The organism is Streptococcus infantis (genome assembly GCF_047464615.1).
Classification (GTDB): Bacteria; Bacillota; Bacilli; order Lactobacillales; family Streptococcaceae; genus Streptococcus; species Streptococcus infantis_Y.
Genome location: NZ_JASHBO010000015.1, coordinates 1 through 57671, shown reverse-complemented (window position 1 = coordinate 57671; position 57671 = coordinate 1). Strand labels below are relative to the sequence as shown.

Here is a 57671-nt window from a genome sequence, read left to right as displayed (position 1 = left end):
CGTCATGTCTTTGTACACACGGCCATTGAAAATAGTGGTTGGATTGTCTACGAGATTCATGGTGGTGAAGAGCACTTCTTGGTTGTATTCAATGCCAAAGGGGCTTCATATTACTATGAAAATGCAGGAAACCTTGAAATGCTAGTTACAAATAGCCGTTCTAATCAAGAAAATGCTATTGACGATGTTAGTGTGGCAGTTATGAATGTTTTATCCTAAAAAATGAACCAAAACTCAAGATTTATGCTTGAGTTTTTTATATTTCTAGACATAAAAATAAAAATGGAACAATTACTAAAAATAGTTGAAAATTTCAGAAAATTTGGTAAAATTATATAAAAAGAGTTATCTACGAATATTATGTTACAGAAATACAAAAACGTTCAGTTTTTAAGCGAGTTATTTTATATATAGATAATGAGAGTTATTATTGTAATAGTAGCTAATAGAAAATTCCATCGCTTATTATCATTTATGAAAATTTTAGAAATGTTAAGATAACTATATGAAGATTTTCGAAAAAAATTTTAGGAGAATTCGGAAATTAGTTGAAAGTTTTCTTAAAAGGTAGTATAATAGAAATATAGAAAACGCTTACAATAAAAGGGGGATTCAATGGATAAATTTGAGGCTTTAAGAACTTTTACTAGTGGCGAAAATTTTCATCTTCAGCACTATTTGGGAGCGCATCGTGAAGAAAGAGACGGTGAGTATGGCTATACATTCCGTGTCTGGGCGCCAAATGCGCAGGCTGTCCATCTAGTTGGTGATTTTACTAACTGGGCTGAAAATCAAATCCCCATGGTTCGTAATGAATCTGGAGTTTGGGAAGTTTTTACAACTTTAGCTCAAGAGGGACATATTTATAAATATCATATTACTCGTGCTAACGGGCATCAGCTTATGAAGATTGATCCCTTGGCAGTACGCTATGAAGCTCGTCCGGGAACAGGAGCTGTTTTAACAGAGATACCTGAGAAAAAATGGAAGGACGGTCTCTGGTTAGCTCGTAGAAAACGTTGGAGATTTTTCGAAAGACCGGTCAATATCTACGAGGTGCATGCAGGATCTTGGAAGAGAAATCCTGATGGAACACCTTATAGTTTTGCTCAACTCAAAGAAGAGCTCATTCCCTATCTTGTTGAGATGAACTATACTCATATCGAGTTTATGCCTTTGATGGCTCACCCACTTGGTTTGAGTTGGGGGTATCAGCTCATGGGCTACTTTGCTTTAGAGCATGCCTATGGTCGTCCAGAAGAATTTCAAGACTTCGTTGAGGAATGTCACATCAACAATATCGGTGTAATTGTGGATTGGGTGCCAGGTCACTTTACAATCAATGATGATGCTTTGGCATACTACGACGGCACACCGACTTTCGAATACCAGGATCATAATAAGGCTAACAACTACGGTTGGGGAGCACTCAACTTTGACCTTGGTAAAAATGAAGTCCAATCTTTCTTGATTTCTAGCATTAAGTTCTGGATTGATTTCTATCACCTAGATGGTATTCGTGTTGATGCTGTAAGTAATATTCTCTATCTAGATTATGACAATGCTCCATGGACACCAAATAAAGACGGCGGCAATCTCAACTATGAAGGCTATTATTTCCTACAACGTTTGAACGATGTGATTAAACTTGCTCATCCGGATGTTATGATGATTGCAGAAGAGTCTTCTTCAGGTACCAAGATTACTGGCATGAAGGAAATGGGTGGACTTGGATTTGACTACAAGTGGAACATGGGTTGGATGAATGATATCTTACGTTTCTACGAAGAAGATCCCATTTATCGCAAGTATGACTTTAATCTTGTGACCTTCAGCTTCATGTATGTCTTTAATGAAAATTATCTCCTACCATTCTCACACGATGAGGTTGTACATGGTAAGAAGAGTATGATGCATAAGATGTGGGGGGATCGTTACAATCAATTCGCTGGTTTGAGAAACCTCTACACCTATCAAATTTGTCACCCTGGTAAGAAATTACTCTTCATGGGTAGTGAGTTTGGTCAATTCCTAGAGTGGAAATCCGAAGAGCAATTGGAGTGGTCTAATCTAGAAGACCCAATGAATGCTAAGATGAAATATTTCACTTCACAGCTCAATCAATTCTACAAAGACCACCGTTGTCTTTGGGAAGTGGATACAAGCTATGATGGGATTGAAATCATCGATGCAGATAATAGAGACCAAAGCGTCCTATCCTTTATCCGAAAAGGTAAGAAAGGCGAGATGCTAGTCTGTGTCTTCAATATGGCACCAGTTGAACGTCCTGATTTTACAATTGGTCTTCCAGTTGCAGGGATTTATGAAGAAATTTGGAATACAGAGTTAGAACAATGGGGTGGTGTGTGGAAAGAGCATAACCAAACAGTTCAAACTCAAGAAGGATTGTGGAAGGATTATGAGCAGACTTTGACATTTACCTTGCCAGCTATGGGAGCAAGTATTTGGAAAATCAAACGTCGCATCAAACCTACTAAAAAAGTCGCTAATAAAACTCAAAAAGGAGTAGAAAATGAAGAATGAAATGCTAGCTTTAATCCTTGCTGGTGGGCAAGGAACTCGTCTCGGTAAACTCACTCAAAGCATTGCGAAACCAGCTGTGCAATTTGGTGGGCGCTACCGTATCATTGACTTCGCTCTTTCAAACTGTGCCAACTCTGGTATCCATAATGTTGGGGTTATTACACAGTATCAACCACTAGCTCTCAACAGCCACATTGGTAATGGTTCTAGTTGGGGTCTAGACGGTATTGACACAGGTGTTTCTATCCTTCAACCCTACTCTGCAAGTGAAGGAAATCGTTGGTTTGAAGGTACAAGTCATGCCATTTACCAAAACATCGACTATATCGACAGTATCAATCCTGAGTATGTTTTGATCCTTTCAGGTGACCACATCTACAAGATGGACTACGATGATATGCTCCAATCACACAAGGACAATAATGCCAGTTTGACAGTTGCTGTCTTAGATGTGCCACTTAAAGAAGCTAGCCGTTTTGGTATCATGAATACAGATGCTAACAATCGCATTGTTGAGTTTGAAGAAAAACCAGCTGAACCAAAATCAACTAAGGCATCAATGGGTATCTATATCTTTGACTGGAAACGACTTCGCAATATGTTAGTTGCAGCTGAAAAGGCCAACCTAGACATGTCAGACTTCGGTAAAAATGTTATTCCAAACTATCTTGAAACAGGTGAAAGTGTCTATGCTTATGAATTCAACGGATACTGGAAGGACGTTGGTACTATCGAATCACTCTGGGAAGCAAATATGGAATACATCTCTCCAGAGAATGCTCTAGATAGCCGTAACCGTCAATGGAAAATTTATTCTCGTAACCTTATCGCTCCACCAAACTTCCTTGGAGAATATGCTCAGGTAGAAGACTCTCTTGTAGTAGATGGATGTTATGTAAATGGTACGGTGAAGCATTCAATCTTATCTACAGCAGCTCAAGTTCGTAAGGGAGCAGAAGTTGTTGATTCTGTTATCATGAGTGGAGCAGTTATTGGTAGAGGTGCTAAAATTACACGTGCAATCATCGGTGAAGGCGCAGTCATCGCTGATGGTGTTGAAATTGATGGTACAGAAGAAGTACAAGTAGTCGGATATAACGAAGTAGTGGGGGTAGCAACAGATGAAGATTGATAAATATTCAGCGATTTTAGGAAATACCGTTGGTTTCCATGATATGTCAACCTTGACAAGTAACCGTCCAGTGGCAACTTTACCATTTGGAGGAAAGTATCGTTTGATTGACTTCCCGCTTTCAAGTTTAGCTAATGCTGGGGTTCGTAGTATCTTTGGAATCTTTCAACAAGATAACATCAGCTCTGTATTTGACCATATTCGTTCAGGACGTGAATGGGGCTTGAATACACTTCTTAGCCACTACTATCTTGGAATCTACAATACTCGTGTAGAAAGTAGCACCGTTGGTAAAGAGTACTATCAACAACTTTTGACTTACCTAAAACGTTCAGGTTCAGACCAAACAGTTTCCTTGAACTGTGATGTTTTAGTGAATATCGATCTCAATCAAGTTTTCCATTTGCATAATACAACAAAATCACCAATCACAGTAGTTTATAAGAAATTGCCTAAGAAGGACATTTCAGAAGTGAATGCAATCCTTGATATTGATGAAACTGACCATGTGGTTTCTCACAAACTCTTTGATAAAAAATCAAACCAAGAATACTACAACATGTCGACAGATATCTTTGTTGTAGACACTCAATGGTTGATTAAACGTTTGGAAGAAGAAGCTCAAAAAGAATATCCAGAAAAATTACGTTATGTTCTTCGTGATTTGGCAGCCAAAGAAGGTGCTTTTGCATATGAATACACAGGATACCTAGCCAATATTCATTCAGTAGAAACATATTACCAAGCTAATTTAGATATGCTTGATCCGCATAAATTCTACTCTTTGTTCTCGCCAAATCAAAAGATTCATACTAAAGTTAAAAACGAAGAGCCTACCTACTACGCATCTGGTTCAAAAGTGAACACCTCTCAATTTGCTTCTGGTAGTATCATTGAAGGTGAAGTGGATAAATCTATTATTTCGCGTAATGTTCGTATCAATAAAGACAGCTTGGTTAAAGAGTCTCTTATCTTCCCTCGTGTTGTCGTTGGAAAAGGCGCACAAGTTGAGTATGCAATTGTTGATAAAGGTGCTGAAATAGCTGAGGGAGTTGTTATTCGAGGTACAGCAGAAAACCCTGTTGTCATCAAAAAAGGCGAAAAAGTAACAGAGGATGTCCTTTCATGAAAATTTTATTTGTAGCAGCCGAAGGAGCTCCTTTTTCTAAAACAGGTGGCTTGGGAGATGTTATCGGGGCTCTTCCAAAATCATTAGTTAAATCTGGTCATGAAGTTGCTGTTATCCTGCCATACTATGACATGGTGGAAGCCAAGTTTGGTGATCAAATTGAAGATGTTCTCCAATTTGAAGTATACGTTGGTTGGCGGAGACAATTTTGTGGAATTAAGAAAACTGTTTTAAACGGTGTTACCTTCTACTTTATCGACAATCAATATTATTTCTTCCGTGGGCATGTTTATGGAGACTTCGATGATGGCGAACGTTTTGCTTTCTTCCAACTTGCTGCCCTTGAAGCTATGGAGCGTATTGGATTTATTCCTGATGTTCTTCATGCTCATGACTACCATACAGCGATGATTCCGTTCTTGTTAAAAGAAAAATACAGATGGATTCAAGCTTACCAAGGAATCAAGACTGTTTTGACCATTCATAACTTGGAATTTCAAGGTCAATTCTCTGAAAGCATGCTTTGGGACTTGTTCAGGGTTGGATTTGAGCGCTACGCTGATGGAACAGTTCGTTGGAATGATTGCCTTAACTGGATGAAGGCTGGTATTCTCTATGCAGACCGTGTATCAACCGTGTCACCGAGCTATGCTTATGAGATCATGACTACAGAGTTTGGTTGCGGTATTGATCAGATTCTTCGTATGGAATCTGGTAAGGTTTCAGGTATTGTTAATGGTATTGATACAGATTTGTACAACCCAGAGACGGATCCTTTACTTGAGTATCATTTTGATAAAACTGATCTGTCAGGTAAGGCTCAAAATAAAGCGAAACTTCAAGAAAGAGTTGGTCTTCCAGTACGCCCTGATGTGCCAATGATTGGTATCGTGTCACGTTTGACTCGTCAGAAGGGCTTTGATGTGGTGGTTGAAAGCCTGCATCGTATGCTTCAAGAGGATATTCAAATCGTTCTCTTGGGAACTGGAGATCCAGGATTTGAACAAGCTTTCTCTTGGTTTAGTCAAGTATTCCCAGAAAAACTTTCTGCCAATATTACTTTCGATGTAAAGTTAGCTCAAGAGATTTATGCAGCATGTGATATTTTCCTTATGCCAAGTCGTTTTGAACCATGTGGACTTTCACAAATGATGGCCATGAGATATGGTACGCTTCCTTTAGTAAACGAGGTGGGTGGACTTAGAGATACTGTTCAAGCCTTTAATCCAATTGAAGGAACAGGTACAGGCTTTAGCTTTAACAACCTAACTCCATACTGGCTCAACTGGGCCTTGCAAACTGCTTTGGACGTTTATCATAACCATCCTGACGTATGGAAAAACATGCAAGTTCAGGCTATGGAATGTGATTTCTCTTGGGATACAGCTTGCAAGTCATATCTTGATTTGTATCATAGCTTAGCAAACTAAATAGTTAAAATCGTATGATACCTTCATACGATTTTTAAGATAGGTAGTGTAAAATAAGTTGTGTAAGCATAAAAAGGAATAAATCCGTTATAGTAGAGTTGCGAAACATTACTAGAAAGAGATTTATTCCTATGACTCAGTTTACCACAGAATTGCTTAACTTCCTAGACCAAAAGCAAGATATTGATGAATTTTTTCGTTCTTCTCTTGAAACAGCTATGAATGACCTTCTTCAAGCAGAGTTATCAGCCTTTTTAGGGTATGAACCTTACGATAAAGTAGGCTATAATTCTGGGAATAGTCGTAATGAAACCTATTCACGGAAATTTGAAACCAAATATGGGACTGTTCAGTTGAGCATTCCAAGAGATCGTAATGGGAACTTTAGTCCAGCTTTGCTTCCCGCTTATGGATGTCGAGATATCCACTTGTAAGAGATGGTTATTAAACTCTATCAAACCGGTGTAACGACTCGAGAAATTAGTGACATCATCGAGAGAATGTATGGTCATCACTATAGTCCTGCCACAATTTCTAATATCTTAAAAGCAACTCAGGAGAATGTCGCTGCTTTTCATGAGCGAAGCTTAGAAGCCAATTACTCTGTTTTATTTCTTGATGGAACCTATCTTCCCTTAAGACGTGGAACCGTTAGTAAAGAATGTATTTATATCGCACTTGGTATTACACCAGAAGAACAGAAGGCTATTCTTGGATATGAAATCGCCCCAAATGAAAACAATGCTTCTTGGTCCACTCTGTTAGACAAGCTTCAAAACCAAGGACTCCAACAGGTTTCTCTTGTAGTGACCGATGGCTTCAAGGAGCTTGAGCAGATTATCAGTCAGGCTTACCCATTAGCTAAGCAACAACGTTGCTTAATTCATATTAGTCGAAATTTGGCTAGTAAGGTGAAGTGATCTGATCGGGCAGTTATTCTGGAGCAATTTAAAACAATTTATCGTGCTGAAAATTTAGAAATAGTAGTCCAAGCTTTAGAGGACTTTATCGCTGAATGGAAATCAAAGTATAGGAAAGTCATGGAAAGTCTGGAGAATACCGATAATCTTTTAACTTTTTATCACTTTCCCTACCAGATTTGGCACAGTATTTATTCGACAAACCTCATTGAGTCTCTCAATAAAGAAATCAAACGTCAAACGAAAAAGAAGGTTCTTTTTCCTAACGAGGAGGCTATGGAACGTTATTTAGTTACTCTGTTTGAAGATTATAATTTCAAGCAAAGTCAACGAATCCATAAAGAGTTTGGACAATGTTCTGACACACTTGAAAGCTTATTTGATTAACACTCCATAACTCTACTTGAGTGTTTACATAAAATTATTGACAGTATCTAATCAGTAAAAGGAAGTATAAATGATTAGGATTTATTGTTAATTATTGACAGTATCTGTTTGAAAATTAAAATATATAATTAAGGAGAAAATTGTGTTATTTTATTTAAGTTTATGTACTTTTCTAGGAATTAATTTAGTTTATATTATAAAAAAATTTTTTAACAAAACAGTTTTTATCCTAAGTCTTGCAATTTCATTTTGGATAATTTCTTTGCCAACATACTCTTGGATTGGTGAGGGAGAAATTGGTGCTATAATTTTGCGAAATTTAAGCGAAGTACTCCTTTCTTTACTAAATATTGCAAAATTTTTTGTTTTGGGACTTGATATTCGTGAATTACTAGGTAAATTTCCTATTAGTTATAATATAAATTATTTATATTTTTGGATAGTCATACTATACACTTTGGCATCTGCAACCACTTTGACAGTAGTTCTTTCTTATTTCAGTCAGTTTATTACAATTCTTAAAATTAGATATTTTCATACATCGAGTAATCATATTTTTCTGGGCTTATCAGATAATAATTTGAAAGTTGCCAATCAGCTTAATAAATTAACTCCTAAAGCGAAAATTATTTTTACTCCTATTGCAGGGGAATCTATATCTATTCAGCCTTTTTTAAAATACGAAAGTAATATTTCATCTCTTTTAAAACAATTAAGCAATGCAGAACAAAATAATTATTATATCTTGAATAAGGATGTTTCAAGCATTGAATCAGCTATCGACTTATTGAAAATATATGGTAATAAAATTACAAATGACTATGTATATGTACAAGATTCCTCAAAAGTCTTAGAAATGTATCTACAAAAACAGAAAAGGGAGGATAGTCAACTTAAAGTTAGATTAATAAACAGCCCTAGAACTACCATATATAACTATTTTTTTGAACACTCTAAATACTTGACAAGATTATTTAAAAATAAAGGGAAAATAATTATAATAGGTGATAATGAAATTTCAAAGGAGGCTATTAAATTGCTACTTTGGCTTGCTCAAATAGTAAGGTATGAGTTAGATTTACTCTTAATAACTTCTTCGTCGAAGCTAGAAGAAGACTTGAAATATGACATGCCAACTCTTTTCGATAACATTCAGTACGAAACCCCTCATTATTTTGAATTTAAAGTGTTACCAGAATTAACCCCAAGTTTTATTAATTCTTATTTGAAAGAATTTCAATCGTTTAATTATGTTTTTTTAATGCTTGATGATTTCACTAATTTGGAGATGGTAAATTATTTACAGAGAAATTTTGATTTTTCTTTTGGATTTTCCTTTACACTTTCATCACCATCTTTATATGATTTAAACAGTTTAGAGTATAATGACAATTTGATAGACTACTATCCATTTAGTGTACATTTTAATTCTGAATTAGAAAAAAAAGCTTTAAATCTTCATCAGAAATTTCAAAATCAATTCGTTGAAAAAAACTTCTTTAATAATCAATATAATTATTTTTCGTCTATGGCACGTGCTTTGAGTGAAAAATATGGTGAAAAGAAAAGGAATGATTATGATAATCTAGAGAAAGAGCATAATAGATGGTCTATGTTTCTGAAAACGGAAGGTTGGCGGTATAACAGTACAAAAAGTAATAGTATGAAACACCATCATTTATTAATTCCTTTTGAACAATTACCAGAACAAGAAAAATCTAAGGACTTAAACTAAGGAGACTAGAGAGTGGTAGAAAAACAAGAAACAAATACTTTTAGTAAACTTGCTAATCATGTTATTTTTAATTCTGTTACGGATAATCCTTACTATGGTGATGAACGGAAATTTTTTAAAATTAGAAAATTAGGAGAGCCATTTTACTCTACAAATATCCATCTTATACCTGGTGAAGAATATGAAGCAGAAATTTTTTTTCATAATAATGCAAATCCTATCTTAAATAAAAAAGAAAATAACTATATGGGGATTGCATTAGATGTAAAATTGAATGTTTGGCTACCTGCCACTATCAAGAAGGGGCAGACACTTTTGGCTAAGGCGACTATATCTGCAACTCATCCTAAACCACAGGTTGTTTTTTCAGAAGTTTATTTGAGTTCATTAGAAAGAACAGTTGCACTTAGATATAAAATGGGCTCTGGAATATTTATAAATAACAGTAAGATTTCGGGACAACTAGTTTCTGGGACTATACTTGATGAAGGAATAAAGCTTGGATACGAAGATCTAAATGGGATTCTTCCTGGTGGACCAGATTATGCTGGGAAGGTTAGGTTTCAATTTAAGGTTGATTATCCAGACTTCAAGGTAGAAAGCCTAGTAGCTGAAGATAATTCAAATGATTTTTTTCCTGAAATAACCTCAATCTCAGATACATTTCGAATAGATGGAATATATAGAAATACAGGAAGCGTAATACAAAATAATGTAAATATCAAAGTAATTCTTCCTGATGAATTTGAATTAGTACCCGGAACGACTCGAATTACTTCAAGTCAAAATGAAATTGTCGATTTAGAATCAGAAAATTGGTTTCATTTAAGTGATAATATTTGTTCCTCTGGAATTAATATTGGTAATTATTCAAGTGGTTCTTGTGCAAGAGTAAGTTTCATTATACGAAAAAGAGATTTGATGATTTGTGGTTCATACAGTTTAATAGTACAATATATTACTGCTAATGGTGGTAAGTCAGATAGAGTGAATCTAAATATAGTGAAGAAGAGTAAGCCGATTGCCTATATAGGAGAAGAGCCATTTATATTTTTTAGCTACTCACGAACCAATAATACTTTAGCATTAGAAATAATTGAAAACTTACAAAAAAATGGTTACCGTGTTTGGTATGATGAAGGTATTTTACCATCTAGTGATTGGGCGGATCAGATTGCTTTAAAAATCGAGAAATGTAGTGGATTTCTTGCTCTTATTTCTGAAGAGTATCTAAAATCTAAGAATTGTATGGTTGAGTTGGCTTATTCTAAAGACTACTCCAATACTCCATTATTAGTTTATTTAGATAACGTGTCATTACCAAGAGGTCATAAACTATATTTTTCTGGTGTTCAAGCTCTTAATTTCTTTGAACACCGAGATATAGATTTATTATTACGTAAGGTTAATTCCTCTCCTAAGCTTTACAATTGTAAGTAGGATAAAAAATGATAAAGGATTACTCAAATAATAGCTTTCTTGTATTATGAACTTTGTATGGGAAATTATCGTAAATTTCAATTGATAGAATTAAAATCTATAGTTATACTATGTTGAAAGAACTTTAGATAACCAATTTAAGATAATGAAAGTATGGATTATAAATGAATAATGTTAGAGGACTCTGTGTACTGGATGTTGATGGGACACTGATAGAAGAGGAAGTTATTGATTTGTTGGGGAAAGAAGCAGAGTGTGAAGAAGAAGTAGCTCTACTGACTGCCCAAGCTATGAGAGGAGAACTTGATTTTGAAGAAAGCCTGAGAAAACGTGTTTCTTTATTAAAAGGACTATCTGTAGATACTTTTGATAAGATTTATCATGAACTACACCTTAGTAAAAATGCTGCGCAATTTATTAACACTCTGCAAAAAAATCAGATAGAAGTGGGTTTAGTTTCGGGTGGATTTATGCCTGTTGTTGAAAGAATAGCAAAAGATTTCGGGATTTCATTATTTTCTGCTAATCAACTGGAAATCAGAGATGGTCATTTAACTGGAAATCTTGTTGGTCCTATTATCAGCAGAGAAGTTAAAAAAGAAACCCTAGTAAGATGGGCTGATGAATTAGAGGTACCAATTGATAGAACAATTGCTATTGGAGATGGAGCTAATGATTTAGCAATGTTGAAGAGAGCTGGAATCGGCATTGGCTTCTGTGCCAAAGAAATCGTGAAAGAGGAAATTCCCCTTCAAATTGAAGATAGAGATTTAACAAAAGTATTTAATCTGATAGATTTCCTTTGATTAGAAAGATGAGTGTATGAAAATTGTTATAGCACCTAACTCTTTTAAGGAGAGTCTCCCTGCAAGTGAAGTAGCTAAAGCTATTAAACGAGGCCTTAAAAAGGCTCTACCTGAATCGAAATGTTTGCTCTTACCTGTTGGCGATGGAGGGGAAGGAACAGTGGATGCCATTAAAAATTCACTTGGTCTTGTAGAAAAAACTGCTTTAGTGACAGGTCCCTTTGGAGATGAGGTTCAAATGACTTATGTTCAAAAAGGAGAACTTGCTCTTTTCGAGGTGGCTGATTTAGTTGGGCTTGCTAAAATTCCTATTGAAAAACGAAATCCCCTGAAGATTCAAACAAAGGGAATTGGTCAACTGATCCTATATTTACTCGAACAAGGAATGAAAGAGATCTATATAGGAGTTGGTGGGACATCCAGTAACGATGGTGGGATTGGTATTGCTTCAGGACTCGGGTATCAGTTTTACGATGAAAACGGAATGGAACTTGAGGCTTGTGGCCAGTCCTTATTTGAAGTAAGTAAGATTTTGGACAAAAGTGTCGTTACCATCCCTGCAGATGTGCATATCAAAATCTTAGCGGATGTGACCAATCCTCTCTGTGGACCTCATGGAGCTACCTATACATTTGGAAAGCAAAAAGGATTAGATCAAGCTCAATTTCAAAAAGTTGATGATGCTGTTGAAAACTTTTACCACAAAGTTGAACCTGAAATTCTAAGTCTTGAAGGAGCTGGAGCAGGTGGTGGTATTGCAGCTGGCTTGTGTGCCTTTGCTGGAGCAGAGATTGTATCTGGTATTCAAACCTGTCTAGATATAATCAATTTCGATAAAAACGTTGCAGATGCAGATCTAGTTATTGTTGGTGAAGGTAGGTTAGATTCTCAAAGTTTATCTGGTAAGGCCCCAATCGGAGTAGCAAAAAGAACACCAAATGGTGTTCCAGTTATTGCTATCTGTGGTAGTTTAGCTGAGGATTTACCTCCTTTACCATTTGAGAATATTATTGCCGCTTTTTCTATATTAGAAAAAAGTGAACCACTAGAAGACAGTCTAAAAAATGCCGCTATCTATTTAGAAGATACAGCAGCAAATATTGGTCAAGTCTTAGCTTTGAAGAAAAATTAACCAAACCACTTTTTCCAAAGAGAAGTAGGAGCTTTTTTCATCTCTTTTTCCTGCCATAAGTCTGAAAAGGCCTTTCTGAGGTCTTTTTCACTTGTTTGAACAGGTGAGTCACTGTGAATAATCAAGCCAAAAGGGGATGAATTGTGATCTTCTGAAACGATAGTCGCTTGGCAATCAGCATCTTTGGCTTGTTTTAGATAAAAAACTTGTTTATCAAACTCTACCTGAGGAGAAATTTTGACAAATAGAGGTTGAGTCTCTTTTTTAAAGGTTTCTAGAATTGTTAAAAATCCATTTTTAAATTTATCATCATCGGCTATTTGAAGATCTGCATAGCCAAGGACACGTTCCTCGAAAGTTCCTAGAAAACGTCTCTGTTCATCTGGATTTAGTTTAAGCCCACCATAAGCTTTTTCTAGAATTTGTTTTGATACATCTGTCATAAAAATAGTATATCATAAAATAAAGGAGAAAACAGACAAAAGAAAGCGATTACTTTATAAACTTAAGGAAAATTTGCACAAAGATAACGTTTTTCCTTGAAAAAGGAGTCTTTTTAAGGTATCATAGAGGTGTAAAAAATTTAACTCAATAAGGAGAGTAAAAAATGTCAATTATTACTGATGTTTACGCTCGCGAAGTCCTAGACTCACGCGGTAACCCAACACTTGAAGTAGAAGTTTACACTGAATCAGGTGCTTTCGGACGTGGTATGGTTCCATCAGGAGCTTCTACTGGTGAACACGAAGCAGTTGAACTTCGTGATGGTGACAAATCTCGTTACGGTGGTCTTGGTACACAAAAAGCTGTTGACAACGTAAACAACATCATCGCTGAAGCAATCATCGGCTACGATGTACGTGACCAACAAGCTATCGACCGTGCTATGATCGCACTTGACGGAACTCCTAACAAAGGTAAATTGGGTGCTAACGCAATCCTTGGTGTGTCTATCGCTGTAGCTCGTGCTGCTGCTGACTACCTTGAAATCCCACTTTACAGCTACCTTGGTGGATTCAACACTAAAGTTCTTCCAACTCCAATGATGAACATCATCAACGGTGGTTCTCACTCAGATGCTCCAATCGCTTTCCAAGAATTCATGATCGTACCTGCTGGTGCACCAACATTCAAAGAAGCTCTTCGTTGGGGTGCTGAAATCTTCCACGCTCTTAAGAAAATCCTTAAATCTCGTGGTCTTGAAACAGCCGTAGGTGACGAAGGTGGATTCGCTCCTCGTTTCGAAGGAACTGAAGACGGTGTTGAAACTATCCTTGCTGCTATCGAAGCTGCTGGTTATGTTCCAGGTAAAGACGTATTTATCGGATTTGACTGTGCATCATCAGAATTCTACGATAAAGAACGTAAAGTATACGACTACACTAAATTCGAAGGTGAAGGAGCTGCTGTTCGTACTTCTGCAGAACAAATCGACTACCTTGAAGAATTGGTAAACAAATACCCAATCATCACTATCGAAGATGGTATGGATGAAAACGACTGGGATGGATGGAAAGCTCTTACTGAACGTCTTGGTGGTAAAGTTCAATTGGTTGGTGACGACTTCTTCGTAACAAACACTGCTTACCTTGAAAGAGGTATCGCTGAAGGCGCTGCTAACTCAATCCTTATCAAAGTTAACCAAATCGGTACTCTTACTGAAACATTCGACGCTATCGAAATGGCTAAAGAAGCTGGTTACACTGCCGTTGTATCACACCGTTCAGGTGAAACTGAAGATTCAACAATCGCTGACATCGCAGTTGCAACAAACGCAGGACAAATCAAGACTGGTTCACTTTCACGTACAGACCGTATCGCTAAATACAACCAATTGCTTCGTATCGAAGACCAACTTGGTGAAGTAGCTGAATACCGTGGATTGAAATCATTCTACAACTTGAAAAAATAAAATAGTTCAGTGAACTATTTTATCCCGAACCTTGAAACTCAAAAGTTCGGCTCTTGATTAAACAAGATTTAAGCCCCTCGGATTTTATCCGAAGGGCTTTTGTATATTATAAGACAAGGTCAAAGAAATCCAGTCTTGTTTTCGTATTCTAGAGGTGAAAAAAGAGATTTTTAAACGTTTTTTTGGTATAATAATACCCAGGAAAAACTAGAGAAAAGAAGGAGGTAGAGATGGAAAAGTATTTATCGGTTACAACTTTGACTAAGTATTTAAAAATGAAATTCGATAAAGACCCCTACTTGGAACGGGTATATTTAACTGGTCAAGTCTCTAACTTCCGTAAGCGTCCAACCCATCAGTATTTTTCTCTTAAGGATGATCGTGCAGTTATTCAGGCAACCATTTGGTCAGGTATTTATCAGAAACTAGGTTTTGATTTGGAAGAAGGGATGAAGATCAATGTGGTTGGTCGTGTCCAAGTCTATGAGCCAAGCGGAAGTTATTCGATTATCATTGAAAAAGCTGAACCAGATGGTGTTGGTGCCTTGGCTATCCAATTTGAACAGCTTAAGAAGAAACTGGCAGAAGAAGGTTTGTTTCAAGAGCGCTTTAAACAATCTTTACCACAATTTTCAAAAAAAATAGGTGTGGTGACCAGCCGTAGCGGAGCTGTCATTCAGGATATTATTACGACAGTCAGCAGACGCTTCCCTGGTGTAGAAATTGTCTTATATCCTACTAAAGTTCAAGGTGAGGGTGCTGCAAAGGAGATTGCTCGTAATATAACTCGAGCTAATGAACGTGAGGATTTAGATGTTCTGATTATTGGTCGTGGGGGAGGTTCCATTGAAGATCTTTGGGCCTTTAACGATGAAATTGTAGTTCGAGCAATTTTTGAATCTCGTTTACCGATTATTTCGAGTGTAGGTCATGAAACAGATGTCACCTTGGCTGATTTTGTTGCTGACAAGAGAGCGGCAACGCCGACAGCTGCTGCTGAACTCGCTACACCAGTAACTAAGTTAGATCTTTTGACCTATCTTCAGAATCAAGAAAAACGCATGACTACAGCAGTTAAGCATAGTTTGTCAAAGAAACAAGAAGCTTTGAGAATCCTCAGCCAATCGGTTATCTTCAGACAACCAGAGCGTTTATATGACGGTTATCTACAACGCTTGGATCAGTTACAGCTGCGACTGAAGCAAGGACTGAATGCTGAATTGGTTCGTAATCAACAAAAGGTTCAAGAACAAGTCCACCGTTTGGAACAATTATCACCAATCATCAAAATCCAGCGTTATCAGGATCATATCCAGCAATTAAAGAAACTGCTGCGAAGCCAGATGGCTGTGACCTATGATGCAAAAGTAGCAGAAGTAAAACGCCTATCAGAAGCTCTCCTTATGCTAGATACTAGTCGAATTGTAGCCAGAGGTTATGCAATTGTCAAAAAAGGAGAAGTTGTAGTGGCTTCTGCGAAAGATTTGAAAGAAAATGACCAAGTATCACTGTTGATGCGGGACGGTCAAGTAGAATTAGAGGTTAAAGATGTCAAAACAAAAGAAATTTGAGGAAAATCTAGCAGAACTTGAAACGATTGTTCAAAGCTTAGAAAATGGTGAAATTGCTTTGGAAGATGCTATTTCTGCATTTCAAAAAGGAATGCTCTTATCCAAAGAATTGCAGGCAACACTTGATAAGGCTGAAAAGACCTTGGTCAAGGTGATGCAAGAAGATGGAACAGAAAGTGAACTGGTATGAACAAGCAAGAAAAACTAGCTTTGGTCGAGTCAGCTCTTGAAGACTTTTATGGCAACCAACAATTTGCATCCAGTTTAAGAGAGGCTGTTCTCTATTCCGTCCATGCTGGTGGTAAACGGATTCGTCCATATTTACTTTTAGAAATTTTGGACTCCTTGCAAGTGCCTATCACTCAGGAACATGCTCAAGTTGCAGCGGCACTAGAAATGATTCATACAGGAAGTTTGATCCATGATGATCTTCCTGCTATGGATAATGATGATTTTCGTCGGGGGCGTTTGACCAACCATAAGGTGTATGGTGAAGCTCTAGCTATTTTAGCAGGGGATGCGCTTTTTTTGGATCCCTATGCTTTAATTGCTCAAGCTGATTTGCCTAGTCAAACCAAGGTAGATTTAATATCTAATTTATCCCTTGCTTCTGGAAGTATGGGAATGGTAGCTGGTCAAGTGTTAGATATGGAAGGCGAAGGAAAACACTTGAATTTAGAGGAACTTCAGACTATCCATGCTAATAAGACAGGTAAACTTTTAGCCTTTCCTTTCCAAGCGGCTGGAATCATTGCTGGATTGGATGAAAATCTTCAGAAACAGCTTAAAACAGTTGGCGAGTTGATTGGCCTGGCTTTCCAAGTGAGAGATGATGTGCTTGATGTTACAGCAAGTTTTGAGGAAATCGGCAAGACACCCCAGAAAGATTTGCAAGCCGAAAAGTCAACCTATCCTGCATTGTTGGGATTAGATCAGGCGATAGCGTTTTGCAATCAGACCTTGGATCAAGCTAATGCGAAACTTGAAGAGATTAGCCAAGTTGTGAGCTTTGACAAAGAACCAATTGTGAAAATAGTAGAAAGTTTGAGAATCAATGGCTAAGGAAAGAGTAGATGTATTAGCTTACAAACAAGGTTTATTTGAAACGAGAGAACAAGCCAAACGTGGTGTTATGGCAGGTTTGGTAGTCGCTGTTTTAAATGGCGAACGATTTGATAAACCAGGAGAAAAAATTCCTGACGATACAGAGTTGAAACTCAAGGGCGAGAAACTTAAGTATGTCAGTCGTGGTGGCTTGAAACTTGAGAAGGCGCTAGATATTTTTGATCTATCAGTTGAGGGACAAACGACCATTGATATCGGAGCTTCAACTGGAGGTTTTACGGATGTCATGTTGCAAAATGGTGCTAAACTAGTTTTTGCAGTTGATGTTGGTACTAACCAACTGGCATGGAAATTACGTCAAGACCCTCGTGTGGTTAGTATGGAGCAGTTTAATTTCCGTTATGCTGAAAAGACGGACTTTAATCAGGAACCAAGTTTCGCAAGTATCGATGTCAGTTTTATTTCCTTAGGCCTTATTCTGCCAGCTTTACACCGTGTCTTAACTGATCAAGGTCAGGTTGTAGCTCTAGTTAAGCCTCAATTTGAGGCTGGTCGAGAACAGATTGGTAAAAATGGAATTATCAGAGATGCCAAAGTTCACCAAAATGTTTTAGAATCAGTTACTAAAATGGCAGTTGATGAAGGATTTTCAGTTTTAGGATTGGACTATTCTCCTATTCAAGGTGGTCATGGAAATATTGAATTCTTAGCCTATTTACGAAAAGAAGATCACGCAATCAATCAGGTTACTTCTGAAATAGAAAAAATAGTGGAGAAAGCACATAGAGAATTTAAAGATGAATAAAAAAGAGAGACTTGAGAAGATTAGAAGATTTGTTACAGATTATCAAATCGGTACCCAGGAAGAAATCGTTGAACACTTGAGAGAAGCGGGTATCTCTGCTACTCAAGCAACAGTCTCCCGAGATATTAAAGAATTAGGTATTGTAAAAATTCCATTGAAGGACAATACTTACATCTATGAATTACCAAAATCAATCGTTAGAAGCTTGCAGTTGGCAGAAAACAATATTATTCATGCTGAACGCATGGGGCATATGATCAATTTGCAAGTCATTCCAGGAAATACTATTTTCGTCAAGAGTCAGTTGATGACTGTTTTTTCTGACCAAATTTTTAGCTGTATTGCTGATGATAATTCCATCTTGATGGTATTGAGAAGTGAAGAAACAGCCAAAGATATTTTTGAGCAAGTTAAAAATTGGTAGGATTATATGTTACTGGAAATTTCGATTAAAAATTTTGCTATCATCGAATCAATTTCTTTGAACTTTGAACAAGGGATGACAGTTTTAACTGGTGAAACAGGTGCGGGTAAATCAATCATTATTGACGCTATGAATATGATGTTAGGAGCTCGAGCTACAACAGAAGTTATTCGTCATGGGGCTCCAAAAGCGGAAATTGAAGGTCTTTTTTCAATTGAAAGTAATCGCGCGCTAGAAGAAATTTTTGATGAACAAGGATTAGAATTGAGTGATGAAATCATTATTCGTCGCGAAATTTTACAAAACGGCCGAAGCATCAGTCGTGTCAATGGACAGATGGTTAATCTGTCAGTGTTAAGGACGATTGGTCAACAGCTAGTTGATATCCATGGTCAACATGACCAAGAGGAGTTAATGCGCCCACATCGACATATTCAGATGTTGGATGAGTTTGGGGATGCTTCTTTCTTTGAATTAAAAGAAGCCTATCAGATGAGATTTGATAACTATCGCCGTATGCGTAAGCAAGTGCTTGACATCAAAAAAAATCAGCAGGAACACAAGGCTCGAATTGAAATGTTGGAATTTCAGATGGCTGAGATTGAAGAAGCTAATTTGAAAGCTGGTGAAGATATTGCCCTTAATCAAGAAAGAGACAAACTTCTTAACCATAAACATATCGCCGATACTTTAACAAATGCTTATAGTATGCTTGATAATGAAGAATTTTCAAGCCTTGCAAATGTTCGTTCGGCCATGAATGATATGGAAAGTCTTGAAGAGTTCGATCCAGAGTATCGTGAGATTTCAAACTCCCTTTCTGAATCCTATTATGTTCTAGAAGATATCACCAAGCGGTTGGAATCCATTATTGATGATCTAGATTTTGATGGTAATCGTTTGATGCAGGTTGAAAGCCGACTAGATTTAATTCACACCATTACCCGTAAGTATGGTGGTAGTGTAGATGATGTCCTTGAATACTTTGCCAAGATTACAGACGAATACAATCTTCTAACAGGAAATAATTTATCTTCTGAAGATATGGAAATCGAACTCAAGAAACTTGAAAAAAAACTTGTGGATTTAGCAGGTCAAGTTGCTCAAGCTCGCCATAAAATAGCGCAGGACTTAGAAGCTGAAATCAAGCAAGAATTGCAAGACCTATACATGGAGAAAGCACAATTTCAAGTTCGTTTTAGTCAAGGAAAATTCAGTCGCGAAGGTAATGAGAGTGTTGAGTTTTACATTTCAACCAACCCTGGCGAAGACTTTAAACCCTTGGTCAAGGTTGCATCCGGTGGGGAATTATCCCGTCTTATGCTAGCCATTAAATCCGCCTTTTCTCGCAAAGAAGGCAAGACAAGTATTGTCTTTGATGAAGTGGATACGGGAGTTTCAGGTCGTGTGGCTCAAGCTATTGCGCAAAAGATTCATAAAATTGGACAGCACGGTCAAGTATTAGCTATTTCTCACCTTCCTCAAGTTATTGCGATTGCAGATTATCAGTTCTTCATCGAAAAGATTAGCAATGAGCATTCAACCGTTTCAACAGTTCGCTTGCTAACAGTTGAAGAAAGGATTGAAGAAGTCGCTAAGATGTTGGCTGGAGAGAATGTGACAGAAGCAGCATTGACTCAAGCGAGAGAATTATTACAAAGTAAGGAGAAATAAATGACAGACTATTATGTAATTGGTGATGTCCACGGAAAAGCTGGAATGTTAGAAGACTTACTTAAAACATGGGATGGCAAAACTCAATTGCTCTTTCTTGGAGATTTGATTGATAGAGGAGAAGATAGCCGCCGTGTTCTTGAAATGGTCAAGGATTTGGTAGATAAGCAAGGAGCTATTTGCTTATCAGGAAACCACGAGTACATGTTTTTGACTTGGCTGGATAATCCTGTAGAAAGCTATGACCACTATCGTCGTAATGGTGGGGATACAACCATTAATTCCATTTTAGGCCGTCCACTAGATGCACCAGTAGATGGAGTAGCAGATGCGAAGCGTGTCGAGACAGAAGCAGCAGACTTAGTGGAGTTTATCCGTCAGATGCCTTTTGTCATTGAAACAGATAAGTATATCTTTGTTCATGCTGGTATTGATTTGACTTTGGATGATTGGCATGATACTACCGATTATAAGAAGGTATGGCTCAGAAAACCATTCCACGAAGCAGCCAATCATACTGGAAAAACCATTGTCTTTGGACATACACCAGTCTATGGTTTGTTGGATCAAAAACCTGGTACATCTGAACTTTGGATGACAGAAGACTGTAAGATTGGAATGGATGGAGGAGCTGTTTACGGCGGTGTCCTTCACGGTATTGTCTTTACCGACCAAGGTATGACTGAGCACTATTTCATCGAAAATGATGGCTTTGTTGCTGAAGATTAGTACTCCTAACAGGGTATGGTCTTGTCAAAATGTTAAAAACAATTTATAATTAATAGATACCCTGAAAGGAAGAGAATGATGAACTTAGAAGAATTGAAAAAACGACAGGAGAAGATTCGTAACTTCTCTATTATCGCCCATATTGACCATGGAAAGTCAACACTAGCAGACCGTATTTTGGAAAAGACAGAGACAGTTTCCAGTCGTGAAATGCAGGCCCAACTTCTTGATAGTATGGACCTTGAACGTGAACGTGGAATTACTATCAAGCTTAATGCTATCGAGCTTAATTATACGGCTAAAGATGGTGAGACTTATATCTTCCACTTGATTGACACACCTGGACACGTGGACTTTACCTATGAGGTTTCACGTTCCCTAGCTGCCTGTGAAGGTGCTATTTTGGTCGTTGATGCTGCCCAAGGGATTGAGGCTCAAACCCTTGCCAATGTTTATCTGGCCTTGGATAATGATTTGGAAATCATGCCAGTTATTAACAAGATTGACCTGCCAGCTGCAGATCCAGAGCGCGTGCGTACTGAGATTGAGGATGTCATTGGTTTGGATGCCAGTGAAGCTGTATTAGCTTCAGCCAAGGCGGGTATCGGTATCGAAGAAATTCTCGAACAAATTGTCGAAAAAGTACCAGCCCCAACTGGTGACGTGTCAGCACCATTGAAAGCTTTGATTTTTGACTCAGTTTATGATGCCTATCGTGGTGTTATCCTCCAAGTTCGTGTCATGGATGGAGTAGTCAAACCTGGTGATAAGATTCAGCTCATGAGCAATGGTAAAACCTTCGATGTAACTGAAGTCGGAATTTTCACACCTAAAGCAGTTGGGCGTGATTTCCTTGCGACGGGTGACGTTGGTTATATCGCGGCTTCTATCAAGACTGTTCAGGACACACGTGTCGGTGATACAGTAACCTTGGCGACAAATCCAGCGACCGAACCACTTTCAGGATACAAGCAGATGAATCCGATGGTTTTCGCAGGTCTCTATCCAATCGAGTCAAATAAATACAACGACCTTCGTGAAGCCCTTGAAAAATTGCAACTAAATGATGCTAGCTTGCAGTTTGAACCAGAAACATCCCAGGCTCTTGGATTTGGTTTCCGTTGTGGTTTCCTTGGTCTTCTTCATATGGATGTTATCCAAGAACGTTTGGAACGTGAGTTTAACATTGACCTCATTATGACAGCTCCGTCTGTTATTTATAAGGTTAACTTGACTGACGGTGAATCAATGGATGTATCTAACCCATCAGAATTCCCAGACCCAACCAAAATTGCTACCATTGAAGAACCTTATGTCAAAGCTCAAATCATGGTACCACAGGAGTTTGTCGGGGCAGTAATGGAATTGGCTCAACGCAAACGTGGGGATTTTGTAACTATGGACTATATTGATGATAACCGAGTCAATGTTATCTATCAAATTCCACTTGCTGAAATCGTCTTTGACTTCTTTGATAAGCTCAAATCTTCAACACGTGGTTATGCAAGTTTTGACTACGAGTTGTCAGAGTATCGTCCATCTAAGCTGGTGAAAATGGATATCCTTCTTAATGGTGATAAGGTGGATGCTCTTAGCTTTATTGTTCACAAAGACTTTGCTTATGAACGTGGGAAACTCATTGTTGATAAGCTCAAGAAAATCATCCCTCGTCAACAATTTGAAGTGCCGATTCAAGCAGCTATTGGGCACAAGATTGTGGCTCGTACTGATATCAAGGCTCTTCGTAAGAACGTACTTGCTAAGTGTTACGGTGGTGACGTTTCTCGTAAACGCAAACTTCTTGAAAAACAAAAAGCTGGTAAGAAACGCATGAAAGCCATCGGTTCTGTAGAAGTACCACAAGAAGCCTTCCTCAGCGTATTGAGCATGGATGAAGAATAGTTGAGCTCTCAAGAAAAAATAAGATAATTATAAAATAATGATTTTTTAAGAGGCTGGGTAAAAAGTCAATTTTCTCCGAAAATGAAAAAATATAACGCATAGTATCAAGGTTTTCAACATCTGATATTATGCGTTTTTCTGATTTTAAAGATTTTTTGCCCAGCCTCTTTTCTTAATGTTTGACAAACGCGCCAACCTCAAGTATAGCAGATTGAACTTGGGATAGTACACTACAGATTCTAAAACATTTTTAGAAATTGATTTGACTTTCCTAATCTCTTTGTTCATATCTTATTTCAATAAACTATACAAGTTTGGGAATCGACATTTCTGGGCGGAAGGTTATTATGTGAGTACAATAGAGCTTAATGAAGCCACAATTAAGAAATATATTCAAGATTAAAGAAATTATCCAGTGGATGATTTCTTCACGAGTATAAAACTTTGAGAACGAGTAAAGCATGATATAGCACTAGATAAATTGAGTATAAAATAATATGAGGATCCCTTTAGGGATAGTGGTAAGTAATACTCACGCCTTTTTAAGAGGCAAGTGACGAGTCAAGAGCAATGAGGCTTGAACAAGGTGAAAGCCAGCGTCTTTAGGCGCTGGCTGGTAATTTGGGCTTATAGCGTTCTGGTGCAAACCACCCGTTAGATGGGTGGTTATGTTTTTTTGATTTTTTTCAATTTTTATTATACAATAAAACCAAATAAAAAGAAAGCGGTAACAATATGCTTAAGGCGAAAATTTTTTATATATTTTTATGTTTGATCGTTGTCGAAACTACAGGCTTGTTGTTGTTGAAAAACGGTCTTGAAAGAGGTTATTTAGATACAGGATCTATCATCCTTGCAGTTTTTTCATTTGCTTTCTACAACCTATGTTCATTCGGTTGGGTCTGCTCTACAATAAAAAACAATAAAAAATAAATAGACGTATTTTTAGTCAGAACTTCTCAAAAAACGCATTTTCTTGCACCTGCTCCGTAAATGTGTTATACGGATTTTGCGAAAAAGTGATAGTTTTCTAAGCCATGAGCAATGGAAAAGCACCAGCAGTGCGAATACTGAGGCTTTTTTACGTGGTTGCAAATCACGTCCGGCCTAGTGACACTTAATCATCGCCTTTCTTATCTAGTCAGACATAAGAAACTCAAATAGTAGGTTCAGATGATTATGGCTATGTGAAAATTCCTAAATCATGGGTTCATTTCAAAGAAATTGAAGGTGGAGGTGACATTCAGTACTGTGATGGGACGGATGTCAATATTGTAACTCTCAATACCTTTAAACCTGAGCAGTTTGGTATTAGTGAAAGTGAATATGCAGCGCTTGAAACTGTTCAAATTTCAACTAGCATTTATGAATCTAAACAGAAAAGTCAAGACTTTTCCAAGGTATGGGGGTCAAAATCAACTATCGGAGGCTATGAGGCCTATGTAGTAAACTGTATTGCTAAGAATGGTAAATATCTAATTATCTGGGTATTTAAATCAGATGATGGCAAGTTTAGATATGTTTCTCTCGAAGGTGTTACAGAGGTATTAAAAAATCTCCTTCCAATGGTGGAAGAAAGTTGGACCAATAAAAAGAGTTAACATCGTGAAAACAGGAGTCATTCCTGTTTTTTTTATTATACTTATTAGGAAATTATAAAAAATATGTTTGAAATGATTAAATGTTTAATTCGTAAACAAAAAAAATAAAAATCAAACAAAATGCAACAAAAAAATATTGACAACGGTTTCATATAGTGTTATACTTATACCATAAAAGTTAAATATGAAGGGAGAAGGTCATGGGATTAGATCATTTCTTTGACAAAGACTTAGTCTTTTGCTTAGAAGCAGATAATCAAGAGCAACTTTTCGATCAAGTTGCAACCCTATTGGAAGAAAAGAAAGTTGTTACAGAGACCTATCGATCGGCCTTGATTGAACGTGAAAAATCGTTCCCAACTGGTTTGGATATGGAGTTTTTAGGGAAGGATTTGCCTAACGTAGCTATCCCTCATACTGATACAATTCATAATCTAACTGAGAATGTTGTCGTGGTTCGTCTGGAAAAACCAGTAACGTTCCACAATATGATTGCCCCTGATAAGGAAGTAGAAGTATCATTACTCTTCTTTATCATCAACAATTCAAGTTCAAGTCAAACAAATATTCTTGCACAGTTGATGGACTTCTTTACAGGCAATGGTCACCTTGAAGCGCTATCTAAGATTACGGAACCTGAAGCTTTGTTCCAATACATCTCAGAAGCGACTGCTTAATTTGTTAATAATTTTTATATAAAAACGGAGGAAATCCAAATGATTAAAATTCTTGCTGCTTGTGGTGCAGGTGTTAACTCAAGCCACCAAATTAAAAGTGCTCTTGAAGAAGAACTTTCTAACCGTGGGTACGATGTTCAATGTGATGCTGTTATGGTAAAAGATGTCAATGAAGACTTGATTAAAGGTTATGATATCTTCACACCAATCGCTGCTACTGATTTAGGTTTTGAACCAGGTATCCCAGTTGTTGAAGCAGGACCAATCTTGTTCCGTATTCCAGCTATGAGCGCTCCAGTCTATGATAATATTGAAGCAGCTATCAAAGAACATGGTCTAAGCTAATTATTAATTTGTAAATATTCCATAAAAATAAAGGGAGGAAAATTATGGATATCATTATCGAACTAGCCAATAAGGTGTTCAAGCCTATCTTGGAAATGGGTGGACCGATCATCATGCTGATCATTTTGACACTATTGGCTCTACTTTTTGGAGTGAAATTCTCCAAGGCGCTTGAAGGTGGTATCAAACTTGCCATCGCTCTTACTGGTATCGGTGCTATCATCGGAATGCTTAACGGAGCTTTCTCAGCTTCTCTTGCAAAATTCGTTGAAAACACTGGTATTCAATTGAATATTACCGACGTTGGTTGGGCACCACTTGCTACAATCACTTGGGGTTCAGCTTGGACACTTTACTTCTTGCTTGTGATGTTGATCGTCAACATTGTAATGCTTGCAATGAAGAAAACTGATACACTTGACGTCGATATCTTTGATATCTGGCACTTGTCTATCACAGGTCTTTTGATTAAATGGTACGCTGACAACAATGGAGTTAGCCAAGGAGTTTCACTCTTCATCGCGACTGCAGCAGTTGTTCTTGTTGGGGTTCTTAAAATCATCAACTCTGACTTGATGAAACCAACATTTGATGACCTTCTTAACGCACCAAGTTCATCACCAATGACTTCAACTCACATGAACTACATGATGAACCCAGTTATCATGGTTTTGGATAAGATTTTTGATAAACTCTTCCCAGGTCTTGATAAATACGACTTTGACGCTGCTAAATTGAATAAACGAATCGGTTTCTGGGGATCTAAATTCTTCATCGGTTTCATCCTTGGTATCGTTATCGGTTTGATGGGAACTCCACATCCAGTTCCTGGTGTTGAAGGTGCTGATAAATGGGAACTTGTTATTAAAGGCTGGTTGTCACTTGGTTTGACTGCCGGTGTCTGCTTGGAGCTCTTCTCACTTATCGGTTCATGGTTCATCGCAGCCGTAGAACCACTTTCACAAGGTATTACAAACGTTGCTACTAAACGTCTTCAAGGACGTAAATTCAACATCGGTCTTGACTGGCCATTTATCGCTGGTCGTGCTGAAATCTGGGCTTGTGCCAACGTACTTGCACCAATCATGTTGGTTGAAGCTGTGCTTCTTTCAAATGTCGGAAATGGTATCTTGCCACTAGCTGGTATCATCGCAATGGGTGTAACTCCAGCTCTCTTGGTAGTTACTCGTGGTAAATTGCTCCGTATGATTATCTTCGGAACACTCTTGTTACCACTCTTCCTTCTTTCAGGTACACTTATCGCACCATTCGCAACAGAACTTGCTAAAGGTGTAGGTGCCTTCCCAGAAGGTGTAAGCCAAACTCAATTGATTACTCACTCAACTCTTGAAGGACCAATCGAAAAACTATTTGGTTGGGCAATTGGTAATGCTACAACTGGTGATATCAAAGCTATCCTTGGCGCGTTAGTATTCCTAGTATTCTACGTTGGTATCTTTGCATGGTACAGAAAACAAATGATCAAACGTAATGAAGAATACGCAGCAAACGCAAAATAATTCGCTCCTAAAAATGTAAATTGTAAAAACTAGGTTGTCAGTTTCCAAATCTGGAGTCGACAGCCTAGTTTTTTTAGGCCTTAAATAAATGGAGGTAATTCTAATGATTGAATTAAAAACAGAACAGCTAAGTGTACAGTTTCAAACTTTTGGTGGTGCACTTTCTTCAATAAAAGACAAAGATGGAATTGAGTATTTGTGGCAGGGAGATCCAACTTACTGGAGTGGACAAGCACCTGTTCTATTTCCAATTTGTGGATCTGTTAGAAATGATACTGTCCTATATAATCAAGAAGATGGTAGTCAAGTAACAGGTAAAATTCCACGTCATGGATTGGTTCGAAAAAAAGAATTTGAATTAGTAGAACAAACAGAGAACTCTGTCACCTTTGCGATCGAAGATGACCAAGAAATGTATGAGAACTATCCCTATCATTTTCGTCTAGAAATAACTTATACTGTTACGGGAAAGACTATTCGAACACAGTATCAAGTTAGCAATAAGGAAACAGATAAGAAAATGCCTTACTTTATTGGTGGACATCCAGGCTTTAACTGTCCTTTATTTGATGATGAAGCTTATGAAGACTACTATCTTGAATTTGAAAAGCCAGAAACTTGTACAGTTCCTAAACCATTCCCAGAAACAGGAATGTTAGATTTTCAAGATAGAAGTAGCTGGTTAAAAGACCAAAAAGAATTGAATCTAAACTATGATTTCTTTAGCTATGATGCTGTGACTTTAGATGAGTTAGCCTCTCGCTCTGTTTCCTTACGGTCACGTAAGCATGATAAGGGATTAAAACTAGACTTTAAAGAGTTTCCAAACCTCATCGTTTGGTCAACGCTTAATAAAGGTCCCTTCCTTGCTCTGGAACCTTGGTCAGGTTTGTCAACATCACTTGAAGAGGGCGATCATCTAGAGGATAAGAAAAATGTTCGAATCTTAAATCCAGGTCAAAGTGATCAAATTGGTTTTGATATAGAAATTTTCTAAAAAATAAACAAAAACAAACATAAACTGTTGACTTTTTTAAACAATAGTAGTATATTATGTTTAGAAAGAACAATTTGTGTTTGTTTTAACAAGTTATTCTTCCAATTTCTCCACGGAGAAGTTACAAAGAGTGATTAGATAAATCATTCTTAAACTAAAATAGTCAACAAAAACTACCAGTAACTACTTGGTAATGGTCATTTTCTTTCCAGAACCCAAAAATTTTTACTGGTCTATATAAAAAAGGAGTATACAATATGTCTATTGTTATTGGTGCAGATGCTGCAGGTTTGAGATTGAAAGAAGTCGTTAAAGATTTCTTGGAAAAAGAAAACTTCCACGTGGTGGATGTTACAGCTGAAGGTCAAGACTTCGTTGATGTAACTCTTGCAGTTGCTGAAGAAGTTAAAAAAGAAGAACAAAACCTTGGTATTGTCATTGATGCTTATGGTGCAGGTCCATTTATGGTTGCTACTAAAATCAAGGGAATGGTTGCTGCAGAAGTATCTGACGAACGTTCAGCCTATATGACTCGTGGTCACAACAACTCACGTATGATTACTATGGGTGCTCAACTCGTTGGTGACGAATTGGCTAAAAACATTGCTAAAGGCTTTGTAAATGGTAAGTATGACGGCGGTCGTCACCAAATTCGTGTCGACATGTTGAACAAAATGTGCTAATTTTTATAACGAAAGAAAGGTAAGATAAAAATGAGAATTGCAATTGGATGTGACCACATCGTAACTAATGAAAAAATGGCGGTTTCAGAATTTTTGAAATCAAAAGGACATGAAGTCATCGACTTTGGTACTTATGACCACGCTCGTACTCACTACCCAATCTTTGGTAAAAAAGTTGGTGAAGCAGTAGTTAGTGGCCAAGCTGATCTTGGTGTATGTATCTGTGGTACTGGTGTAGGTATCAATAATGCTGTTAACAAAGTTCCAGGTGTTCGTTCTGCTTTGGTTCGTGATATGACAACAGCCCTTTATGCAAAAGAACAATTGAATGCCAACGTTATCGGATTTGGTGGTAAAATCACTGGTGAATTGCTTATGTGTGATATCATTGAAGCTTTCATCAATGCTGAATACAAACCATCTGAAGAAAACAAAAAATTGATCGCTAAAATTCAACACGTTGAAACTCATAACGATCATCAAACGGATGCCAACTTCTTTACAGAGTTCCTTGAAAAATGGGATCGTGGTGAATACCACGACTAAGAGGTGACTTATGATTTTAACAGTCACAATGAATCCATCCATTGATATTTCCTATCCTTTGGATGAATTAAAAATTGACACTGTCAACCGTGTTGTAGATGTTACGAAAACGTCTGGTGGTAAAGGTCTTAACGTTACTCGTGTCCTATCAGAATTTGGAGACTCTGTAGTCGCAACAGGACTTGTCGGTGGTAAACTTGGTGATTTTTTAGTAGAAAATATTGATGATAAAGTAAGCAAACGTTTCTTCTCTATTCAAGGTGAAACCCGTAACTGTATCGCAATTCTACATGGAGAAAACCAAACAGAAATCCTAGAAAAAGGTCCTGAAGTTCAAGAAAAAGAAGGTCAAGATTTCTTGGCTCATTTCAAAGAACTTTTAGAGACTGTAGAGGTAGTGGCCATTTCAGGTAGTCTACCAGCAGGACTTCCAGTGGATTATTATGCTAGTCTGGTTGAACTTGCTAACCATGCTGGGAAACCTGTTGTATTGGACTGTTCAGGCGCTGCACTTCAGGCAGTTCTTGAATCACCACATAAACCAACAGTCATCAAACCAAATAATGAAGAATTGTCTCAACTTTTAGGAAGAGAAATTTCTAAAGATTTGGATGAGCTAAAAGCTGTTCTTCAAGAACCACTATTTGATGGAATCGAGTGGATTATCGTTTCATTAGGTGCTAATGGTGCATTTGCTAAGCACGGTGATACTTTCTATAAAGTAGATATTCCAAAAATCCAAGTTGTAAACCCAGTTGGATCTGGTGATTCTACAGTAGCAGGTATTGCTTCAGGATTGTTCCATAAAGAATCTGATCAAGAATTACTGACTAAGGCTAATGTCCTTGGTATGCTCAATGCTCAAGAAAAAATGACTGGTCATGTCAACATGGCCAACTATCAAGCTCTATATAATCAATTAATAGTAAAAGAGGTATAAAATGGCTTTAACAGAACAAAAACGTGCACGCTTAGAAAAACTTTCAGATGAAAATGGTATCATCTCAGCTCTTGCTTTTGACCAACGTGGTGCTTTGAAACGCCTCATGGCTCAATACCAAACAGAAGAACCAACTGTGGCTCAAATGGAAGAACTTAAAGTCTTGGTTGCAGATGAATTGACTAAATACGCTTCATCTATGCTTCTTGACCCTGAGTATGGACTTCCAGCTACTAAAGCTCTTGATGAAAAAGCTGGTCTTCTCCTTGCTTATGAAAAAACAGGTTATGACACAACAAGCACAAAACGCTTGCCAGACTGCTTGGATGTTTGGTCTGCAAAACGTATCAAAGAACAAGGTGCAGATGCAGTTAAGTTCTTACTTTACTATGACGTAGATAGCTCTGATGAACTCAACCAACAAAAACAAGCCTACATCGAACGTATCGGTTCTGAGTGTGTGGCTGAAGATATTCCATTCTTCCTTGAAATCTTGGCTTACGATGAAAAGATTGCAGATGCAGGTTCTGCAGAATACGCTAAAGTAAAACCACACAAGGTTATCGGCGCTATGAAAGTCTTCTCAGATCCACGTTTCAACATCGATGTCTTGAAAGTGGAAGTTCCAGTTAACGTGAAATACGTTGAAGGTTTTGGCGATGGCGAAATCGTTCATACACGCGAAGAAGCAGCTGCTTTCTTCAAAGCGCAAGACGAAGCAACTAACCTTCCATACATCTACTTGAGTGCAGGTGTATCTGCTAAACTCTTCCAAGAAACACTTGTCTTTGCCCATGAATCAGGCGCAAACTTCAATGGTGTTCTTTGTGGACGTGCAACATGGGCTGGATCTGTTGAAGCTTACATCAAAGATGGAGAAGCAGCAGCTCGCGAATGGCTTCGTACAACTGGTTTTGAAAACATTGATGAACTCAATAAAGTACTTCAAACAACAGCTACTTCATGGACTGAACGTGTCTAAATTTTCCCCCTTTTATGTCTTAAAACCTAGCTAAAAAACTTTTAAAAAAAGTTGTATGTAAAGGTTTACAAAATAAAAATCTTGTGCTATACTTAAGTCACAAGTTAATACAAAGTGAGTGTTACTAAGTAATATTAGGCATGATCACAGATGACTCAGATGTATATTTTTTGAGTTCATTTGTGGTCATTTTTTATGCTTACAAAACTTAAATAATAGGGCAAGGAGGTTGCCATGTATCGGATATTAAATCCAATGAATAACAATGTTTCTCTCGTGCGGAATAGCAAGGGAGAGGAGTTGATCGTAATTGGTAAGGGGATTTCGTTCGGTAAGAAGAAGGGAGATTTGATTTCTGAGGATCAGGTTGAAAAAGTTTTTCGGATGAAAACAGAAGAGTCGCGCGAAAACTTTATGGCTCTTCTCAAGGATGTACCGCTTGATTTTATTACGGTCACTTATGAGATTATTGATAATCTTTCTAAAAAATATCAATATCCTGTCCAAGAGTATCTATACGTCACTCTGACAGACCATATCTATTGTTCTTATCAGGCTATTAGCCAAGGACGCTATAAGGATAGTAACTTGCCTGACATTTCTGCCAAATATCCTATCGCTTTTCAAATTGCACAAGAAGCTTTTGAAATTTATCGTCAAAAACTGACAGAAAATTTTCCTGAAGACGAAATCATTCGCATCGCTTATCACTTCATCAACGCGGAAGGTGAGAATGCAGTCGAAGTTGTTGAGTCAATTGATAAGAGAAAGGAAATTTTAAAGAGGGTCGAAAGCGTTTTGAAGAGTTATAAAATCCAGCGAACACCTGAAAATAATAATTTCTACGACCGCTTTATGATTCATCTAAATTATTTTTTGGATTATCTGGATCGTAGTCGCGATGATAATCAATCCTTGCTCGATATGGAAGAACATATAAAGAATACCTATCCAGAAGCATTCGAGATTGGTAGTAAAATTTATGAGGTCATTGCTCAGGAAACTGGTCTTGACCTCTACAAGAGTGAACGAGTTTATCTTGTTCTACACATCCAACGTTTATTGTCATAACGATTTACTAAAAAATATATAAGGAGAAATCTATCATGAATAGAGAAGAAGTAACATTGTTAGGTTTTGAGATTGTTGCCTATGCTGGCGATGCTCGTTCAAAACTATTGGAAGCCTTGAAGGCTGCTGAAGTTGGTGATTTTGCAAAAGCGGATAGCCTAGTCGAGGAAGCTGGTAGCTGTATTGCTGAAGCCCACCACGCACAAACTAGCTTGTTAACCAAGGAAGCTGCTGGCGAAGATTTGGCTTATAGCGTGACCATGATGCATGGACAAGACCACCTGATGACAACTATTTTGCTAAAAGATTTGATGCATCATTTAATTGAACTTTATAAAAGAGGAGCTAAATAATGAATAAGTTAATTGCCTATATCGAAAAAGGGAAGCCTTTCTTTGAAAAACTATCTCGAAATATCTATCTTCGTGCTATTCGTGATGGATTTATCGCTGGAATGCCAGTCATTCTCTTCTCAAGTATTTTTATCTTGATTGCTTTTGTTCCAAACTCTTGGGGCTTTAAATGGTCTGATGAAGTAGTAGCACTTTTGATGAAACCTTACAGCTACTCTATGGGGATTCTAGCAGTCTTGGTAGCTGGTACCACTGCTAAATCTTTAACAGACTCCGTCAATCGTAGTATGGAGAAAACCAACCAAATCAACTATATGTCAACGCTATTGGCGGCTATTGTTGGTTTGCTGATGTTAGCAGCTGACCCAATCGAGGGTGGCTTTGCAACTGGTTTCCTTGGAACAAAAGGTTTGCTTTCAGCCTTCCTGGCAGCTTTTGTAACTGTAGCTATCTATAAGGTTTGTGTGAAGAACAACGTTACTATTCGCATGCCTGACGAAGTTCCACCGAATATCTCACAAGTCTTTAAAGACGTTATTCCATTAACTCTCTCAGTTGTTTCACTTTATGCTCTTGACTTGCTCGCTCGTCAATATGCTGGAGCTAGTGTAGCAGAAGCTATCGGTAAGTTCTTTGCACCTCTTTTCTCAGCAGCAGACGGTTATCTTGGTATTACTATTATCTTTGGTGCTTTTGCCTTCTTCTGGTTTGTCGGTATTCACGGCCCATCTATCGTTGAACCTGCGATTGCAGCGATCACTTATGCAAATGCCGAAGTCAACTTGAACCTTCTTCAACAAGGTATGCACGCTGATAAGATCCTTACATCTGGTACACAAATGTTTATCGTCACTATGGGTGGTACAGGAGCAACTCTTGTAGTTCCATTCATGTTTATGTGGTTGTGTAAGTCTAAGCGTAACCGTGCCATCGGACGTGCTTCAGTAGTTCCAACCTTCTTCGGTGTAAATGAACCAATCTTGTTTGGTGCACCACTTGTTTTGAATCCAATCTTCTTTATTCCATTTATCTTCGCACCTATTGCAAACGTATGGATCTTTAAGTTCTTTATCGAAACTCTCGGCATGAACTCATTTACTGCCAACCTTCCATGGACTACACCTGGGCCTCTAGGTATTGTTCTTGGTACAAACTTCCAGTTCTTGTCATTTGCTCTTGCAGCATTGTTAATTGTAGTGGATATTGCAATCTACTATCCATTCCTTAAAGTTTATGACGAACAAATTCTTGAAGAAGAACGTTCTGGTAAAGCCAACGATGAATTAAAAGAAAAAGTAGCCGCAAACTTCAATACTGCTAAAGCGGATGCTATCCTTGAAAAAGCTGGAGTAGAATCAGCACAAAATACAATCACTGAAGAAACAAACGTGCTCGTTCTTTGTGCGGGTGGAGGAACAAGTGGTCTTCTTGCAAATGCCTTGAATAAAGCGGCAGCAGAATACAAGGTGCCAGTTAAAGCTGCAGCGGGTGGCTATGGAGCTCACCGTGAAATGTTGCCAGAATTTGACCTTGTTATCCTTGCTCCTCAAGTAGCTTCAAACTATGAGGACATGAAGGCTGAAACAGATAAACTTGGAATCAAATTGGCTAAGACTGAAGGAGCTCAATACATCAAGTTGACTCGTGATGGTAAAGGTGCCCTTGCATTTGTTCAAGCGCAATTCGATTGATGATAGGGACTGTAAAACAGTCTCCTATCATCACGGAAATCGCTATGGCGAATTTCCTAATCGCCTTGTTAATTCGTCGGTAAAAAGATATCGTTTTTACCTCCTCATGTCACTATTTGGTGACTTGCTACAAGAAGTGAGACGGAGATGGATAGCTCACTAGCTCCTCTCCGCTCGCTTTTCATTTTATCCAATCAAGAAATAGGTGAAAAAATGACAAAAACACTTCCTAAAGATTTTATTTTTGGTGGCGCAACAGCGGCTTATCAGGCAGAAGGAGCTACTCATACAGATGGTAAAGGTCCTGTTGCATGGGACAAATACTTAGCAGACAACTATTGGTATACTGCTGAACCAGCAAGTGATTTCTACCATAAATATCCAGTAGACTTACAGTTGGCTGAAGAATATGGCGTAAACGGAATTCGTATTTCTATTGCTTGGTCACGTATTTTCCCAACTGGCTATGGTGAAGTAAATCCAAAAGGGGTAGAATTCTATCATAAGTTATTTGCAGAATGTCATAAACGTCATGTAGAACCGTTCGTTACTCTTCATCACTTTGATACACCTGAAGCTCTTCACTCAAATGGAGACTTCTTGAATCGTGAAAACATCGAACACTTTGTAAATTATGCTGCCTTCTGTTTCGAAGAATTTCCAGAAGTCAACTACTGGACTACTTTCAATGAAATCGGCCCTATCGGTGATGGCCAATATTTGGTAGGTAAATTTCCACCAGGTATTCAATACGACCTTGCGAAAGTATTCCAATCTCACCACAATATGATGGTGTCTCATGCTCGTGCTGTGAAATTGTACAAAGACAAAGGTTATAAAGGTGAAATCGGTGTTGTTCACGCCCTTCCAACTAAGTATCCATTAGATCCTAAAAACTCTGCAGACGTTCGTGCTGCTGAGTTAGAAGATATCATCCACAACAAATTTATCTTGGATGCTACTTACCTTGGACACTATTCAGATGCAACCATGGAAGGTGTAAACTACATCTTATCCGTCAATGGTGGTAGCTTGGATCTTCGTGACGAAGACTTTGCAGCGCTTGAAGCAGCTAAAGATTTGAACGACTTCCTTGGAATTAACTACTACATGAGTGACTGGATGGAAGCCTTTGATGGTGAAACTGAAATCATCCATAATGGTAAAGGGGAGAAAGGAAGCTCTAAGTACCAAATTAAAGGTGTTGGTCGTCGTGTAGCTCCTGACTATGTACCTCGCACTGACTGGGACTGGATTATCTATCCACAAGGATTATATGACCAAATCATGCGCGTGAAAAAGGATTATCCAAACTACAAGAAAATCTACATCACTGAAAACGGACTTGGATACAAAGATGAATTTGTCGATAACACTGTTTACGATGATGGACGTATTGATTATGTGAAACAACACTTGGAAGTTATTTCAGATGCCATTACTGATGGAGCAGTAGTCAAAGGATACTTCATCTGGTCACTCATGGACGTCTTCTCTTGGTCAAATGGTTATGAAAAACGCTATGGCCTCTTCTATGTGGACTTTGAAACGCAAGAACGCTATCCAAAGAAATCAGCTCACTGGTATAAAAAACTAGCTGAAACCCAAGTGATTGAATAGTACAACTAGTTATTAGGTATAGAATTTAAGCGAGGAAAGTTTATGCTCAAAGATTTGATCAAATCAATCTATGAAAAAGTTTATATTATTAACTTTAAACATTGCTCTCATGTACCATCCTTGACCAAGGAGCAACTTGCAAGTCTTGGAAAATGGTATGTCTCGACGGGTAAGGAGTGGATTTGTCATTCAGACTATGAATTTGAAGAATTTCAAAAGCTATTTTTAAATTTTGTCAACGCAGAAGATAAGGATAACATTTCCTTTGTTTCGGATTTTATGCCATTTCAACACTAAAATATTATAAAGAGGAATCTATCTTATACTAGGGGATATTCCTCTTTTTTATCTAGATTTTACCTGAAAGACAAAAAAATTCTTGACAGATTTATGTTATAGGAGTAAACTATTAACTAGTTAAATAACTGGTTAAGCACATAAAGAGGTAACTCACTCGCTCAAATCTTGTTTGAAATATAGAAAATAGGAGGAGTTTTAAAAGTGAGTTATTTTTCTAAATCGATATTTAACCGGTTAAGGATGTTCTTGAGGAAAAGTATAGTTCTTCTTTAACGAATAAATGAAAATAGAAAGTGTGTTTAGATGAAAATCAATAAAAAATATGTTCTTGGTTCGGTAGCTCTTTTAGCATTAAGCCTTTCCAGTTATGAATTGGGGCGTTACCAAGCGTTACAGACTAGCAAAGAGTCTAATCGTGTGTCTTATATAGAAGGGAATCAGGCTAGTGCTAAGACTGAAAATCTGACGCCAGATGAGGTTAGTCAGCGAGAAGGTATTAATGCAGAACAGATTGTCGTTAAGATTACCGATCAAGGCTACGTAACTTCACATGGAGACCATTATCATTACTATAATGGCAAGGTTCCTTATGATGCTATCATTAGTGAAGAACTTCTGATGAAAGATCCGAATTATCAGTTGAAGGATTCAGACATTGTCAACGAAGTCAAGGGTGGTTATGTCATTAAGGTTGAGGGTCGCTATTATGTATACCTCAAAGATGCATCCCATGCAGAAAATATTCGTAGTAAGGATGAGATCAATCGTCAGAAGCAAGAACACGGACATGGTAGTGGAACAAAAGTTAGCAATGAAGTTACCCTAGCAAGGGCTCAGGGACGTTATACAACGGATGACGGTTATGTTTTTAATGCGAGTGATATTATCGAGGACACTGGTGATGCTTACATCGTTCCCCATGGCAATCATTTCCACTATATTCCAAAGAGTGACTTGTCTGCCAGTGAATTAGCTGCGGCCCAAGCATTCCTATCTAGTAAAGGTGGCCAAACAAGCTCAGTTGGGTATCGTCCGTCAACAAATTCTTCTAGCAGCTTATCAGAGGCATCGAATAGTAGTTCATATGGACAAACAAATCATAGTAATGTTGAGACAAATATTAGAAGATGGGCTCCAACTGTTAGCCCACAAGTGGATAATAGTTATAAAGCAAGTCCAAGTGAAGACGTATCTAGTCTTTTGAAACAACTTTATGCCTTGCCACTCAGCCAACGACATGTGGAATCAGATGGGCTTGTCTTTGATCCAGCGCAAATTACAAGAAAAACTGCGAATGGGGTAGCGGTACCTCATGGGGATCACTATCATTTTATCCCTTATTCTCAAATGTCTGATTTAGAGCAGAAGATTGCGAGAATGATTTCTGAAAATTATCAGGGAAATCATACAACTGCAGGTGGTAAAGAATTAAAACCAATTCCGACTCCAAGTCTTCCAAATCCAATCCCTGTTCCAGAGCCTACCCCAATACCAAGTCCACAACCTGTACCAAATCCTCAACCAGCTCCAAGCAATCCAATTGATGGAAAATTGGTAAAACAGGCGATTCGAAAGGTGGTTGATGGTTATATCTTCGAAGAGAATGGAATTTCGCGTTATATTTCTGCCAAGGAACTTTCAGCAGAAACTGTTGCAGTCATTGATAATAAACTTGCCAAACAAGAAAGTTTGTCTCATGAGTTAGGAGCTAAGAAAACCAATCTTGCATCTGGTTATCAAAAATTTTATAACAAAGTTTATGATTTACTAGCAACAGTTCATCAAGATTTGATTTCCAATAAAGGGCGCCAAGCTGATTTTGACGCTTTGGATAGACTATTGGAACGTCTCAACGATGAGTCAAGTGATAAAGTCAAGTTAGTTGATGATATCCTTGCTTTTCTAGCGCCTATTCGTCATCCAGAACGTTTAGGAAAACCAAATGCACAAATAACTTACACAGATAATGAGATTCAAGTAGCCAAGTTGGCAGGCAAGTATACAACAGAAGATGGCTATATCTTTGATCCCCGTGATATCACCAGTGATGAGGGAGATGCCTATGTAACTCCGCATATGAGCCACAGTCATTGGATTAAGAAAGATAGTTTGTCTGAAGCTGAAAGAGCAGCAGGTCAAGCTTATGCTAAAGAGAAAGGTTTGACACCTCCTTCAACAAATCATCAAAGTTCAGGAAATACTGAAGCTAAGGGAGCAGAAGCGATTTACAATCGAGTAAAAGCAGCTAAGAAGGTTCCACTTGATCATATTCCTTACAATCTACAACATACTGTTGAAGTTAAAAATGGTAGCTTAATTATACCTCATTACGACCATTACCATAACATCAAATTTGAGTGGTTTGACGAAGGACTTTATGAGGCACCTAAGGGGTATACTTTAGAAGAGCTATTTGAAACTGTGAAGTATTATGTCGAACATCCAAACGAACGTCCGCATTCAGATAGTGGTTGGGGCAATGCGAGCGACCATGTTCACAGAAACCAGAATAGTCAAACTGCTAACAATCAAACAGAGAAACCAACAGAGGAGAAACCTCAGACAGAAAAAATTGAGGAGGAAAAACCTCGCGAAGAAAAACCGAAAAATGAGAAAGCAGAATCTCCAAAACCAAAAGAACCAGAGGAATCAGAAGAAGAATCACCATCGGAACCAGAGGAACCTCAGGTTGAGACTGAAAAGGTAGAAGAAAAACTGAGAGAGGCGGAAGAGTTACTTAAAAAGATTCAGGATCCAATTCTCAAGTCCAATGCCAACGAAACTCTCATAGGATTAAAAAATAACCTGTCATTTGGTTCTCAGGACAACAATACTATTATGGCAGAATCTGAAAAGCTATTAGTTTTGCTAAAGGAGAGTAAGTAATTATACAACTATTATAGAAGATAAAAAGGGAGCAGAATATGGATTCTGTTCTCTTTTTCATGAAATTGTGAAAAAATTCTTGACATATTTTCTAAATAAAGTTAAACTATTTACTAGTTAATTAAATGGTTAAATACTAGTTAAGGAGTTGTTATGAAAAAAAGAAGTATCCTATGGCTTATGCTTGCCTTCGTTGTTCTTGTCTTAGGAGCTTGTGGACAAAAGACAGGTCAAGACAAGAGTGCTGAAACTAAGGGAATGAAGATTGTGACCAGTTTTTATCCTGTCTATTCCATGGTCAAAGAAATTTCTGGTGATTTGAATGACGTTCGGATGATTCAGTCTAGTTCTGGTATCCATTCCTTTGAACCTTCTGCAAATGATATTGCGGCCATCTATGATGCCGATGTTTTTGTTTATCATTCTCACACATTAGAGTCATGGGCGGGAAGTTTGGATCCAAGCCTACAAAAGTCCAAGGTAAAGGTGTTGGAAGCATCTGAAGGTATGACCTTGGAGCGCGTGCCTGGGTTAGAAGATATGCAGGCTGGAGATGGGATTGATGAGAAGACCTTGTACGATCCTCACACATGGTTAGATCCTGAAAAGGTTGCAGAAGAAGCACAGATAATTGCTGATAAGTTATCCGAACTAGACAGTGCTAACAAGGATACCTATCAGAAAAACGCACAAAGTTTTAGTGCTAAAGCTCATGATTTGACAAAGAAATACCAACCTATCTTTGAAAAAGCTAATCAAAAGACTTTTGTAACCCAACACACAGCCTTTTCATATTTAGCAAAACGATTTGGACTTAATCAACTTGGTATTGCAGGTATCTCTCCTGAACAAGAACCAAGTCCAAGACAACTAACAGAAATTCAGGAATTTGTTAAAACCTATAAGGTTAAAACGATTTTTACAGAGAGCAATGCTTCATCTAAGGTAGCGGACACTCTTGTCAAATCAACAGGTGTGAGTCTTAAAACCCTCAATCCTTTAGAGGCAGACCCACAAAATGACAAGTCCTACTTGGAAAATTTAGAAGAAAATATGGCTATCTTAGCTGAAGAATTGAAATGAGGAGATTATGAAGATTAATAAAAAATATCTAGCGGGATCTGCAGTGGTCCTTGCCTTAAGTGTCTGTGCTTATGCTTTAAATCAACATCAAGCACCTGAGAAAAAAGATGACAACCGTGTATCCTACGTTGATGGTAAAGAGTCTGAAGCTAAAAAGAATGAAACTCTGACACCAGACCAAGTTAACAAGAAGGAAGGCATAGAAGCTGAACAGATTGTTACCAAAATCACTGATCAAGGTTATGTGACTTCCCACGGCGACCACTTCCATTACTATAATGGTAAAGTGCCTTATGATGCTATCTTTAGTGAAGAACTGGTCATGAAAGATCCAAACTATCAGTTGCGTGATCAAGATATTGTCAATGAGATTAAAGGTGGCTATATCATCAAAGTTGATGGCAAATACTATGTCTATCTAAAAGATGCTAGCCATGCAGACAATGTTCGTACCAAAGACCAAATTGAGCGTCAGAAACGGGAAGGCACATCAGATAGAGGAAATGAAACTAAGGAAGTCCTTGCTGCACGAGCTCAAGGCCGATATACAACGGATGATGGTTATGTCTTTAATGCTGCAGATATCATTGAAGATACAGGTGATGCCTATATCGTTCCTCACGGTGGACATTATCACTACGTTCCAAAGAGTGCACTTTCCTCAAGCGAGTTGGCTGCTGCACAAGCCTATCTGGCTGGCAGGAGAAGTCAACCGAGTGTGACGGACTATAAACCGAATCCAAGTGTTGAACCAAGTCCTCAAGCAGATAACTCAGCTACAAACAAACCAGTAGCTCAAGCGGACGACCTTCAAAGTCTTCTTGCTCAGTTATATGCTTTACCAGTTAGTCAACGCTATCGAGAATCTGATGGTTTGGTATTTGACCCAGCTAAAATTACCAGTCGTACACCATCAGGGGTGGCCATTCCACACGGTAATCACTACCATTTCATTCCCTATAGTAGTATGTCTGATTTAGAACAAAAGATTGCTCGTTTGATGCCACTTTCAGGTCTTGTAACACCATCAAATCCTGTAGAAACTCCAAGCAAACCTAGTGGAGATCATGAACACAACCATGACCATGAAGATGCTAATCATGACCATCATAATGATGGAGAAGAGCACGATCATGGATTTGCAGCTGAGCGAGTGATTAGTGAGGATGAGCAAGGTTTTGTGGTTTCACATGGAGATCACAATCACTATTTCTTTAAAAAGGATTTATCAACAGAGCAGATTAAGGCTGCTCAGGAGCACTTGAAGGAACATCATCAGGTAGAACCTGTTAAACCACTTGCAAAAAATGTAGAAGCATTCTCTCGAGATGCCAGCGATGAAGAAAAGATAGCTTATATCTCTAAAACATATGGTGTTCCGCTTGAAGCGATCCGAATTTCAAATGGATTCTTTGTATTTGGAAATCCAGACCAGGCTTATGACCCAACTCACATTCACCCTTATGCAGTTCGAAAGGAACACGTTCGTATTCCTCTCCAAACAGGTGATGCAGAGCTTGATTTCCTAAACGAACTCTATACAACTGCTTTACGTGATGGCGTTTCTCCTTATAGTTTGCAGGTTGAAAATGGTAGCTTCGTCATTCCTCACGGTGATCATAATCACTACATCAAAGTACAAACTAAAGGCTATGAAGTGGCTTTGAAACATAAGATTCCTGCCTTGCAATCTAACTACCAACCAGGAGCCTTTGATGAAGCTACTGTTCAAAATAAGGTTGATCAACTTCTAGCAGAAAGTCGTGAAGTTTATAAAGATAAACCAATTTTACAAAGACAAATTGAGCTTGCTTTGGGGCAATTCTCTGAAAATATGAAGAAACTCTCAACCAACTCAACTGCAGGATATTTGACAGCTTTGGATTTGTTTGATAAGCAGTATATCCACGTTGACTCTAGTGTAAAACCAACAGAAATCAGTCCTTTAGACAAGAAATATCAAGCTTTAGTAGATAAGATTAATACCTTGGATACGGATGCTTATGGACTTCCTAAAAAGGATCTCTTGGCTCAACTCCAAGAAAATAAATTAGCCCAAGATGAAGCTGGTTTAGATGCTGTTGAAGCTAAACTAGAAGCACTTCAGGACTTTAATGATCGTACTGGAGTTACAACAGTCGAGTACATTAAGTATTTCTATCAACATTTATCTGATAATCACTTAAATGACACTCTTAGAAATAAAGTTGCCAACTTAACTTGGACCCTTTATCAGTCACAATCCTTCCTTAAGGCGACTGACTTAAACAAACTCTTCCCTGAAATCTATCAAACAAAATTAGAGGTAGAAGAAGCAGTGAAGAATGAATCTGTTGCTCATAAACCTTCTGAAACGATTTTAGATACTGAAAAAGTGGATGGTCATAGTGCAAAAACTGCAGTTTATGAATTTTTGAAAGGTTTGTATGATGATATTAAGCCTGAGGAACAAAGCAATCATGTTCGAAAAGGTCAAGTAGAAGAACTCTTAACAAAAGCTGATGAATTAGTGGCTCAAGTTAAAGAAGAAGGTGTTAAAGCTTCCCTTGCTGACGAAGTGAAAAATCTGAAAGCTGCTCTAGATAAAGACGATGCAGACCTTGATGAACTAAACACACAAGTTCAAGATCTTCTAAAACGAATTTCACAAATCATTCAGACTGAACGTGAGAATGCTAATCAAGACCCAGAGGTTTTAGTTCTTTATCAAAAACTATACAACGGAGTTATTGCCCTTCATACTTATTTGGAAGTGAATAATGGTTCTGATGCTGACTTTGAAAAAGTCGATGCTCTGTTTGATAAACTAGCAGCAGCTAGCAAAGACAAGCAAGCTCTTTTATCTCTTGCTCAAGAAATCGTTTTGTTAAACGAAGAATTTCAATCCAAAGTTAAGCCAGCTGAAGCTAGCACAGAAACAGCCAATACAGAAACAAACGATAAGCAAGCTGAGTCAAACATAACTCCTGCAACTAGCTCTCCAGAAACAAGAGAAAAAGTAGCAGAATAACAAAAAGTTCAGACAGCTACCGTGTCAAAAGTAGGCTGCTGATAAAAAAGAGGTCGGGAATGTTTTCCCGATCTCTTTAGTCTTTATAAGACACAATTCCAACGATAGTGTCAACAGCACGCTCCATAGTTTGAAGGCTGACGTATTCAAAACGACCGTGCATATTTTCACCACCAGCAAAGATATTTGGTGTAGGAATTCCCATAAAGGAAATTTTAGAACCGTCTGTTCCTCCACGGATAGGTTCGATAATTGGTGTAATATCAAGACTTTCCATGACTGCTTTAGCGATGGTGATTGGAGTCATATCTTTTTCGATGACTTCCTTCATGTTGTAATACTGGTCTGTCAAAGTCAAGGTTACACGATCACTACCAAGTTCTTGGTTCATCTTATCAGCAATAGCTTGCATGGCATCTTTACGCGCTTCGAAGTTTTCTTTTTCGAAGTCACGAATGATGTAGCTGGCACGCGCTTCCTCAACACTACCAGTTATATCCATGAGATGGTAGAAACCTTGGTAACCATCAGTCAATTCAGGTCGATCACCAGCTGGAAGTTGGTTGTGGAAATCAATCGCTAACTGAAGGGCGTTAACCATCTGTCCTTTAGCCGTTCCTGGGTGAACATTACGACCTTGGAAATGAAGTTCAGCACCGGCGGCTGAGAAGGTTTCGTATTGCAATTCCCCAAGAGGTCCGCCATCAACTGTATAAGCAAAGTCAACATTGAAGTCCTCTGCATCAAATTTATTGGCACCAACACCGATTTCTTCATCAGGTCCGAAGCCAACACGGATTTCACAGTGTTTAATCTCAGGATGAGCAGTCAAGTATTCGATAGCTGTCATGATTTCAGCGATACCAGATTTGTCATCAGCCCCGAGCAAAGTAGTTCCATCAGTAGTTATCAAGGTTTGCCCAGGATATTTCTCTAGGTTCTTGAAATCTGCTGGATTAAGCTTGAAACCAGAATTACCAAGCTCGATAACACCACCGTCGTAGTTTTCAATAACTTGTGGATTGACACCTTCAGCATTAAAATCAGCTGTATCCATGTGGGAGATAAAACCGATCTTACGAGTCAAACTTGGGTCGTTGGCTGGTAAGGTTCCGATAGCAAAACCGTTTGGTAGGTAGTAAACATTTTGCAAACCAACACGTTTCATCTCAGGGATGAGGACATTGGTTGCGAAGTCTACTTGACTTTGAGTACTTGGTGTAGTGGTTGAATGTTCGTCAGAACGAGTATTGACTTTGACATAAGTCAAAAAACGCTCCAACAATGTTGGATATTTCATCGTAACTCCTTTTTTCCTTCTTTTAAAACCATTGTATCATAGAAAGAATAGAAAAACAAAAGTCAGAAGGGAGGTAATATTCTTATGTTAGCGTTTACTTATGGCTGTTTTAGTGATACAATAAAAAAGATAAAAATATCACAAGGATGCAGAGATGAAAAAAGCGATTTTAATGATGACATTTGGTTCCCCAGAAGAGATTACCTTTGAAGGAGTAGCCGACTTTTTTACCAACATTCGTCGTGGAGTTCGACCTCAAGATCACGAGATTCAAACACTTTATGATAATTATGTTCGAATTGGAGGAACTCCACTTCAAAAAATTACCCGTGAAGAAGTTGCCTTAGTAGATGCTAGATTGGGAAACGAATATAGTGTCTATTTTGCCAATAAATTTTCACCCCCCTTTATTCCAGATGTGATTCGGAAAATGGAAGCAGATGGAATTGAAAAGTGTATTTGCTTGATTTTGGAGCCACACTATTCCTTTTACTCTGTCATGGGGTACGAAAAGTTTCTGGAAAGCAAACAAATTCAGTTTTTAGTTATTAAGGACTGGTATCAAGAAGAAGCCCTATTAAACTATTGGACAGCTGAAATTGCTAAGATTTTAAAAGAAAAGGTGAAACAGGATAGCTTTAAAGTCATCTTTTCTGCCCACAGTGTGCCCATTTTTGCCTTGGATTTTGGTGATCCCTATATCGACCAGATTTTCGAGAATAGCAAGTTAATTGCTGAGAAATTAGGCTTGAAACCAGAGCAATATACCAACACTTGGCAGAGTGAAAGTGATATTGGTGTTCCTTGGATTAAACCAGATGTTCTGGAATATCTTAGAGAACAGGAAGAACATCCAGAGCATTATATTTTTGTACCTATTAGTTTTATTAGTGAACACATTGAAGTTTTGTTTGACAACGATGTGGAATGTCATGACTTGTGTCAGGAATTGGAGGTGAACTACCATCGTCCACCAATGCCAAATACAGATTCTCGTTTGATTGATGCCTTGGTCAATATTATCCGAGCTAACGAACATAAGGAATTTAGAGAATTCCTCCCAGAAGAAGAGACCTTTGATGAATTAGTCCCTTCGGATGAAACTAAGAATATTTTAGATGAATCACAAGACTTACAAATGCCAGAATTTGTTAAAAAATTAATTGAGAAAAAAGGTCGTGAAAATGTCAAGATGCCTTATTTAATCAAAAAAATGCTTGAAAAAGCTGGCAAATTACCCAAAGACTAAGTGAAAATAGAAAAGAACTGGTAATACTCTTCGAAAATCAAATTCAAACTGCGTCAGCGTCGCCTTGCCGTACTCAAGTACAGCCTGCGGCTAGTTTCCTAGTTTGCTCTTTGATTTTCATTGAGTATAAGGTTTGTTTCAGATTTCTGCTAAGGCAGTATATAACTTAGAAGGTGAAAGAAAAAGCGGTGGGACAGAAATCGATAGACAAAGTCTTGATTTCGTAGTCCCAGCCCCGCGAGGATGATTAGGAGCTTTTTGGAGTCTAAAAGACGAACAAAAAGTTCAATTAGCTACCGCGTCAAATTATGATTGATAATCATTGATAATAAAAAGTGAGGTCGGGATCGTTTTGTCCCAACCTCTTTTTAGGAGACTAGTATTTTTTTGACCTAGTTTTTTCTTATTTACCCAAACAAAATTGGCTGAACAACTGTGTAATGAGTTCATCTGGAGCAGCATCCCCAGTGATTTCTCCGAGGATTTCCCAAGTACGTGTCAAATCAACTTGAAGTAAGTCAACTGGCATACCGAGCTCAAGTCCTTCGTTAACAGCTTGCAGGCTTTCAACTGCCTTTTCAATTAAAGAAATGTGGCGAGCATTGGACAAGTAAGTAGCATCTTGTTCGACCAAGCCAGCATTTTCAAAGAAGAGGTTATTGATGCGCTCTTCAATCTTATTAATATTTTGGTTTTTAAGAACTGAAATACGGATGACGTCTTCAGGAAGTTCCTGAGTTTCAATAGCCTCAGGTAGGTCAGTTTTGTTGAGAAGAATGATTCGATTAGTATCTTGACTAATTTCAAGAAGTTGTCGGTCTTGGGCAGTTAGAGGTTCGCTGGCGTTTAAGACAAGTAGTACCAAGTCAGCTTCCTTAAGGGCTTTTTTCGAACGCTCAACACCGATTTGTTCTACAATGTCATCTGTTTCACGAATACCGGCTGTATCAATCAATTTGAGAGGTACACCATTGATGTTGACGTATTCTTCGATGACATCACGGGTGGTACCGGCGATGTCGGTTACGATTGCCTTGTCTTCACGCAAGAGGTTGTTGAGAAGGCTGGATTTTCCAACGTTGGGTCGTCCGATGATGGCAGTGGAAATTCCTTCACGGAGGATTTTACCACGTCGGGCTGTTCGAAGGAGATTGGTTAGCAATTGCTCAAACTCAATAGTCTTCTCGCGAACTACGGCAGTAGTAGCTTCCTCAACATCGTCATACTCAGGATAATCAATATTAACCTCGACTTGGGCTAGTGTATTGAGGATCTCCTGACGAGTATTGTTAATGAGGTCAGATAAAGAACCGTCTAGTTGCTTGACTGCAATATTCATGGCCTTGTCTGTCTTGGCACGGATGATATCCATAACAGCCTCGGCCTGAGTCAAGTCTACACGACCGTTAAGGAAGGCACGCTTGGTAAATTCTCCAGGTTCTGCCATACGAGCACCTTCACGGATAGCCAGTTGAAGAATTTCATTGGTTACAGCGATTCCACCGTGGGTGTTAATCTCGATGATATCCTCACGAGTGAAGGTCTTTGGAGACTTCATAGCTCCCACCATAACCTCATCCATGACCTTACCTGTCTGTGGGTCAACGATGTGGCCGTAGTTAAGTGTATGGCTGTCAACCTTACTTAAATCCTTGCCTTTAAAAATTTTTTGTGCAATAGCAAAGCTATTCGTTCCGCTTAAACGAACAATCCCAATAGCACCTTCACCTAGTGGAGTGGAGATTGCTGCAATGGTATCAAATTCCCGTGTAATCATTTCAATTCCTTTATAGTTTATTTGTTTGTATTGACTAATATCTCTTAAAATTGTAACAAAATATAGTGTTTTATTCAACGAATGGCACTTATAAAGAAAAGCCTAAGCAGATTGCTTAAGCTTTATTTAGTGCGCATTTCACCTTGTGGGAAATAGGTTCCTTCAGGCATATCGTTGATAATGACATGAACAGCAGATTGAGGGGCTCCAGTGTTGCGGACAACAGCTTCCGTTACTTCCTTAGCAAGAGCTTTCTTTTGCTCGAGCGTGCGACCTTCAAATAAATCGATGCGTACAAATGGCATAGTAGCTTCCTCCACTAGTTTTTGATTTCTTCTATTTTACCACATTTTGCCGTTTAAAGCTTCAGAAAATTATGATATACTAGAATGTAGCAAAAATTTAGAAATGGACGTGAAATAGAAGCATGGCACAGTTGTATTATCGTTATGGGACCATGAACTCTGGTAAGACGATTGAGATTCTTAAAGTAGCCTATAACTATGAGGAGCAAGGCAAAAGTGTTGTCATCATGACTTCAGCTCTTGATACCAGAGATGGTGTTGGCTATGTTTCAAGTCGGATTGGGATGAAAAGACCAGCAGTTGCTATTGAGGAAACGACTGATATCTTTGGATTTATCCGAGATTTACCAGAAACACCTTACTGTGTACTTGTCGATGAAGCCCAGTTTTTAAAGCGTCACCATGTTTACGATCTAGCTCGTGTTGTGGATGAGTTAGACATACCTGTTATGGCATTTGGTTTAAAAAATGACTTTCGTAATGAACTATTCGAAGGTTCAAAATATCTTCTGCTCTTAGCAGATAAGATTGACGAAATCAAGACCATTTGCCAGTATTGCAAGAAAAAAGCGACCATGGTCTTGCGTACGCAGAATGGTCTGCCAGTCTATGATGGTGAGCAGATCCAGATTGGTGGCAATGAAACCTATATCTCGGTTTGCCGTAAACATTATTTTGCACCACTGATAACATCTAAAAAGGAACAAGATAATGACAATTGAACTAAGAGATGTTACAATGGAAAATTATTTTGATGTTCTAAATTTGGATGTTAAGGAATATCAAAAACAATTTATTGCTACTAACGCAATTAGTTTAGCTGAAGCATATGTCTACACAAAAAATGGAGATTTTGTAGCTCCATTGGCAGTTTATGATAATGATGCAATCATAGGTTTTGTGATGTTAGCTTATGATAAAAAAATCGGAATTAGTAATGGAAATTATTTACTATTTCGTTTCATGATTGATAAGCATTTTCAAAATCAAGGATATTTTAAACCAATTATGGATAAGGTGCTAGACTATGTTCGGACAGAGACAGCAGGTTTATCCAATAAACTTTGGTTGTCTTATGAACCAGAAAATAAACATGCAAGATCTTGTTACCTCAGTTATGGATTTAAAGAAACTGGGGAAAAATTTGAGAACGAAGTAGTAGCAATCTATGATTTAACAATTGAGAAATAAGGAGAAAAAATGAACATCTATGATCAACTACAAGCTGTAGAAGACCGTTATGAAGAGTTGGGAGAATTGCTGAGCGACCCTGATGTGGTCTCTGATACCAAGCGTTTCATGGAGCTTTCAAAAGAGGAAGCTTCTACTCGTGATACCGTAACTGCCTATCGCGAATACAAACAAGTCCTTCAAAACATTATCGATGCCGAAGAGATGATTAAAGAATCAGGTGGAGATGCGGACTTGGAAGAAATGGCCAAGCAAGAACTCAAAGATGCCAAGGCTGAAAAAGAAGAATACGAAGAAAAACTAAAAATCTTGCTTCTTCCTAAAGATCCAAACGATGATAAGAACATCATCCTTGAAATCCGTGGAGCTGCTGGTGGAGATGAGGCAGCCCTCTTTGCTGGTGACCTTCTAACAATGTACCAAAAGTATGCTGAAGCCCAAGGTTGGCGCTTTGAAGTCATGGAAGCCTCTATGAACGGTGTTGGTGGTTTCAAAGAAGTGGTTGCCATGGTTTCAGGTCAGTCAGTTTACTCTAAGCTTAAGTATGAGTCTGGTGCCCATCGTGTTCAACGTGTCCCTGTGACAGAAAGCCAAGGTCGTGTTCATACCTCGACAGCGACAGTTCTAGTCATGCCTGAAGTGGAGGAAGTAGAGTACGATATTGATCCGAAAGACCTACGTGTCGATATCTACCATGCATCAGGTGCTGGTGGACAGAACGTCAATAAGGTTGCGACTGCCGTTCGTATCGTTCACTTGCCAACCAATATCAAGGTTGAAATGCAGGAAGAACGTACCCAGCAGAAAAACCGTGAGAAGGCTATGAAGATTATTCGTGCGCGTGTTGCTGACCACTTTGCACAGATTGCCCAAGACGAGCAGGACGCTGAGCGTAAGTCAACAATCGGAACTGGTGACCGTTCAGAACGTATTCGTACCTATAACTTCCCACAAAACCGTGTCACTGACCACCGTATTGGCTTGACTCTTCAAAAACTAGATACTATTTTGTCTGGTAAACTAGATGAAGTTGTGGACGCCTTGGTTCTTTACGACCAAACTCAAAAATTGGAAGAATTAAACAAATAATGAAATTAGCTCAAATTTTTAAGGATTTTGAGGAAAAGTTGATAGCACAGGGAGAGGAAGCAGAAAGCCTCTCCTTTGTCTATCGTAGCCTGAAAAATCTATCTTTTACAGACTTCGTCTTTGCTCTTCAGCAAGAAATTTCAGAGGAAGAAAGACGATTTGTAGAGGATATTTACACGAAACTGGTAGCTCATATACCCGCCCAGTATATTATTGGTCATGCTGAATTCTTTGAGATGCAGTTAAAAGTAGATGAGCGGGTCTTGATTCCTCGACCAGAGACAGAAGAGTTGGTGGAACTCATTTTGGCTGAGAATCCAAAGGAAAACCTCAAAGTTCTGGATATCGGAACAGGGAGTGGTGCTATTGCTCTTGCCTTAGCTAAAAATAGACCTGATTGGACAATCACAGCTGCCGATATTTCTCAAGATGCTTTGGATCTGGCGATGGAAAACGCTAATAAACAAGGTCTAACATTATCCTTTATTAAATCTGACTGTTTTTCCGAAATTTCTTCAAAATATGATATAATTGTATCCAATCCACCTTACATATCTCGAGTAGATGAGGCAGAAGTAGGTTTGAATGTTCTCCATTCAGAGCCACATTTAGCCCTCTTTGCAGATGAGGATGGTCTAGCGATCTATCGCAGAATTGCGGAAGAATCAAAGGACTTCCTAAATGATGGTGGTAAGATTTATCTTGAAATTGGCTACAAACAAGGACAAAGTGTACCTGCTCTCTTTAAGGAAAATTTTCCCGAGAAGCGAGTTCGAACTCTGAAAGACCAATTTGGCCAAGATAGGATGGTTGTCATTGATGATGGAGAAAATTAAGCACGAGCTTGAAAATGGTGGAGCTGTTGTTTTGCCAACGGAAACAGTTTATGGACTTTTTGCAAAAGCATTGGATAAAAAGGCAGTTGACCATGTTTATCAGCTTAAACGTCGCCCAAGAGACAAGGCACTTAATCTCAATGTCGCAAGTTTAGACGATATCTTGAACTTTTCTAAGAATCAGCCACCTTATCTCAATAAACTGGTTGAAAGTTTTTTGCCAGGCCCTTTGACCATTATCTTAGAAGCTAATGACAAGGTTCCTTACTGGGTCAATTCAGATTTGACGACTGTTGGATTTCGCATGCCGAGTCATCCAGTAACTCTGGACTTGATTCGTGAGTTTGGCCCCTTAATCGGACCTTCTGCCAATATCTCAGGGCAATCAAGTGGAGTAGATTTTCACAAGATTCTTCAAGATTTTGACCAAGAGGTCTTGGGACTAGAAGACGATGCTTTTTTAACAGGTCAGGATTCGACTATTTTAGACCTATCTGGTGACAAGGTGAAGATTCTACGCCAAGGAGCGATTACTCGAGAAGATATCCTTGTCAAGATACCAACAATTCCTTTTGAGGAGGTATGATATGCTACGTGATTTGAAAACAACAGATGTTGCAGCTATTTATGAGATTAACAAAGAAACTTTAGGCTATTCGTTTAGTTTAGAGGAAACGGCTAGTCAAATAGTTAAGTTATCTCAAGACTCCCATCACTACCTACTGGGTTTCGAGGATTTTACCAGCCATGACTTACTTGGTTATGTTCATGCCGAGGTTTATGAATCCCTTTATTCAAAACCAGGTTTTAATATTCTAGCTTTAGCAGTTTTACCTCAAATGCAAGGTAAAGGAATCGGTAAAGCTTTGCTTGAAGGGTTGGAGCAAGAAACAAAAAGACGCGGTTATGAGTTTATTCGCTTAAATTCTGCAGACCATCGTCTGGGTGCCCATGCATTTTACGAAAAAGTTGGTTATACTTGTGATAAAGTGCAGAAACGGTTTATTCGCATTTTTTAGTTTGGATTTTATATTCTTGTTGTAAAAACAAACTAAAAGACCTGTCACACTATAAAGGAGAAGACATATGATTTTTGACAAAGATGATTTTAAAGCTTATGACGCAGATCTTTGGAATGCTATTGCTAAGGAAGAAGAACGCCAACAAAACAACATCGAGTTGATTGCTTCTGAAAACGTCGTTTCTAAGGCTGTAATGGCAGCTCAAGGGTCTATCTTGACCAATAAATACGCCGAAGGTTACCCAGGACGTCGTTATTACGGTGGTACTGATGTAGTAGATATCGTTGAAAGTCTAGCTATTGAACGTGCAAAAGAAATCTTCGGTGCCAAGTTTGCCAATGTCCAACCTCACTCAGGAAGTCAAGCCAACTGTGCAGCCTATATGGCTTTAATTGAGCCAGGTGATACGGTCATGGGAATGGATTTGGCAGCAGGTGGTCACTTGACCCACGGAGCTCCTGTAAGCTTCTCTGGTCAAACCTACAACTTTGTTTCTTATAGTGTTGATCCTGAGACTGAACTCTTGGACTTTGACGCCATCTTGAAACAAGCTCAAGAAGTGAAACCCAAATTAATCGTTGCTGGTGCTTCAGCTTATTCTCAAATTATCGATTTCTCCAAATTCCGTGAGATTGCTGATGCTGTTGGTGCTAAACTCATGGTAGATATGGCTCATATTGCTGGTTTGGTTGCTGCAGGTCTTCATCCAAGTCCAATCCCTTATGCACATATTACAACAACAACGACCCACAAAACCCTTCGTGGACCACGTGGTGGTTTGATTTTGACTAATGACGAAGACCTTGCTAAGAAGATTAATTCTGCTATTTTCCCAGGTATCCAAGGTGGGCCATTAGAGCACGTTGTTGCTGCTAAGGCTGTTGCCTTTAAAGAGGTATTGGACCCAGCCTTCAAGGAATATGCAGCAAATGTTATTAAGAACAGCAAAGCCATGGCGGAGGTCTTCTTGCAAGATCCTGATTTCCGTATTATCTCTGGTGGTACAGAAAATCACCTCTTCCTAGTGGATGTAACCAAGGTTGTAGAAAACGGAAAAGTTGCTCAAAACTTGCTAGATGAGGTCAATATTACCCTAAATAAAAACTCAATCCCTTACGAAACTTTGTCACCATTTAAGACAAGTGGTATTCGTATCGGTGCAGCAGCAACAACTGCACGTGGATTTGGTCAAGAAGAAAGTCGTAAAGTGGCTGAGCTTATCATTAAAGCCCTTAAAAATGCAGAAAATGAAGCTGTCTTAGAAGAAGTGAGAAGAGAAGTCAAAGCCTTGACAGATGCCTTCCCATTGTATGAGGACTAATACTATTATGGACATTTATATTAAGAAAGCTATTATCCATCAGTTCAGCCCGGATGACACAGAGTTGTTTCTAGCGGATAAATTTCTCAATATCACTCCAAAAATCGAGGAATACTTGCGTAAAAAAGTGGAGCGTGTGTATTCAGATGAAGCTAAGACTGGGATTTTCGAAGAAGAAAATCCCTTCTTCAATCACATCACAGACGACTTATTGGAGACTTCAGTAACACTGGCAAATCTCTGGAAAGAGGAATTCAGTATTTCTGAAAATCTCAAGACTAACGACTTGATTTTTGTGCAGTTTTCTAAAGAAGGAGTAGAGCATTTTGCTTTTTTACGTATTGCCCTGCGTGAGACCTTGACCCACCTCGGTGGAGAGGTTGATAATCCAATCAAGCTGACTCAGAATAACCTGCCTGGATTTGGTACAGGGGCTGACGAGGCCTTAGTGGTCAATCTTCAAAGCCGAAAATATCATCTGATCGAAAAACGAATCAAGTATAACGGGACTTTTTTAAACTATTTTTCTGAGAATCTGATCCAGGCTCAGCCAAAGATTTCACCTAAAAAGTCTATCAAGGAACTTGAAAAAACGGCTCAGAGAATTGCTGAAACATTTAATACAGATGATTTTCAATTTCAATCTAAGGTCAAGTCTGCTATTTTCAACAACCTTGAAGAAAGCAATGAATTGTCTCCAGAAAAATTGGCAAATGACCTTTTTGACAACAATCTCACTGCACGTCTTAGCTTTATTGACCAAGTCAAGGAAGCAGTGCCAGAGCCAGTTCAGTTTGATGAAATCGATGCTAGTCGTCAATTAAAGAAATTTGAAAACCAAAAGCTTTCTCTGTCAAATGGGATTGAGTTAATCGTACCCAATAATATTTACCAAGATGCTGAGTCGGTCGAATTTATCCAAAATGACAATGGAACCTACTCTATCTTAATCAAAAACATCGAGGATATACAAAGCAAATAATGTTTAAATTTATAAGAAGGGTCTTGGTGCTTGTTCTTATCTTATTTACTGGCTATAAACTTTTCCATATGTATCGGGATGTAAAGCAGGTCATGACCTATCAATCCTTGGTACGAGAGGTTTTAAGTGAGCAAGATACGCCAGCAAATGAAGAACTAGTCCTGGCCATGATTTATACCGAAACCAAAGGGAAAGAAAGCGACGTGATGCAGTCAAGTGAGTCTGCTAGTGGAACTACAAATACGATTTCTGACAATAGGAGTAGTATTCGTCAGGGAATTCAAACCTTGACAGAGAATCTTTATTTAGCTCAAGAAAAGGGTGTAGATGCTTGGACTGCTGTACAGGCCTATAACTTTGGGCCTGCTTATATTGATTTTATCGCCCAAAATGGGAAAGAAAATACCCTTGCCCTAGCTAAACAATACTCAAGAGATACCGTTGCTCCGATTTTAGGAAATACAACTGGAAAAACCTATCGATATGTCAATCCAATTTCCATCTTTCAAGGTGGAGAACTTTATGTAGATGGAGGGAACTATTATTACTCTAGACAGGTTCAACTAAATCTCTATATTATTAAATTTTTTAATCTATTTTAAGCACTTAGAAAATTCTAGGTGTTTTTATAAGCTTTCTTTAAGGCTAATAGACTATCCTAGATAGGAAAAGGAGGAACGTCTCATGCGAAAGAAATTCTTTCTGACTAGTGCTGCAGTTCTTTTAGCAGTTGCAACTTTGCAAAGCGCTCAAGCAGCCACTGATGTTCAAAAAGTAATTGATGAAACTTATGTTCAACCTGAGTACGTCTTGGGTTCTTCTCTCACTGAAGATCAAAAAAATCAAACATTAAAAAAACTCGGCTATAACGCCTCTACAGATACCAAAGAACTGAAGACTATGACGCCAGATGTCTACTCAAAGATTATGAACGTCGCCAATGACTCTAGTCTCCAGCTCTATTCGTCTGCAAAAATTCAAAAATTAGGTGAAAAATCTCCACTTGAAGTGAAGATTGAAACCCCTGAAAATATTACTAAAGTGACCCAAGATATGTACCGTAATGCGGCCGTTACCTTGGGTGTGGAACATGCTCGTATCACCGTTGCTGCACCAATCCCTGTAACAGGTGAAAGTGCCCTAGCAGGTATTTACTATTCACTAGAATCTAATGGTGTTCAACTTCCTCAAGAAAATAAAGACCTAGCTCAGGAAGAACTAAAAGCCTTGTCAGACATCAACGACGAAAACAAGGACAAATCAGGCTATGATGCCAATAAACTCAATGTAGCCCTTGCCGATATCAAATCTGCTATCGCTAAAGCTAAAGAGTCCAAGGGTGAGCTTACTGAAGATGATGTTCGTAAGATTGTTGAAGATACGTTGAAAAATTATAAGTTGGATCAGGTTATAACAGGAAATCAGATCAATATCATCATCAACTTTGCCTTCAATCTTTCCAAGAGTGATATTCTCAATAACGAAGATTTCACAAAGACTCTAAAGGATCTGAAACAAAGTATCGTCGCGCAAGCAGGAGATAGTTTTAGCAATATAGACCTTAACTTTGATGCTAATAAAGCTATTCAAGACGGTGGCAATATCCTCAGTGCTATTTGGCAAGCAATTGTAAACTTTTTCAAGAGTTTTGGTGCTTAGGGTAATTCATGGTATAATAGATGGTAACAGAACAGTTGCCGTCTTTTTTTGTCGGCTGATAGAAAGTGAAAAATATGTTAAAGAAAAATGATATTGTAGAAGTAGAGATTGTCGATTTGACACATGAAGGAGCAGGTGTTGCCAAGGTAGATGGCTTGGTCTTTTTTGTAGAGAATGCTCTACCGACTGAGAAAATCCTCATGCGTGTCCTTAAAGTCAACAAGAAGATTGGTTTTGGTAAAGTCGAGGAATACCTTACGCAATCTCCACATCGTAACCAAGACTTAGATTTGGCTTACTTGCGTTCTGGAATCGCTGACCTAGGTCATCTAGCTTATCCAGAGCAACTCAAGTTCAAAAACAAGCAAGTAAAAGACAGTCTTTATAAGATTGCTGGAATTTCAGATGCAGAGGTTGCTGATACTCTTGGTATGGAAAATCCTATCAAGTATCGCAACAAGGCCCAGGTTCCTGTACGTAAAGTAAATGGTGTTCTAGAAACTGGCTTTTTCCGTAAAAATTCTCATGACCTTATGCCTCTAGAAGATTTTTATATTCAGGATCCAGTCATTGACCAGGTTATTGTGGCTTTGCGAGATTTGCTCCGTCGATATGATTTGAAGCCTTATGATGAAAAGGAACAGTCTGGTTTGATTCGTAACCTTGTTGTGCGTCGTGGACACCATTCAGGACAAATCATGGTTATCATAGTGTGTACACGTCCTAAAGTTTTCCGAGTAGAACAATTGATTGAACAACTAATCAAGCAATTTCCAGAAATTGTGTCTGTTATGCAGAATATCAATGACCAAAATACCAATGCCATTTTCGGGAAAGAATGGCGTACGATTTATGGTCAAGATTACATTACTGACCAAATGTTGGGCAATGATTTCCAAATCTCTGGACCAGCCTTTTACCAGGTCAATACAGAAATGGCAGAGAAGCTTTATCAGACAGCTATTGACTTTGCGGAGTTAAGTGAAGATGATGTGGTCATTGATGCTTACTCAGGAATTGGGACTATTGGCTTATCCGTCGCTAAGCATGTCAAGGAAGTCTATGGAGTAGAGGTCATCCCAGAAGCGGTAGAGAATAGCCAGAAAAATGCTGCTTTAAACAATATCAGCAATGCCCACTATGTTTGTGATACTGCTGAAAATGCCATGAAGAATTGGCTCAAGGAAGGCATCCAACCAACTGCCATCCTGGTTGACCCACCACGCAAGGGCTTGACTGAAAGCTTTATCAAAGCAAGCGCCCAAATAGGAGCTGACCGTATCGCCTATATCTCTTGTAATGTAGCAACCATGGCTCGAGATATCAAACTCTATCAAGAGCTAGGCTATGAATTGAAGAAAGTCCAGCCAGTGGATCTATTTCCACAAACGCACCACGTGGAGTGTGTAGCTTTGATGGTAAAAGCCTAGAAACCTTGTAACGAAAGGGATAATCAAAAGCCTTGATTGTAAGGCTTTTTTTGCATTTTTGTGATAGAATATAGGTAGTTATAATCGACAGCAACTAAGAAGCAGTAAAAATATTATTCATAAAATAATCAAGATAAGGGCAATAAAATGACAGCAATTGACAAAAAGAATTTAAAAAATTATCTTTATTGTACATTTGGAATTACTTATATAGCTTGGGGGATTCTTGCCATAATTACGCAATCTCATATTTTTGGATTAGAAACGATTATAGGAAGAACTTTACATATAGTAGGTGCACTTGGACCAGCTATTGCAAGTGGCTTTTATTTGAAAAGGAATAATAGACTTCCTGCGAAACTAAAATCCTAGTTCACGGTTGATAATGCCAGCAATCAAATTCATTCGTAATCCGAAGCGTTTACGTCGATTTCGATAGGTTGTTGAAAATATTTTAAACGTTTTTAC

Annotated in this window: 50 protein-coding genes and 5 pseudogenes (1 of these 55 running past the window's edge); 50 read left to right on the top strand and 5 right to left on the bottom strand. The window is 38.3% G+C overall.

Translation table 11 applies throughout. The features are described 5' to 3' along the window. From pulA to QM450_RS09055, 10 genes and pseudogenes are all read left to right on the top strand, one after another. On the top strand, window positions 1-219 hold the 3' portion of the coding sequence (pulA, locus tag QM450_RS09100; RefSeq protein WP_414320365.1) for a type I pullulanase. The gene continues 2064 nt to the left of window position 1, outside the view; 219 of the gene's 2283 nt are visible here — the last part of the coding sequence; its start codon lies beyond the left edge, outside the window; its stop codon occupies window positions 217-219. 396 nt (window positions 220-615) lie between these two features. After that, a complete protein-coding gene (glgB, locus tag QM450_RS09095; RefSeq protein ID WP_281334893.1) occupies window positions 616-2544 on the top strand; it encodes a 1,4-alpha-glucan branching protein GlgB in 1929 nt (642 codons plus the stop codon). Beyond that, window positions 2534-3676, top strand: a complete 1143-nt coding sequence (locus QM450_RS09090; protein ID WP_281334892.1) for a glucose-1-phosphate adenylyltransferase — start codon at window positions 2534-2536, stop codon at window positions 3674-3676. Before glgB ends, QM450_RS09090 begins: the two co-directional genes overlap by 11 nt. Beyond that, window positions 3666-4805 (top strand): glucose-1-phosphate adenylyltransferase subunit GlgD, encoded by a 1140-nt coding sequence (gene glgD, locus QM450_RS09085; RefSeq protein ID WP_414320364.1) that lies wholly within the window; start codon window positions 3666-3668, stop codon window positions 4803-4805. The genes QM450_RS09090 and glgD overlap by 11 nt, the downstream gene beginning before the upstream one ends. Next, window positions 4802-6235 (top strand): glycogen synthase GlgA, encoded by a 1434-nt coding sequence (gene glgA / locus QM450_RS09080; protein ID WP_414320363.1) that lies wholly within the window; start codon window positions 4802-4804, stop codon window positions 6233-6235. Before glgD ends, glgA begins: the two co-directional genes overlap by 4 nt. Before the next feature lie 131 nt (window positions 6236-6366). Then, window positions 6367-7542, top strand: a pseudogene (locus QM450_RS09075) (IS256 family transposase). Window positions 7543-7684: 142 nt separating this feature from the next. Then, a complete protein-coding gene (locus QM450_RS09070; RefSeq protein WP_414320362.1) occupies window positions 7685-9277 on the top strand; it encodes a RyR domain-containing protein in 1593 nt (530 codons plus the stop codon). Between the two features lie 12 nt (window positions 9278-9289). After that, window positions 9290-10717 carry a toll/interleukin-1 receptor domain-containing protein gene (locus QM450_RS09065; RefSeq protein WP_414320361.1) on the top strand — a complete coding sequence of 476 codons (1428 nt, stop codon included), beginning with the start codon at window positions 9290-9292 and terminating at the stop codon, window positions 10715-10717. 164 nt (window positions 10718-10881) lie between these two features. Further along, on the top strand, window positions 10882-11523 hold the full coding sequence (gene serB / locus QM450_RS09060; RefSeq protein ID WP_414320360.1) for a phosphoserine phosphatase SerB: 642 nt from the start codon (window positions 10882-10884) through the stop codon (window positions 11521-11523). A gap of 16 nt (window positions 11524-11539) precedes the next feature. Beyond that, window positions 11540-12655 (top strand): glycerate kinase, encoded by a 1116-nt coding sequence (locus tag QM450_RS09055; protein ID WP_414320359.1) that lies wholly within the window; start codon window positions 11540-11542, stop codon window positions 12653-12655. Here QM450_RS09055 and QM450_RS09050 read toward each other — a convergent pair. Then, window positions 12652-13098, bottom strand: coding sequence for a DUF1694 domain-containing protein (locus tag QM450_RS09050; RefSeq protein WP_414320358.1), 447 nt, complete (start codon window positions 13096-13098; stop codon window positions 12652-12654). The two genes, QM450_RS09055 and QM450_RS09050, sit on opposite strands and share 4 nt — an antisense overlap. 164 nt (window positions 13099-13262) lie before the next feature. On the opposite strand from QM450_RS09050, the gene eno reads away from it, so the two are divergent. The 27 genes and pseudogenes from eno to QM450_RS08915 all read left to right on the top strand — a co-directional run bounded on the left by eno (window position 13263) and on the right by QM450_RS08915 (window position 43042). Continuing rightward, the gene (gene eno / locus QM450_RS09045; protein WP_000022825.1) at window positions 13263-14567 is read left to right on the top strand and encodes a surface-displayed alpha-enolase; all 1305 of its coding nucleotides are present in this window, start codon (window positions 13263-13265) and stop codon (window positions 14565-14567) included. 230 nt (window positions 14568-14797) lie between these two features. Continuing rightward, window positions 14798-16138, top strand: a complete 1341-nt coding sequence (gene xseA, locus QM450_RS09040; protein WP_414320357.1) for an exodeoxyribonuclease VII large subunit — start codon at window positions 14798-14800, stop codon at window positions 16136-16138. Then, a complete protein-coding gene (locus QM450_RS09035) occupies window positions 16116-16328 on the top strand; it encodes an exodeoxyribonuclease VII small subunit (protein WP_000043228.1) in 213 nt (70 codons plus the stop codon). Before xseA ends, QM450_RS09035 begins: the two co-directional genes overlap by 23 nt. After that, window positions 16325-17200 carry a polyprenyl synthetase family protein gene (locus tag QM450_RS09030; RefSeq protein WP_414314920.1) on the top strand — a complete coding sequence of 292 codons (876 nt, stop codon included), beginning with the start codon at window positions 16325-16327 and terminating at the stop codon, window positions 17198-17200. The genes QM450_RS09035 and QM450_RS09030 overlap by 4 nt, the downstream gene beginning before the upstream one ends. After that, complete coding sequence (locus QM450_RS09025; RefSeq protein WP_414320356.1) at window positions 17193-18008, top strand: TlyA family RNA methyltransferase; 816 nt, start codon at window positions 17193-17195, stop codon at window positions 18006-18008. The genes QM450_RS09030 and QM450_RS09025 overlap by 8 nt, the downstream gene beginning before the upstream one ends. Beyond that, window positions 18001-18432, top strand: coding sequence for an arginine repressor (locus QM450_RS09020; RefSeq protein ID WP_049526273.1), 432 nt, complete (start codon window positions 18001-18003; stop codon window positions 18430-18432). Before QM450_RS09025 ends, QM450_RS09020 begins: the two co-directional genes overlap by 8 nt. Before the next feature lie 6 nt (window positions 18433-18438). Then, on the top strand, window positions 18439-20106 hold the full coding sequence (gene recN, locus QM450_RS09015; RefSeq protein ID WP_414320355.1) for a DNA repair protein RecN: 1668 nt from the start codon (window positions 18439-18441) through the stop codon (window positions 20104-20106). Then, on the top strand, window positions 20107-20835 hold the full coding sequence (locus QM450_RS09010; RefSeq protein WP_414320354.1) for a metallophosphoesterase family protein: 729 nt from the start codon (window positions 20107-20109) through the stop codon (window positions 20833-20835). 78 nt (window positions 20836-20913) lie between these two features. Next, window positions 20914-22737, top strand: coding sequence for a translation elongation factor 4 (gene lepA / locus QM450_RS09005; protein WP_414320370.1), 1824 nt, complete (start codon window positions 20914-20916; stop codon window positions 22735-22737). A 298-nt stretch (window positions 22738-23035) separates the two neighbouring features. Beyond that, a pseudogene (locus QM450_RS09000) lies at window positions 23036-23233 on the top strand (hypothetical protein); the annotation flags it as partial. Between the two features lie 655 nt (window positions 23234-23888). Continuing rightward, window positions 23889-24338, top strand: a pseudogene (locus QM450_RS08995) (hypothetical protein); the annotation flags it as partial. A gap of 200 nt (window positions 24339-24538) precedes the next feature. After that, complete coding sequence (locus QM450_RS08990; RefSeq protein WP_000521965.1) at window positions 24539-25015, top strand: PTS sugar transporter subunit IIA; 477 nt, start codon at window positions 24539-24541, stop codon at window positions 25013-25015. A gap of 39 nt (window positions 25016-25054) precedes the next feature. Beyond that, window positions 25055-25360, top strand: a complete 306-nt coding sequence (locus QM450_RS08985; protein WP_000590576.1) for a PTS sugar transporter subunit IIB — start codon at window positions 25055-25057, stop codon at window positions 25358-25360. 44 nt (window positions 25361-25404) lie between these two features. Further along, the gene (locus QM450_RS08980) at window positions 25405-26880 is read left to right on the top strand and encodes a PTS galactitol transporter subunit IIC (RefSeq protein WP_248034357.1); all 1476 of its coding nucleotides are present in this window, start codon (window positions 25405-25407) and stop codon (window positions 26878-26880) included. Between the two features lie 103 nt (window positions 26881-26983). Next, window positions 26984-27877: an aldose 1-epimerase family protein gene (locus QM450_RS08975; RefSeq protein ID WP_414320353.1), complete on the top strand. Its 894-nt coding sequence runs from the start codon at window positions 26984-26986 to the stop codon at window positions 27875-27877. Window positions 27878-28134: 257 nt separating this feature from the next. After that, entirely contained in the window at window positions 28135-28560 is a 426-nt protein-coding gene (lacA, locus tag QM450_RS08970) for a galactose-6-phosphate isomerase subunit LacA (RefSeq protein WP_000029280.1), read from the top strand. A 30-nt stretch (window positions 28561-28590) separates the two neighbouring features. Further along, window positions 28591-29106: a galactose-6-phosphate isomerase subunit LacB gene (gene lacB / locus QM450_RS08965; RefSeq protein WP_001216925.1), complete on the top strand. Its 516-nt coding sequence runs from the start codon at window positions 28591-28593 to the stop codon at window positions 29104-29106. A 10-nt stretch (window positions 29107-29116) separates the two neighbouring features. Beyond that, window positions 29117-30046, top strand: coding sequence for a tagatose-6-phosphate kinase (locus QM450_RS08960; RefSeq protein WP_414320352.1), 930 nt, complete (start codon window positions 29117-29119; stop codon window positions 30044-30046). A gap of 1 nt (window position 30047) precedes the next feature. Continuing rightward, on the top strand, window positions 30048-31028 hold the full coding sequence (gene lacD / locus QM450_RS08955; RefSeq protein ID WP_414320351.1) for a tagatose-bisphosphate aldolase: 981 nt from the start codon (window positions 30048-30050) through the stop codon (window positions 31026-31028). 234 nt (window positions 31029-31262) lie between these two features. Further along, window positions 31263-32099: a PRD domain-containing protein gene (locus QM450_RS08950; protein WP_414320350.1), complete on the top strand. Its 837-nt coding sequence runs from the start codon at window positions 31263-31265 to the stop codon at window positions 32097-32099. 35 nt (window positions 32100-32134) lie between these two features. Continuing rightward, window positions 32135-32452 (top strand): PTS lactose/cellobiose transporter subunit IIA, encoded by a 318-nt coding sequence (locus QM450_RS08945; RefSeq protein ID WP_414320349.1) that lies wholly within the window; start codon window positions 32135-32137, stop codon window positions 32450-32452. Beyond that, entirely contained in the window at window positions 32452-34143 is a 1692-nt protein-coding gene (locus tag QM450_RS08940; RefSeq protein ID WP_414320348.1) for a lactose-specific PTS transporter subunit EIIC, read from the top strand. Before QM450_RS08945 ends, QM450_RS08940 begins: the two co-directional genes overlap by 1 nt. Window positions 34144-34356: 213 nt before the next feature. Beyond that, window positions 34357-35763: a 6-phospho-beta-galactosidase gene (gene lacG, locus QM450_RS08935; protein ID WP_414320347.1), complete on the top strand. Its 1407-nt coding sequence runs from the start codon at window positions 34357-34359 to the stop codon at window positions 35761-35763. A 42-nt stretch (window positions 35764-35805) separates the two neighbouring features. After that, entirely contained in the window at window positions 35806-36060 is a 255-nt protein-coding gene (locus tag QM450_RS08930; RefSeq protein WP_414320346.1) for a DUF3884 family protein, read from the top strand. A gap of 306 nt (window positions 36061-36366) precedes the next feature. Then, window positions 36367-38949 (top strand): pneumococcal-type histidine triad protein, encoded by a 2583-nt coding sequence (locus tag QM450_RS08925; RefSeq protein WP_414320345.1) that lies wholly within the window; start codon window positions 36367-36369, stop codon window positions 38947-38949. Between the two features lie 153 nt (window positions 38950-39102). Further along, window positions 39103-40032: a metal ABC transporter solute-binding protein, Zn/Mn family gene (locus QM450_RS08920; protein ID WP_311522723.1), complete on the top strand. Its 930-nt coding sequence runs from the start codon at window positions 39103-39105 to the stop codon at window positions 40030-40032. A gap of 7 nt (window positions 40033-40039) precedes the next feature. Beyond that, window positions 40040-43042, top strand: a complete 3003-nt coding sequence (locus QM450_RS08915) for a pneumococcal-type histidine triad protein (protein WP_414320344.1) — start codon at window positions 40040-40042, stop codon at window positions 43040-43042. A gap of 76 nt (window positions 43043-43118) precedes the next feature. Here the strand turns inward: QM450_RS08915 and pepT are convergent, their stop codons facing one another. Next, window positions 43119-44342 (bottom strand): peptidase T, encoded by a 1224-nt coding sequence (gene pepT, locus QM450_RS08910; protein ID WP_414320343.1) that lies wholly within the window; start codon window positions 44340-44342, stop codon window positions 43119-43121. A 154-nt stretch (window positions 44343-44496) separates the two neighbouring features. Between pepT and hemH the strand changes: the two genes are divergently transcribed. Beyond that, window positions 44497-45591: a ferrochelatase gene (gene hemH / locus QM450_RS08905; RefSeq protein ID WP_414320342.1), complete on the top strand. Its 1095-nt coding sequence runs from the start codon at window positions 44497-44499 to the stop codon at window positions 45589-45591. Between the two features lie 403 nt (window positions 45592-45994). Here hemH and mnmE read toward each other — a convergent pair whose 3' ends face one another. Together mnmE and QM450_RS08895 are read right to left on the bottom strand one after the other, a co-directional pair. After that, complete coding sequence (gene mnmE, locus QM450_RS08900; protein WP_414320341.1) at window positions 45995-47368, bottom strand: tRNA uridine-5-carboxymethylaminomethyl(34) synthesis GTPase MnmE; 1374 nt, start codon at window positions 47366-47368, stop codon at window positions 45995-45997. 122 nt (window positions 47369-47490) lie between these two features. Next, window positions 47491-47673: a 4-oxalocrotonate tautomerase gene (locus tag QM450_RS08895; RefSeq protein WP_001117401.1), complete on the bottom strand. Its 183-nt coding sequence runs from the start codon at window positions 47671-47673 to the stop codon at window positions 47491-47493. A gap of 122 nt (window positions 47674-47795) precedes the next feature. On the opposite strand from QM450_RS08895, the gene QM450_RS08890 reads away from it, so the two are divergent. From QM450_RS08890 to QM450_RS08835, 12 genes and pseudogenes are all read left to right on the top strand, one after another. Next, window positions 47796-48395: a thymidine kinase gene (locus tag QM450_RS08890; protein ID WP_414320340.1), complete on the top strand. Its 600-nt coding sequence runs from the start codon at window positions 47796-47798 to the stop codon at window positions 48393-48395. Beyond that, window positions 48385-48864 (top strand): GNAT family N-acetyltransferase, encoded by a 480-nt coding sequence (locus QM450_RS08885; protein WP_414320339.1) that lies wholly within the window; start codon window positions 48385-48387, stop codon window positions 48862-48864. The genes QM450_RS08890 and QM450_RS08885 overlap by 11 nt, the downstream gene beginning before the upstream one ends. 9 nt (window positions 48865-48873) lie before the next feature. After that, window positions 48874-49953, top strand: coding sequence for a peptide chain release factor 1 (gene prfA, locus QM450_RS08880; RefSeq protein ID WP_001028810.1), 1080 nt, complete (start codon window positions 48874-48876; stop codon window positions 49951-49953). Then, on the top strand, window positions 49953-50789 hold the full coding sequence (gene prmC, locus QM450_RS08875; protein ID WP_311522716.1) for a peptide chain release factor N(5)-glutamine methyltransferase: 837 nt from the start codon (window positions 49953-49955) through the stop codon (window positions 50787-50789). The genes prfA and prmC overlap by 1 nt, the downstream gene beginning before the upstream one ends. Continuing rightward, a complete protein-coding gene (locus QM450_RS08870) occupies window positions 50773-51375 on the top strand; it encodes an L-threonylcarbamoyladenylate synthase (protein WP_414320338.1) in 603 nt (200 codons plus the stop codon). Before prmC ends, QM450_RS08870 begins: the two co-directional genes overlap by 17 nt. A gap of 1 nt (window position 51376) precedes the next feature. After that, window positions 51377-51808 (top strand): GNAT family N-acetyltransferase, encoded by a 432-nt coding sequence (locus QM450_RS08865; protein ID WP_414320337.1) that lies wholly within the window; start codon window positions 51377-51379, stop codon window positions 51806-51808. Window positions 51809-51875: 67 nt separating this feature from the next. Further along, window positions 51876-53132: a serine hydroxymethyltransferase gene (glyA, locus tag QM450_RS08860; RefSeq protein WP_414320336.1), complete on the top strand. Its 1257-nt coding sequence runs from the start codon at window positions 51876-51878 to the stop codon at window positions 53130-53132. 7 nt (window positions 53133-53139) lie between these two features. Next, on the top strand, window positions 53140-54114 hold the full coding sequence (locus tag QM450_RS08855) for a nucleoid-associated protein (protein WP_414320335.1): 975 nt from the start codon (window positions 53140-53142) through the stop codon (window positions 54112-54114). Continuing rightward, on the top strand, window positions 54114-54716 hold the full coding sequence (locus QM450_RS08850; RefSeq protein ID WP_075231768.1) for a lysozyme family protein: 603 nt from the start codon (window positions 54114-54116) through the stop codon (window positions 54714-54716). The genes QM450_RS08855 and QM450_RS08850 overlap by 1 nt, the downstream gene beginning before the upstream one ends. Before the next feature lie 82 nt (window positions 54717-54798). Beyond that, window positions 54799-55773 (top strand): DUF1002 domain-containing protein, encoded by a 975-nt coding sequence (locus QM450_RS08845; protein WP_414320334.1) that lies wholly within the window; start codon window positions 54799-54801, stop codon window positions 55771-55773. A gap of 74 nt (window positions 55774-55847) precedes the next feature. Beyond that, on the top strand, window positions 55848-57203 hold the full coding sequence (gene rlmD, locus QM450_RS08840; protein WP_414320333.1) for a 23S rRNA (uracil(1939)-C(5))-methyltransferase RlmD: 1356 nt from the start codon (window positions 55848-55850) through the stop codon (window positions 57201-57203). Window positions 57204-57350: 147 nt separating this feature from the next. Then, window positions 57351-57548, top strand: a pseudogene (locus QM450_RS08835) (CPBP family intramembrane glutamate endopeptidase); the annotation flags it as partial. A 15-nt stretch (window positions 57549-57563) separates the two neighbouring features. Here QM450_RS08835 and QM450_RS08830 read toward each other — a convergent pair. Beyond that, window positions 57564-57671, bottom strand: a pseudogene (locus QM450_RS08830) (IS5/IS1182 family transposase); the annotation flags it as partial.

Bases quoted from the DNA above. Each gene is read 5' to 3' on its own strand.
- glgB (WP_281334893.1), top strand. From the start codon at position 616: ATGGATAAATTTGAGGCTTTAAGAACTTTTACTAGTGGCGAAAATTTT.
- QM450_RS09090 (WP_281334892.1), top strand. From the start codon at position 2,534: ATGAAGAATGAAATGCTAGCTTTAATCCTTGCTGGTGGGCAAGGAACT.
- glgD (WP_414320364.1), top strand. From the start codon at position 3,666: ATGAAGATTGATAAATATTCAGCGATTTTAGGAAATACCGTTGGTTTC.
- glgA (WP_414320363.1), top strand. From the start codon at position 4,802: ATGAAAATTTTATTTGTAGCAGCCGAAGGAGCTCCTTTTTCTAAAACA.
- serB (WP_414320360.1), top strand. From the start codon at position 10,882: ATGAATAATGTTAGAGGACTCTGTGTACTGGATGTTGATGGGACACTG.
- QM450_RS09055 (WP_414320359.1), top strand. From the start codon at position 11,540: ATGAAAATTGTTATAGCACCTAACTCTTTTAAGGAGAGTCTCCCTGCA.
- QM450_RS09050 (WP_414320358.1), bottom strand. From the start codon at position 13,098: ATGACAGATGTATCAAAACAAATTCTAGAAAAAGCTTATGGTGGGCTT.
- eno (WP_000022825.1), top strand. From the start codon at position 13,263: ATGTCAATTATTACTGATGTTTACGCTCGCGAAGTCCTAGACTCACGC.
- xseA (WP_414320357.1), top strand. From the start codon at position 14,798: ATGGAAAAGTATTTATCGGTTACAACTTTGACTAAGTATTTAAAAATG.
- QM450_RS09035 (WP_000043228.1), top strand. From the start codon at position 16,116: ATGTCAAAACAAAAGAAATTTGAGGAAAATCTAGCAGAACTTGAAACG.
- QM450_RS09030 (WP_414314920.1), top strand. From the start codon at position 16,325: ATGAACAAGCAAGAAAAACTAGCTTTGGTCGAGTCAGCTCTTGAAGAC.
- QM450_RS09025 (WP_414320356.1), top strand. From the start codon at position 17,193: ATGGCTAAGGAAAGAGTAGATGTATTAGCTTACAAACAAGGTTTATTT.
- QM450_RS09020 (WP_049526273.1), top strand. From the start codon at position 18,001: ATGAATAAAAAAGAGAGACTTGAGAAGATTAGAAGATTTGTTACAGAT.
- recN (WP_414320355.1), top strand. From the start codon at position 18,439: ATGTTACTGGAAATTTCGATTAAAAATTTTGCTATCATCGAATCAATT.
- QM450_RS09010 (WP_414320354.1), top strand. From the start codon at position 20,107: ATGACAGACTATTATGTAATTGGTGATGTCCACGGAAAAGCTGGAATG.
- lepA (WP_414320370.1), top strand. From the start codon at position 20,914: ATGAACTTAGAAGAATTGAAAAAACGACAGGAGAAGATTCGTAACTTC.
- QM450_RS08990 (WP_000521965.1), top strand. From the start codon at position 24,539: ATGGGATTAGATCATTTCTTTGACAAAGACTTAGTCTTTTGCTTAGAA.
- QM450_RS08985 (WP_000590576.1), top strand. From the start codon at position 25,055: ATGATTAAAATTCTTGCTGCTTGTGGTGCAGGTGTTAACTCAAGCCAC.
- QM450_RS08980 (WP_248034357.1), top strand. From the start codon at position 25,405: ATGGATATCATTATCGAACTAGCCAATAAGGTGTTCAAGCCTATCTTG.
- QM450_RS08975 (WP_414320353.1), top strand. From the start codon at position 26,984: ATGATTGAATTAAAAACAGAACAGCTAAGTGTACAGTTTCAAACTTTT.
- lacA (WP_000029280.1), top strand. From the start codon at position 28,135: ATGTCTATTGTTATTGGTGCAGATGCTGCAGGTTTGAGATTGAAAGAA.
- lacB (WP_001216925.1), top strand. From the start codon at position 28,591: ATGAGAATTGCAATTGGATGTGACCACATCGTAACTAATGAAAAAATG.
- QM450_RS08960 (WP_414320352.1), top strand. From the start codon at position 29,117: ATGATTTTAACAGTCACAATGAATCCATCCATTGATATTTCCTATCCT.
- lacD (WP_414320351.1), top strand. From the start codon at position 30,048: ATGGCTTTAACAGAACAAAAACGTGCACGCTTAGAAAAACTTTCAGAT.
- QM450_RS08950 (WP_414320350.1), top strand. From the start codon at position 31,263: ATGTATCGGATATTAAATCCAATGAATAACAATGTTTCTCTCGTGCGG.
- QM450_RS08945 (WP_414320349.1), top strand. From the start codon at position 32,135: ATGAATAGAGAAGAAGTAACATTGTTAGGTTTTGAGATTGTTGCCTAT.
- QM450_RS08940 (WP_414320348.1), top strand. From the start codon at position 32,452: ATGAATAAGTTAATTGCCTATATCGAAAAAGGGAAGCCTTTCTTTGAA.
- lacG (WP_414320347.1), top strand. From the start codon at position 34,357: ATGACAAAAACACTTCCTAAAGATTTTATTTTTGGTGGCGCAACAGCG.
- QM450_RS08930 (WP_414320346.1), top strand. From the start codon at position 35,806: ATGCTCAAAGATTTGATCAAATCAATCTATGAAAAAGTTTATATTATT.
- QM450_RS08925 (WP_414320345.1), top strand. From the start codon at position 36,367: ATGAAAATCAATAAAAAATATGTTCTTGGTTCGGTAGCTCTTTTAGCA.
- QM450_RS08920 (WP_311522723.1), top strand. From the start codon at position 39,103: ATGAAAAAAAGAAGTATCCTATGGCTTATGCTTGCCTTCGTTGTTCTT.
- QM450_RS08915 (WP_414320344.1), top strand. From the start codon at position 40,040: ATGAAGATTAATAAAAAATATCTAGCGGGATCTGCAGTGGTCCTTGCC.
- pepT (WP_414320343.1), bottom strand. From the start codon at position 44,342: ATGAAATATCCAACATTGTTGGAGCGTTTTTTGACTTATGTCAAAGTC.
- hemH (WP_414320342.1), top strand. From the start codon at position 44,497: ATGAAAAAAGCGATTTTAATGATGACATTTGGTTCCCCAGAAGAGATT.
- mnmE (WP_414320341.1), bottom strand. From the start codon at position 47,368: ATGATTACACGGGAATTTGATACCATTGCAGCAATCTCCACTCCACTA.
- QM450_RS08895 (WP_001117401.1), bottom strand. From the start codon at position 47,673: ATGCCATTTGTACGCATCGATTTATTTGAAGGTCGCACGCTCGAGCAA.
- QM450_RS08890 (WP_414320340.1), top strand. From the start codon at position 47,796: ATGGCACAGTTGTATTATCGTTATGGGACCATGAACTCTGGTAAGACG.
- QM450_RS08885 (WP_414320339.1), top strand. From the start codon at position 48,385: ATGACAATTGAACTAAGAGATGTTACAATGGAAAATTATTTTGATGTT.
- prfA (WP_001028810.1), top strand. From the start codon at position 48,874: ATGAACATCTATGATCAACTACAAGCTGTAGAAGACCGTTATGAAGAG.
- prmC (WP_311522716.1), top strand. From the start codon at position 49,953: ATGAAATTAGCTCAAATTTTTAAGGATTTTGAGGAAAAGTTGATAGCA.
- QM450_RS08870 (WP_414320338.1), top strand. From the start codon at position 50,773: ATGATGGAGAAAATTAAGCACGAGCTTGAAAATGGTGGAGCTGTTGTT.
- QM450_RS08865 (WP_414320337.1), top strand. From the start codon at position 51,377: ATGCTACGTGATTTGAAAACAACAGATGTTGCAGCTATTTATGAGATT.
- glyA (WP_414320336.1), top strand. From the start codon at position 51,876: ATGATTTTTGACAAAGATGATTTTAAAGCTTATGACGCAGATCTTTGG.
- QM450_RS08855 (WP_414320335.1), top strand. From the start codon at position 53,140: ATGGACATTTATATTAAGAAAGCTATTATCCATCAGTTCAGCCCGGAT.
- QM450_RS08850 (WP_075231768.1), top strand. From the start codon at position 54,114: ATGTTTAAATTTATAAGAAGGGTCTTGGTGCTTGTTCTTATCTTATTT.
- QM450_RS08845 (WP_414320334.1), top strand. From the start codon at position 54,799: ATGCGAAAGAAATTCTTTCTGACTAGTGCTGCAGTTCTTTTAGCAGTT.
- rlmD (WP_414320333.1), top strand. From the start codon at position 55,848: ATGTTAAAGAAAAATGATATTGTAGAAGTAGAGATTGTCGATTTGACA.